The sequence below is a fragment of the Oceanisphaera sediminis genome, assembly GCF_039539745.1.
Classification (GTDB): Bacteria; Pseudomonadota; Gammaproteobacteria; order Enterobacterales; family Aeromonadaceae; genus Oceanimonas; species Oceanimonas sediminis.
Map to the genome: position 1 here is coordinate 57,415 of NZ_BAABDS010000046.1, position 57,671 is coordinate 115,085.

At 58.9% G+C, this 57,671-nt stretch carries 45 protein-coding genes and 1 tRNA gene (1 of these 46 running past the window's edge); 16 read left to right on the top strand and 30 right to left on the bottom strand.

Annotated elements, in window-relative coordinates; genetic code table 11:
* Positions 1-54 precede the first annotated feature (54 nt).
* Complete coding sequence (locus tag ABD827_RS16240; protein WP_344965721.1) at positions 55-909, top strand: universal stress protein; 855 nt, start codon at positions 55-57, stop codon at positions 907-909.
* 123 nt (positions 910-1,032) lie between these two features.
* Here the strand turns inward: ABD827_RS16240 and ABD827_RS16245 are convergent, their stop codons facing one another.
* The gene (locus ABD827_RS16245; RefSeq protein ID WP_298718805.1) at positions 1,033-2,625 is read right to left on the bottom strand and encodes an ABC-F family ATPase; all 1,593 of its coding nucleotides are present in this window, start codon (positions 2,623-2,625) and stop codon (positions 1,033-1,035) included.
* Between the two features lie 317 nt (positions 2,626-2,942).
* On the opposite strand from ABD827_RS16245, the gene cysQ reads away from it, so the two are divergent.
* Positions 2,943-3,746 carry a 3'(2'),5'-bisphosphate nucleotidase CysQ gene (gene cysQ, locus ABD827_RS16250; protein WP_344965722.1) on the top strand — a complete coding sequence of 268 codons (804 nt, stop codon included), beginning with the start codon at positions 2,943-2,945 and terminating at the stop codon, positions 3,744-3,746.
* A gap of 399 nt (positions 3,747-4,145) precedes the next feature.
* Here the strand turns inward: cysQ and ABD827_RS16255 are convergent, their stop codons facing one another.
* A complete protein-coding gene (locus ABD827_RS16255) occupies positions 4,146-5,006 on the bottom strand; it encodes a universal stress protein (RefSeq protein ID WP_298718799.1) in 861 nt (286 codons plus the stop codon).
* Between the two features lie 278 nt (positions 5,007-5,284).
* Here ABD827_RS16255 and ABD827_RS16260 point away from each other — a divergent pair, with 278 nt between their 5' ends.
* The 6 genes from ABD827_RS16260 (at position 5,285) to ABD827_RS16285 (ending at position 12,860) form a co-directional block, all read left to right on the top strand.
* Positions 5,285-5,713 carry a YbjN domain-containing protein gene (locus tag ABD827_RS16260; protein WP_298718856.1) on the top strand — a complete coding sequence of 143 codons (429 nt, stop codon included), beginning with the start codon at positions 5,285-5,287 and terminating at the stop codon, positions 5,711-5,713.
* A 282-nt stretch (positions 5,714-5,995) separates the two neighbouring features.
* Positions 5,996-6,083 (top strand) — tRNA-Ser (locus ABD827_RS16265).
* A 189-nt stretch (positions 6,084-6,272) separates the two neighbouring features.
* On the top strand, positions 6,273-6,911 hold the full coding sequence (locus ABD827_RS16270) for a 2OG-Fe(II) oxygenase (RefSeq protein ID WP_344965724.1): 639 nt from the start codon (positions 6,273-6,275) through the stop codon (positions 6,909-6,911).
* Between the two features lie 190 nt (positions 6,912-7,101).
* Entirely contained in the window at positions 7,102-8,766 is a 1,665-nt protein-coding gene (gene asnB, locus ABD827_RS16275) for an asparagine synthase B (RefSeq protein ID WP_344965725.1), read from the top strand.
* Positions 8,767-8,930: 164 nt separating this feature from the next.
* Positions 8,931-11,477 carry an EAL domain-containing protein gene (locus tag ABD827_RS16280; RefSeq protein ID WP_344965726.1) on the top strand — a complete coding sequence of 849 codons (2,547 nt, stop codon included), beginning with the start codon at positions 8,931-8,933 and terminating at the stop codon, positions 11,475-11,477.
* 54 nt (positions 11,478-11,531) lie between these two features.
* Positions 11,532-12,860, top strand: coding sequence for an ABC1 kinase family protein (locus tag ABD827_RS16285; RefSeq protein WP_344965727.1), 1,329 nt, complete (start codon positions 11,532-11,534; stop codon positions 12,858-12,860).
* A 33-nt stretch (positions 12,861-12,893) separates the two neighbouring features.
* Here the strand turns inward: ABD827_RS16285 and recD are convergent, their stop codons facing one another.
* The 9 genes from recD to ABD827_RS16330 all read right to left on the bottom strand — a co-directional run bounded on the left by recD (position 12,894) and on the right by ABD827_RS16330 (position 26,718).
* Complete coding sequence (gene recD / locus ABD827_RS16290) at positions 12,894-14,912, bottom strand: exodeoxyribonuclease V subunit alpha (RefSeq protein ID WP_344965728.1); 2,019 nt, start codon at positions 14,910-14,912, stop codon at positions 12,894-12,896.
* A complete protein-coding gene (recB, locus tag ABD827_RS16295; RefSeq protein ID WP_344965729.1) occupies positions 14,909-18,559 on the bottom strand; it encodes an exodeoxyribonuclease V subunit beta in 3,651 nt (1,216 codons plus the stop codon). Before recB ends, recD begins: the two co-directional genes overlap by 4 nt.
* On the bottom strand, positions 18,556-21,990 hold the full coding sequence (recC, locus tag ABD827_RS16300) for an exodeoxyribonuclease V subunit gamma (protein WP_344965730.1): 3,435 nt from the start codon (positions 21,988-21,990) through the stop codon (positions 18,556-18,558). The genes recB and recC overlap by 4 nt, the downstream gene beginning before the upstream one ends.
* Positions 21,991-22,343: 353 nt before the next feature.
* Positions 22,344-23,333 carry an alpha-amylase family glycosyl hydrolase gene (locus ABD827_RS16305; protein ID WP_344965731.1) on the bottom strand — a complete coding sequence of 330 codons (990 nt, stop codon included), beginning with the start codon at positions 23,331-23,333 and terminating at the stop codon, positions 22,344-22,346.
* Between the two features lie 116 nt (positions 23,334-23,449).
* Positions 23,450-24,265: a mechanosensitive ion channel family protein gene (locus tag ABD827_RS16310; RefSeq protein ID WP_344965732.1), complete on the bottom strand. Its 816-nt coding sequence runs from the start codon at positions 24,263-24,265 to the stop codon at positions 23,450-23,452.
* A gap of 11 nt (positions 24,266-24,276) precedes the next feature.
* Positions 24,277-25,269, bottom strand: coding sequence for a hypothetical protein (locus ABD827_RS16315; RefSeq protein ID WP_344965733.1), 993 nt, complete (start codon positions 25,267-25,269; stop codon positions 24,277-24,279).
* Between the two features lie 116 nt (positions 25,270-25,385).
* A complete protein-coding gene (locus ABD827_RS16320) occupies positions 25,386-25,601 on the bottom strand; it encodes a DUF3565 domain-containing protein (protein ID WP_344965734.1) in 216 nt (71 codons plus the stop codon).
* Positions 25,602-25,736: 135 nt separating this feature from the next.
* Complete coding sequence (locus tag ABD827_RS16325; protein WP_344965735.1) at positions 25,737-26,078, bottom strand: PBPRA1643 family SWIM/SEC-C metal-binding motif protein; 342 nt, start codon at positions 26,076-26,078, stop codon at positions 25,737-25,739.
* A 133-nt stretch (positions 26,079-26,211) separates the two neighbouring features.
* Entirely contained in the window at positions 26,212-26,718 is a 507-nt protein-coding gene (locus ABD827_RS16330; protein ID WP_344965736.1) for a DUF3087 domain-containing protein, read from the bottom strand.
* 148 nt (positions 26,719-26,866) lie between these two features.
* On the opposite strand from ABD827_RS16330, the gene ABD827_RS16335 reads away from it, so the two are divergent.
* Positions 26,867-27,346, top strand: coding sequence for an NYN domain-containing protein (locus tag ABD827_RS16335; RefSeq protein ID WP_344965738.1), 480 nt, complete (start codon positions 26,867-26,869; stop codon positions 27,344-27,346).
* A gap of 55 nt (positions 27,347-27,401) precedes the next feature.
* Here the strand turns inward: ABD827_RS16335 and rplY are convergent, their stop codons facing one another.
* The 11 genes from rplY to ectA all read right to left on the bottom strand — a co-directional run bounded on the left by rplY (position 27,402) and on the right by ectA (position 41,726).
* The gene (gene rplY, locus ABD827_RS16340; protein WP_298718770.1) at positions 27,402-27,689 is read right to left on the bottom strand and encodes a 50S ribosomal protein L25; all 288 of its coding nucleotides are present in this window, start codon (positions 27,687-27,689) and stop codon (positions 27,402-27,404) included.
* Positions 27,690-27,882: 193 nt separating this feature from the next.
* Complete coding sequence (hrpA, locus tag ABD827_RS16345) at positions 27,883-31,758, bottom strand: ATP-dependent RNA helicase HrpA (protein ID WP_425568012.1); 3,876 nt, start codon at positions 31,756-31,758, stop codon at positions 27,883-27,885.
* Positions 31,759-32,559: 801 nt separating this feature from the next.
* Entirely contained in the window at positions 32,560-33,036 is a 477-nt protein-coding gene (locus ABD827_RS16350) for an outer membrane lipoprotein (protein ID WP_298718766.1), read from the bottom strand.
* Positions 33,037-33,299: 263 nt separating this feature from the next.
* Entirely contained in the window at positions 33,300-34,436 is a 1,137-nt protein-coding gene (locus ABD827_RS16355) for an MFS transporter (RefSeq protein ID WP_298718764.1), read from the bottom strand.
* Positions 34,437-34,529: 93 nt separating this feature from the next.
* Positions 34,530-35,273, bottom strand: a complete 744-nt coding sequence (locus ABD827_RS16360; protein ID WP_344965740.1) for a hypothetical protein — start codon at positions 35,271-35,273, stop codon at positions 34,530-34,532.
* Positions 35,274-35,305: 32 nt separating this feature from the next.
* Complete coding sequence (locus tag ABD827_RS16365; protein WP_298718759.1) at positions 35,306-36,928, bottom strand: DUF2813 domain-containing protein; 1,623 nt, start codon at positions 36,926-36,928, stop codon at positions 35,306-35,308.
* 47 nt (positions 36,929-36,975) lie between these two features.
* Positions 36,976-37,257, bottom strand: coding sequence for a peptidylprolyl isomerase PpiC (ppiC, locus tag ABD827_RS16370; RefSeq protein WP_344965741.1), 282 nt, complete (start codon positions 37,255-37,257; stop codon positions 36,976-36,978).
* A 396-nt stretch (positions 37,258-37,653) separates the two neighbouring features.
* Positions 37,654-39,090 (bottom strand): aspartate kinase, encoded by a 1,437-nt coding sequence (locus ABD827_RS16375; RefSeq protein WP_344965742.1) that lies wholly within the window; start codon positions 39,088-39,090, stop codon positions 37,654-37,656.
* 142 nt (positions 39,091-39,232) lie between these two features.
* Positions 39,233-39,634, bottom strand: coding sequence for an ectoine synthase (locus ABD827_RS16380; protein ID WP_344965743.1), 402 nt, complete (start codon positions 39,632-39,634; stop codon positions 39,233-39,235).
* A gap of 227 nt (positions 39,635-39,861) precedes the next feature.
* Complete coding sequence (gene ectB, locus ABD827_RS16385; RefSeq protein ID WP_344965745.1) at positions 39,862-41,133, bottom strand: diaminobutyrate--2-oxoglutarate transaminase; 1,272 nt, start codon at positions 41,131-41,133, stop codon at positions 39,862-39,864.
* 74 nt (positions 41,134-41,207) lie between these two features.
* Positions 41,208-41,726 carry a diaminobutyrate acetyltransferase gene (gene ectA / locus ABD827_RS16390; protein ID WP_298718752.1) on the bottom strand — a complete coding sequence of 173 codons (519 nt, stop codon included), beginning with the start codon at positions 41,724-41,726 and terminating at the stop codon, positions 41,208-41,210.
* Positions 41,727-42,015: 289 nt separating this feature from the next.
* Here ectA and ABD827_RS16395 point away from each other — a divergent pair, with 289 nt between their 5' ends.
* The 7 genes from ABD827_RS16395 to cdd all read left to right on the top strand — a co-directional run bounded on the left by ABD827_RS16395 (position 42,016) and on the right by cdd (position 47,203).
* Positions 42,016-42,225 carry a cold-shock protein gene (locus ABD827_RS16395; RefSeq protein WP_104487633.1) on the top strand — a complete coding sequence of 70 codons (210 nt, stop codon included), beginning with the start codon at positions 42,016-42,018 and terminating at the stop codon, positions 42,223-42,225.
* Between the two features lie 185 nt (positions 42,226-42,410).
* Positions 42,411-43,232, top strand: a complete 822-nt coding sequence (locus ABD827_RS16400; protein WP_344965746.1) for a tetratricopeptide repeat protein — start codon at positions 42,411-42,413, stop codon at positions 43,230-43,232.
* A gap of 99 nt (positions 43,233-43,331) precedes the next feature.
* Positions 43,332-43,673 (top strand): MaoP family protein, encoded by a 342-nt coding sequence (locus tag ABD827_RS16405; RefSeq protein ID WP_298718750.1) that lies wholly within the window; start codon positions 43,332-43,334, stop codon positions 43,671-43,673.
* 174 nt (positions 43,674-43,847) lie between these two features.
* Entirely contained in the window at positions 43,848-45,269 is a 1,422-nt protein-coding gene (sbcB, locus tag ABD827_RS16410; RefSeq protein WP_344965747.1) for an exodeoxyribonuclease I, read from the top strand.
* A gap of 10 nt (positions 45,270-45,279) precedes the next feature.
* Positions 45,280-45,618, top strand: coding sequence for a CidA/LrgA family protein (locus ABD827_RS16415; protein WP_344965748.1), 339 nt, complete (start codon positions 45,280-45,282; stop codon positions 45,616-45,618).
* A complete protein-coding gene (locus ABD827_RS16420; RefSeq protein WP_298718747.1) occupies positions 45,615-46,304 on the top strand; it encodes an LrgB family protein in 690 nt (229 codons plus the stop codon). The genes ABD827_RS16415 and ABD827_RS16420 overlap by 4 nt, the downstream gene beginning before the upstream one ends.
* Before the next feature lie 20 nt (positions 46,305-46,324).
* Positions 46,325-47,203, top strand: a complete 879-nt coding sequence (gene cdd, locus ABD827_RS16425; protein ID WP_344965749.1) for a cytidine deaminase — start codon at positions 46,325-46,327, stop codon at positions 47,201-47,203.
* Positions 47,204-47,275: 72 nt separating this feature from the next.
* On the opposite strand, the gene recR is transcribed toward cdd, so the two are convergent.
* From recR to ABD827_RS16465, 8 genes are all read right to left on the bottom strand, one after another.
* Complete coding sequence (gene recR / locus ABD827_RS16430; RefSeq protein WP_344965750.1) at positions 47,276-47,881, bottom strand: recombination mediator RecR; 606 nt, start codon at positions 47,879-47,881, stop codon at positions 47,276-47,278.
* 494 nt (positions 47,882-48,375) lie between these two features.
* Positions 48,376-51,306: a host specificity factor TipJ family phage tail protein gene (locus ABD827_RS16435; protein WP_344965752.1), complete on the bottom strand. Its 2,931-nt coding sequence runs from the start codon at positions 51,304-51,306 to the stop codon at positions 48,376-48,378.
* The gene (locus ABD827_RS16440) at positions 51,239-51,667 is read right to left on the bottom strand and encodes an NlpC/P60 family protein (RefSeq protein WP_344965753.1); all 429 of its coding nucleotides are present in this window, start codon (positions 51,665-51,667) and stop codon (positions 51,239-51,241) included. The genes ABD827_RS16435 and ABD827_RS16440 overlap by 68 nt, the downstream gene beginning before the upstream one ends.
* Positions 51,660-52,148, bottom strand: coding sequence for a DUF1833 family protein (locus tag ABD827_RS16445; protein ID WP_344965754.1), 489 nt, complete (start codon positions 52,146-52,148; stop codon positions 51,660-51,662). Before ABD827_RS16445 ends, ABD827_RS16440 begins: the two co-directional genes overlap by 8 nt.
* Before the next feature lie 5 nt (positions 52,149-52,153).
* Entirely contained in the window at positions 52,154-54,481 is a 2,328-nt protein-coding gene (locus ABD827_RS16450) for a right-handed parallel beta-helix repeat-containing protein (protein ID WP_344965755.1), read from the bottom strand.
* A 13-nt stretch (positions 54,482-54,494) separates the two neighbouring features.
* Entirely contained in the window at positions 54,495-54,953 is a 459-nt protein-coding gene (locus tag ABD827_RS16455) for a hypothetical protein (protein ID WP_344965757.1), read from the bottom strand.
* Positions 54,953-57,559: a hypothetical protein gene (locus ABD827_RS16460; protein WP_344965758.1), complete on the bottom strand. Its 2,607-nt coding sequence runs from the start codon at positions 57,557-57,559 to the stop codon at positions 54,953-54,955. The genes ABD827_RS16455 and ABD827_RS16460 overlap by 1 nt, the downstream gene beginning before the upstream one ends.
* Before the next feature lie 59 nt (positions 57,560-57,618).
* Positions 57,619-57,671, bottom strand: partial view of a hypothetical protein gene (locus ABD827_RS16465; RefSeq protein WP_344965759.1) — the final stretch only. It continues 367 nt past the right edge of the window; the window shows 53 of its 420 coding nt (coding positions 368-420); the start codon falls outside the window, past its right edge; its stop codon occupies positions 57,619-57,621.

A 57,671-nucleotide genomic window follows, 5' to 3' on the forward strand; every position in this document is an offset into this window, starting at 1 on the left:
CCCCCTCGATTCTTTTCCATTTAGCGTCAACCCATTACCATCAGGATCAAGGTCATGAACACGAATGTATTAGCCTGTATCGACGGCTCCGAGCACACTGCAACCGTTTGCGATTATGCCGCCTGGGCCAGCTGTCAGCTTGGCGCTCACCTGGTGCTATTGCATGTATTGCATAAACCCGAGCCGACCATGCTGCTCAACCTGAGCGCCGCCGCCAGCCTGCATGCGCAGGACGATATTACCGCCGAACTGGCCGCCCTGGACAAAAAGCGAATCGAACTGGCCAAAGAGCAAAGCCGCCAGGTGCTGGAACATGCCAGCGCCCACGTCACCCAGGCCGGTTTTCCCAAGCCTCGCACCATACAGCGCGAGGGCCGGCTGGCACAGGTGCTGGATCAGTACGAAGACTACAGCCAGATGCTGGTACTGGGCCGTCAGGGCACCAATGCCGACGACACTCCCAGCCGCCTCGGCAGCCACGTGGAGCAGGTGATCCGTACCACCGACAAGCCCCTGCTGCTGACCACCGGCGAATTCAAAAAGCCCGCTAAAGTCATGCTGGCGTTTGATGGCAGCGACACCACCCGCAAGGGTCTGGACATGCTGGCCGGCTCGCCGCTGTTCCGTGATCTGGAGTGTCATATCGTGATGGTGGCCGGCCCCAACCCGCATAACCTGGAGTTGCTGGAAGTGGCACGGCTGCAGCTGGAAACCGCCGGTCTGAAGGCAACCTCGGCACTGCTGCAGGGGGAAGTCAAAAAGAACCTGCTGGCCTATCAGCAGAAGCAGAATATCGATCTGATGGTGATGGGTGCCTACGGCCATTCCCGTATGCGTCAGTGGCTGCTGGGCAGCATCACCGATCTGATGCTGATGGAATCCCCGCAGCCCCTGCTGATCCTGCGCTAAACGCTGCTCTTCGGCATTCAATATTCGACACTAAAAAAGCCACCGGGGCATGGCCCCGGTGGCTTTTTTTCTACCTGAATTCAACCAGGCGGGAACGCGTCCCCGCCCGATTAAGGCGTCGGCTTACGCCACGCCCTTTTCACGCAGGTATTCTTCGTAGTTACCGCTGAAGTTACGCATACCGCTGTCGCTCAGCTCTATGATGCGGGTCGCCAGCGATGACACGAATTCCCGGTCGTGAGACACGAAGATCAGGGTGCCCTGATACAGTTCCAGCGCCATGTTCAATGACTCGATGGATTCCATGTCCAGGTGGTTGGTCGGTTCATCCATCACCAGGATATTGGGCTTTTGCAGCATCAGCTTGCCGAACAGCATACGACCCTGCTCGCCACCGGACAGCACACCCACCTTTTTCTTGATGTCGTCCTGGCTGAACAGCAAACGACCGAGAATGCCACGAATGGTCTGCTCGTCGTCACCAATCTGCTGCCACTGGCTCATCCAGTCGAAGACGGTGATGTCCATGTCGAAATCTTCGGCATGATCCTGAGCGTAATAACCGATAGTGGCATTTTCCGACCACTTGTAATGGCCGCTGGTGGGCGCCAGCTCACCGACCAGGGTCTTGACCAGGGTCGATTTACCGATGCCGTTGGCACCGAGAATGGCGATGCGCTCACCCACTTCCACCAGCATGTTCAGGTTCTTGAACAAGGGCTCGTCACCATAGCCCTGAGACATCTGCTCCATTTCCAGCACGTTGCGATAGAGCTTCTTGTCCTGCTCGAAACGCAGGAAGGGGTTCTGGCGGCTGGAAACCTTGACCTCTTCCAGCTTGATCTTGTCCATCTGCTTGGCGCGAGAGGTCGCCTGACGGGCCTTGGAGGCGTTGGCGCTGAAGCGGGCCACGAACGACTGCAGATCGGCAATCTGGGCCTTTTTCTTGGCGTTGTCGGACATCAGCCGCTCGCGGGCCTGGGTAGAGGCCAGCATGTAGTCGTCATAGTTACCCGGATAAACCCGCAGCTCGCCGTAGTCCAGATCCGCCATATGGGTACAGACGCTGTTCAGGAAATGACGATCGTGCGAGATGATAACCATGGTGCTGTTACGCTCGTTGAGCGCCCCTTCCAGCCAGCGGATGGTGTCGATGTCCAGGTTGTTGGTCGGTTCGTCGAGCAGCAACACTTCCGGATCGGCAAACAGCGCCTGGGCCAGCAGCACCCGCAGTTTCCAGCCCGGCGCCACTTCGCTCATGGGACCAAAATGCTGCTCGACCGCAATGCCCACGCCCAGCAACAGTTCGCCGGCACGAGACTCGGCTGTGTAGCCGTCGTATTCCGCGACCTTGCCTTCCAGCTCGGCGGCGCGCATGTAATCGTCGTCGCTGGCTTCCAGGTTGGCGTAAATGGCGTCACGCTCCTGAATGGCGGCCCACAGCTCGGTATGACCCATCATCACCACGTCCAGCACGCGCACATCTTCGTAGGCGAACTGATCCTGACGCAGCTTGCCCAGGCGCTCGTTGGCGTCCAGGCTGACATTGCCGGCACTGGGTTCCAGATCTCCCCCCATGATTTTCATGAAGGTAGACTTGCCGCAGCCGTTGGCACCGATAAGGCCATAACGGTTGCCGTCGCCGAACTTGACGGAGATATTTTCAAACAGCGGCTTGGCGCCGAATTGCATGGTGATGTTATTGGTCGAAATCAAGAAGCAGACTCACAGTTAACGAAACGAAGGAAAGGCGCTATCGCCGAAGGTCGCCAAGGATACCGACAGTCGGACTAAAGTTCAAAGAATGCGCAATATTTATGCCTGTGAGGGTGCCAGATGGCTAGTTTTTCTGCGGTATCCGGCGATACCGAAGCATTGAGGAGAATAAAGGAAGCGAGTTCTTTGGTCGGGATCGAGATGCTCATCGAATGGGTTGACCGCTTGATGAGCCGGGTCTGACTGCATAAATAGGAATAAGCCGCGTTTTTTTATATCATATCGGCTCATTTCAAGGTCACCCTATGGAGAGCACGGTGCACTCAGATTACCTTACTACCGCCCTGATTAACGAGGTGGAAACCATCGCCCGGGATGCCGGTGCCGCCATCATGGACATTTATGGCCGGGATTTTTCCATCGAGCAAAAAGCCGATCAGTCGCCGCTGACCGAGGCCGACGCCGCCGCCCATCGACTGATTGACGCGCGTCTGAAACAGCTGGAGCTTAGCCTGCCGGTGCTGTCGGAAGAAGACACCGAACAATTCGGCGGTGCGGATGCACAGGGCCGTTACTGGCTGGTCGACCCGCTCGACGGTACCAAGGAGTTCATCAAGCGCAACGGCGAATTTACCGTCAATATCGCGCTGATCGAACAGGGCAAGCCGGTATTGGGCGTGGTCTACGCCCCGGCACTGTCACTGTGCTATACCGCCGCCCGGGGTGTTGGCGCCAGCAAGACCGACGCCGAGGGGTATAAAAGGCCGATTGGTGTCGCCCAGCATCAAGCCGGTACGCCCTGGCGGGTGGTGGGCAGCCGCTCTCACGCCGGTGAGGCCATGCCGCGGTTGCTCGAGCAACTGGGCGAGCATGAACTCGTGGCCATGGGCAGCTCGCTCAAGTTGTGCCTGGTCGCCGAAGGCGCCGCCGATGTATACCCCAGGCTGGGCCCCACCTCGCTGTGGGACACCGCCGCCGCACACTGTGTGGCGGAGCAGGCCGGCGGCCGGGTGATCCGGCTCGATGGCCAGCCGCTCGATTACGGCAACCCGCAACAGTTGCTGAACCCCTATTTTCTGGTACTGGGCAACAGCGAGCAGGACTGGCCGGCGTTGTTTTAAAGAAGAGAGGGGTTAAACACCTCACTGCCTGTAGCTGGGTCACTAAGATTGTGTGGTCGTGAACGGCAGCAGAAAAATCGGACAAAGGGCACTGCTCCGCGGACACGCCGTAAACCCCTCCCTGGGGGCTCAGCCGCGCCATCCCTGGCGCGGATGGCCGGCTGAGCAGACACCCTTTGCCCTCATCAAGGCAGCGCCGTCGTCTGATAGCACCTCCGGCAGACAACTCCGGGCCATAGATGAGGCTGCAGGGATTGCCTCAGCCGACCGTCAAATGCCAGGGATGGCATTTGCTGAGCGCCACAGGGATGTGCTCGCAGCGTGTCGGAAGAGGCAACCCTGTTGCCTCTTTATGCAACGGCCCTATGCATGACTGCAAAGCTGTAAGCCACTCCTGACTTATCTCGCCACCAGCACATCACAGGGCAGCGTGCTCAAAAAGCTGGTGGCCACGCTGCCAATCAGCAGCCGGCTGATGCCCTGTCGTCCGTGTGTACCCAGCACCAGCAATTGTGGATCATGCAGCGCCACCGCATCGTTCAGACACGTCTGTACGCCGCCGGCCATGATATCGGACCGAATTCGACTCTGATCGTCTTCGGCCAGAAAATGCGTCATCTCGGTTTTGATTTCCTTGCGGATGCGCTTCTTCTGCTCCCTGATCATATTATCCATGTCCTGCTGGTCATGGTGCATGAAACCGGTAAAAGGCGGTTCGAATACATGTACCAGCCGAATGTCGGCCTGCGGGGCCAACCACAAGGCCGCCTGTAACGCATGGTGCGAGCTACGAGAAAAATCGGTGGCCGCCAGCACCCGTGCATAAGCCTCGCTAGAGTCTTCTCTGACCATCAGCAAGGGAATATCGCAGTGGCGCAACAATCGCTCGGCGGTAGTGCCCACAAAAAGATCCCGTAGCGGCTCGACATGATGCCGCCCCACAATCAGCAGATCGGCCGTCAACTCCTCGGCCTTTTTACCCAGCGCCTGATAAGGCTTGCCCAGCACCACATGACAGCCTCCGTGCGCCTTGACCTCATCGGGGACCAGATCAAAGAAACCTTGCAGCGCCATTTCTGCCGCCTTTTTCAGACGGTGGCGCACCGAAATTTCCACCATCGGCTCATAAAGGGTGAGCGCATCATCCACCACATGTACCAGATGCAGGCTGGCCTTGAGCCGAACCGCCAGCTCGACCGCCCTTTTCACCACCAGCATGGACTCCTGTTCCAGATCGATAGCAGCAAGCAGTATTTTCATCTCGACTTTCCTTCTAGTAGCAACTGGTAGCGGTAACAGACAGATAGCAACCTGTGACAGTAACTTGTAACGGAAAACAGGGGAGCAAAGTGACTCCTCGATGAACATATAATGAGCATTCCCGCTTTTGGGAACAAAATCAAATCAAAGCAGGCTTTATTACCGGTCGCGCCCGCCGGCACCGGCTTTTGATTTTCCTCCTTCGGCCTTTGGTTTACACTAGCGCCCCTTCAAGCCCCACTTTTTCAGGAATCTCAGTGTTAACAGCAGAAATCGCCATGCGCTGGCTCACCGCCGGTTACATCGACCACTATATCTGTGAAAACTGTCACGGCATCCACCTTTCCGAGCTGCAGGGGCAGGACGGGGTACTGGAAAGCCGACTGTTCGTGGAACATGAAGACGCCATTCTTACCACCGAAATCGAGGTGCGCCCCACCGCCCTGCTGGCGCTGGTGGCCGATCTGGGCCGGCTGAACATGAACTATCCCAGCCTCAAGGTGTTTGTCGATATCGTCGACGACAACCTGCCCCGCCTGATCGTGGCCGACTACCTGCACACCCAGGCCGGCATGGATCAGCGTCAGTTTCTGTGGATAGTGCAGCAAACCATGATGGCGACCCAGCAATTATTGCTGGAGATCGGCGAGCTCGGTTTTCTGATGCAGGACGACGAACCGCAGAAAACCCCCTCTGCTGTGCATTAAGCCCGCAACTTGTTCAGGGTTAAGCCAGTCGCACCTTTTTTTACGGAAAAGCCTTGAACAAGCACCGGCAAGTCGTTAGATTACGCCCCGTTCCCAAGCGGGGCCGGTCAGGCAAGACCGTAACAAAATGCTGAAATTTGATGATGTGTTCGAGTGGCTGCCCAAGGCGAAGCCTGAAAAGGTAAAGAGCCACGGAGCCTGCTCCGTCAGGCCGAGGACATGAGTCATCAGCAGACACAGAGTGAAAACAACACTCTTTAATAAAATTGAATGAAAAAATACGGTGAGGTGTCCGAGTGGCTGAAGGAGCACGCCTGGAAAGTGTGTATACGGCAACGTATCGAGGGTTCGAATCCCTCCCTCACCGCCACATTAAAACCCCGAGCAGCAATGCTCGGGGTTTTTTCATGTCTGAATAACCCTGTCCTCCCCTCTCTTTCGGGTAATGGCATGACAAGCCCGGCTTCAAACAGTACTCTCGTTTTTCACATGCAGTTTTTCTCTCTGGCTACCCGAGTCGTAAAGGGTGTACATAGGCGCTCCTGATGGAGGGTTCGACGTGAATGCAATTGTACGGCTTGAACATGATTTTACCGCGATAGTGGATGCCATTGCCGGCCCCGGTATCGGTATCTTTCCCGGCTTTATCAATGCCGATATGGTGGCCGCCCTGCGCCACGACCTGGCGACCCTTCCCCCCTGGGAGTTGACCCCTGCCGCTATCGGCCGGGCACGGCTGCAACAGACCAATGAACAAATTCGTACCGACAAGACCCGCTGGCTGGACGGTGATACCCCGATACAGCGCTGCTATCTGGCGCAAATGGCCGATCTGCAACTGCAGCTGAACCGCCAGCTGTTTATGGGGCTGAAAGACTACGAATGCCACTATGCGCTTTATCAGGCCGGGGACTTTTACAAGAAGCACCTGGATGCCTTTCGTGGTAAGGGCAACCGCCGCCTCACTACCGTGCTGTACCTCAACGACGACTGGCAGGCAGCCGATGGCGGCGAGTTACTGGTTTATACCGCGCACGGAAAAGCCGTCATGCATCGGGTCTTGCCACAGGCCGGCACCCTGGTGTGCTTTCTGTCGGAAGACTTCCCGCACGAGGTGTTGCCGGCCACCCGGAACAGGCTGAGCATTGCCGGCTGGTTTCGGATCGACGACCCGGTCGCTCCGGCCATTCACTTATAAAGCGCATCATTAAATAAACATCAAAATATTACGTGAAATTTTGATTATTTAAAAAATAAAGCCATCTTAAATGACGATTTACATTCAAGATGGCTTTATTTATCACATTTCAATATTTTTGCTTTTCATCCGGGTGTCACTCTGCCAACCTGAGTTTAGTCTCATAGAGCAAGACATTAAGGACGATCCCATGTGTTCTATTTTCGGTATTCTCGAACTCAAATCCGACGCCGCCGCCCTGCGCAGCCGTGCGCTTGCACAGTCCAAGCTGTTGCGCCACCGTGGCCCCGACTGGTCGGGCGTATACAGCAGCGACAACGCCATTCTGGTCCATGAGCGACTGGCCATCGTCGGCCTCGACAGCGGTGCCCAGCCACTGTTGAACCCGGCCAAAACCCACGCCCTGGCGGTGAACGGCGAGATCTACAACCACAAGGAGCTGGAAGCCACCCTCACCGGTGACTTCGAATTTCAGACCCAGTCCGACTGCGAGATCATTCTGGCGTTGTATCAGGAAAAAGGGCCCGAGTTTCTCGATGATCTCAACGGCATCTTCGCCTTCGTGCTCTACGACGAAGAGCAGGACGCCTACCTGATCGGTCGCGATCACATGGGCATTATTCCGCTCTATACCGGCCACGACGAACAGGGCAACTTCTATGTCGCCTCCGAGATGAAGGCGCTCACCCCGGTGTGCAAAACCATCAAGGAGTTTCCTCCCGGGCATCTGCTGTACAGCAAGGAAGGCCAGCTGCGCCGCTATTATCGGCGCGACTGGGAACAGTACCCGGCGGTCAAGGACAACAGCTCCAGCGTGAGCGAGCTGCGCGAGGCACTGATGGCGGCGGTCAAGCGCCAGCTGATGTGCGACGTGCCCTATGGCGTGCTGCTGTCCGGTGGTCTGGACTCGTCGGTGATCTCCGCCATCGCCAAGATTTATGCGGACCGTCGGGTCGAAGACGGCGACAACAGCGAGGCCTGGTGGCCCCGGCTGCACTCCTTTGCCGTCGGCCTGGAAGGCGCACCGGATCTGATTGCCGCCCGCAAGGTGGCCGATCACCTGGGTACCGTGCATCACGAGCTGCACTACACGGTACAGGAAGGTCTGGACGCCCTGCGCGAGGTGATCTATCACCTGGAAACCTACGATGTCACCACCATTCGGGCCTCGACTCCCATGTACCTGATGGCGCGGCGCATCAAGGCCATGGGCATCAAGATGGTGCTGTCCGGCGAAGGCTCCGACGAGCTGTTCGGCGGCTACCTGTATTTCCACAAGGCGCCGAACGCCGAGGCATTCCACGAAGAAACCGTGCGCAAGCTGCAGGCGCTGCACCAGTTCGACTGCCTGCGCGCCAACAAGTCGATGGCCGCCTGGGGCGTGGAAGCCCGGGTGCCCTTTCTCGACAAGGAATTCATGGACGTGGCCATGCGCCTGAACCCGGCCGACAAGATGTGCGGCAACGGCAAGATGGAAAAACACATACTGCGCGAAGCCTTCAGCGATCTGCTGCCCGATGAGGTGGTGTGGCGCCAGAAGGAGCAGTTCTCCGACGGTGTGGGTTATTCCTGGATCGACAGCCTGAAGGAAATGGTGGAAGCCGAAGTCACCGATCAGATGATGGCGGCGGCGGCGTTCCGCTTTCCGCTCAACACCCCGACCAACAAGGAAGCCTATTATTACCGGGCCATCTTTGAAGGTCACTTCCCGCAGGAGTCCGCCGCCCACTGCGTGCCCTGCGGCCCCTCCGTGGCCTGCTCTACCCCCACGGCGCTGGAATGGGACGAACAATGGAAGAACATGGCCGATCCGTCCGGCCGGGCGATAAAAGGGGTGCATAGCCAGTCTTACTGAGCCACATCCAGGCCCGCAGCGGATGGCGCCTTTACGGTGCCATCCGCTTTTTTTTGTTGGCGCGGATCCGGCCTCATTCATCCCCTGTCATTATGCATCCGGTATTTCTGTTACCGTTACCGAATATGCTAATGTAGCCGCAAACCTGTTCAGTCCGAGTTAGCGTGATACACCTCGATTCCAGTACCCCAGATCTGCCCGTCGAACGCCTGATGCACGGTGGCCTGCTCAGCTGCAGCCCCGATACGCCCGTACATGAAGCCGCAGAACGCATGGCCCACCGCCGATGCAGTTCCGTGCTGATCATGGACCACGGCGCGGCCGTGGGGATCTGGACCGAACACGACAGCCTGCGACTCGACTTCAACGACCCGGACTCGCTGCGCACCCCCATAGGGGACGTCATGAGCAGCCCGGTCAGCAGCCTGCATCTGAACACTCCCGTCTCGGAGGTCGCCCGGCGTTTTCACGAAGAGCAACGGCGGCATTTTCTGGTGGTGGACGATAACGACCAGCCAAGAGGCATAGTGTCCCAGACCGACATCGCGCTGAAACAGGGGCTGGAGCTGTACCTCAGCCTGCGCGAGGTACACGAGGCAATGGACAGCCAGCCGCTGGTGCTGCCGGGCACCATGACCCTCGGCCAGACCGCCCCCCTGATGCTGGCACAACGGCAGGATGCCGCCGTGGTCGACTGTGGCGGCGGGGAGTTCGGCATTATCACCGAGCGTGACATGGTGCGTTTTGCCGCTCGCCACCCGGGCGACACGCCACTGAGCAAGCTGGCCAGCCGCCCGCTGTTGACCATAGCCCCCGAAGACTCGCTGCTGCGGGCCAGAGACATGCTGCTCGACCACCAGTTGCGCCACCTGGCAGTGCAGGACAAGCACAGCCGGCAAATAACCGGTCTGCTCGGCTTTCGTCATATTCTGGAGGGCGCCGAGCAGGATTACCGGCTGGAGTTGAAGCAGGCCCTGAGCCAGCGTGATCAGGCCCTGAGCCGTTCCCGCCTCAACCTGCAACTGGCCGAACGGGTAATAGAGGCGTCGCTGGAAGGCGTGGTGATCACCGATGCCCGCGGACACATCGAATTCGTCAATCCGGCTTTTACCCATACCACCGGTTACTCGCTGGAAGAAGTGCTGGGCAAGACGCCCGCCATCCTGTCTTCCGGCCGACACGATGAGACCTTCTACGACAGCATGTGGAAAACACTGCAACAAAAAGGCTACTGGCGCGGCGAGATCTGGAACCGGCGCAAGAGTGGCCAGCTTTATCTCGAACTGCTGACCATCACCGCCATTCATGACTCGGACGGCAACACCAGTAATTACGCGGCCCTGTTCAGCGACATCACCCATATTCGGGAAAACGAGGATCAGATCCGCCAGCTGGCCTATTACGATGCCCTGACCAAGCTGCCCAACCGCCGCCTGCTCGAAGACCGGCTGGATCTGGCCATTCGTCACGCCCATCGTCACCAACAACGACTGGCGGTCGTGTTTATCGACCTCGATCACTTCAAGCGGGTCAACGACAGCCTGGGGCATGCGGCCGGCGACGAGCTGCTGCTCGATGTCTCGCGCCGCATGAACGCCCGGCTGCGGGAAGACGATACCCTGGCCCGCCTGGGCGGGGATGAGTTTATTGTCCTGCTGCCGGACTTGAGCGAACCGGATGAAGTGATTCGCATCGCCCGCCGCCTGCTCGACGCCATTGCCGAGCCGTTTCGGCTCAAGGATCAGACCTTTCGCATCGGCTGCAGCCTGGGCGTCAGCCTCTACCCGGACGATGCCGCCGATGCCGAGCAGCTGTTGCACCATGCCGACGCCGCCATGTACCGGGCCAAACAGGAAGGACGCAACACCTTTCGACTGTACAGCACCCACATGGACATACGCGAACACCGCTGGCTGGCGATGGAAACGGCGCTGCGTAATGCCATCGACAACGGCGAAGGACTGAGCCTGCATTATCAGCCCCTGGTCGACCGGGACAGCCAACGGCTTTGCAGCCTGGAAGCGCTGGCCCGCTGGTATCACCCGGAGTTTGGTCAGGTCTCTCCCGGTGACTTTATTCCCCTGGCCGAGCGCTCCGGGCTGATACTGCCCCTGAGCCGTTATCTGATGCAACAGGTTGCCGCCCGGTTGCGTGCCTGGCTGGATGCGGGATTAACGCCGGTGCCGGTGGCCGTCAATCTGTCGGCCCAGCAATTCTGGCAACAGGATCTGATTGAACAGATCCGGGCCCTCTATGATGAATATCAACTGCCACCGGGCCTGATCAACTTTGAACTCACCGAAAGCATGCTGCTCGACAAGCAGCAGCAAGCGGTACGGGTATTACAGCAACTGCGTCAGCTGGGATGCCGGGTGGCGATGGACGACTTCGGCACCGGCTATTCCTCGCTGAGCTATTTGCACCAGCTGCCGATTACCACCCTCAAAATCGACAGATCCTTTATTCAGCAACTGGGTGAAAACCAGGGCAGCGAGACCATACTGGCCGCCATTACCGGCATGGCCCAGGGGCTGAAACTGACGGTGGTGGCCGAGGGAGTGGAAACCGAGGAGCAGCTGAACACATTGCGCCGGTATCACGTCAATCTGATCCAGGGCTACCTGACCGGCCGGCCGATGCCGGCCGAGCAGATCACCGAACGCTATCTGGCCGTGGCGCGCGAACCCGCTACCAATAACGTCTTGTCGTGAATGAAGAAGGGTGTTGTCAGGGTCTGATAGCCAAACCACCACAAAGGAAGGCCGATGACCACCGACAACAAGAAAGGATCAGCGGTAAGGCAGCACCGTTTTTCGCGCATGGCCAGCCTGGCGTCACTTGCCACCCGAGTGGCCGGGGGCATGCTGACCGAAGGCGCGCGCCAACTGGCTCAGGGTAACCGCCCCAAGGCGAAAGACTTGCTGTTGACGCCGGACAATGCCCGGCGCATTACCGGGCAGCTGGCGCAACTGCGCGGGGCGGCGATGAAGGTCGGTCAGTTACTGTCGATGGATGCCGGCGATTTACTGCCGCCGGAGCTCGCCGCCATTCTGGCCCGCCTGCGCGCCGATGCCAGCCCCATGCCGCCACGTCAGCTGGTCAAGGTGCTGGAGCAGGAACTGGGGCCGGACTGGCAACAACATTTCGCGCAATTCGGCTTTAACTCTATGGCCGCAGCCTCCATTGGCCAGGTACATAGAGCCCACGCCGACGATGGCCGCCCGCTGGCGGTAAAAATACAGTATCCGGGCATCGGTGCCAGCATCGACAGCGATGTAGACAATGTGGTGACCCTGCTCAATATCAGCGGGCTGATCCCCGCCTCGGTGGATTATCGCGAACTGCTGATCGAGGCCAAGCGCCAGCTGCACGCCGAAGCCGACTATGAACTGGAAGCCCGCCAGCTCGGCACCTTTGCCAGCCTGCTGGCCGACGATAACGACTTTGCCCTGCCGCAAGTCGATGCCAGGCTCAGCACCCCGCGCCTGCTGACCATGAGCTACATGGAAGGTTGCCCCATCGAACAACTGGAAGATCATCCCCAGGAAGTGCGCGACCGGGCCGTCGGCCTGTTGTTCGCACTACTGTTTCGGGAGCTGTTTGAATTTCGTCTGGTGCAGACCGATCCCAACTTTGCCAATTATCTGTATCAGCCGCAGAGCGGTCGCCTGGTGCTGCTCGACTTCGGCGCCACCCGTCCCTACCCCGCCACGATCAGCGACGGCTACCGCCAGCTGTTCACCGCCGCCCTGCAGCAGGACACTTCGGGCATTGAGCAGGCACTGAGCAAAATCGGCTTTTTCAGCCGGGATATTATTCCTGCCCAGCGCCAGGCGGTAGTGGGCATGGTGCAACTGGCCTGCGAGCCGGTTCGCACCGATGCGCAGTTCGACTTTGGCAACAGCGATCTGGCGGGTCGCCTGCGCGACGCCGGCACTCGACTCAGCATGGAGCAGGACTACTGGCACACGCCACCGGCAGATGCGCTGTTTCTGCATCGCAAGATTGGCGGCCTCTACCTGCTCGCCGCCCGGCTCAAGGCCAACATCAACCTGCACCAGTTGCTGCAGCCCCACCTGGAATCTCAGGCATGACAGACGGCTGATTATCCAGACGCCAAATGACGATTAGTGTTCCTCCTGCAATCCGGCCAGCAGGCCGCTGCGCCGCTCTACCCGACGGCCGATGGCCTGCTCAAACACACCGGCGCGCGGCTCCAGCAGGGTAAACCAGTGCCGGGCACGGGTAATGGCGGTATACAGCAGTTCCTTGGTCAGCACCGGGTTAAGCGCCTCCGGCAGGATCAAGGCGGTGTGAGCAAATTCCGAGCCCTGTGACTTGTGCACCGTCATCGCAAACACCGTCTCCACCTCCGACAAGCGGCTGGGCAGCACGAAACGCAGGCCGCCACCGCCATCGTTGCGGGCAAACACCACCCGCAGTACCCGGCGGCCATCTTCTTCCGGCAGGCGCAGCGCAATACCGATATCGCCGTTCATCAACCCCAGACCGTAGTCGTTGCGGGTCACCAGCACCGGGCGACCTTCGTACCAGCCCTCTTCCGCCTCCAGCAAGCCCCGTCGCTGCAGCAAAGCGGCAATGCGCTGGTTGAGTCCTGCCACGCCCCAGGGCCCCTTGCGCACGGTGCAGAGCAGGCGAAACTCGTCAAAGGCGGTCAGCACCTGCCCCGCCCAGTTCGTCCAGGCCGGGTCGTCATGGGCGGTGTCGGCCGCCGGCCGGCCGGTGTTAAGCCGCTCGAGGTAATGGCCGTAACCCACCGCCTGTCCGCGACCGCCTTGCAACAGCCGGTTCAGCGCGGCATCCTGCTCGCCCTTGAGGCGCAAGGTCGCCACATCGTCCCGGCCAAACTGCCGGCGCGCCAGGCCGGCTTGCTGCCGGTTGACCGCCTCCGCCAGGCGGCCGATGCCGGAGCCACCGGCAAAACGACGGGAATAACGCAGCATCAGAATACGCTGCGCCAACGGATAACAGCCCGCTTCACCCGCCTGCAGGGCCGGGTGTTCGAGTCGTTCGCCACTGACCCGCTCCAGCCAGGCCACCCGCTCGGGCTGATAATGGCCCTGATCCGCATCCCGGCACAGATCGCCCAGCAGGGCCCCCGCCTCTACCGAGGCCAGCTGATCCTTGTCGCCCAGCAACAGCAAGCGGGCATGGGGTGGCAGCGCCGACAACAGGCAGGCCATCATTTCGAGATCGATCATCGAGGCCTCGTCCACCACCAGTACGTCCAGCGCCAGCGGGTTGCCGGCATGGTGGCGAAAGTGCCGGCTGTTGGGCAGGCTGCCCAGCAGCCGGTGCAGGGTGCTCACCTCGGTGGGAATGCGTTCGCGCACCGCCGGATCTACCGGCAACGAGGCCACCTGGGCGCCAATCGACTCGGTAAGCCGCGCCGCCGCCTTGCCGGTGGGTGCGGCCAGCCGAATGCGCAGCGGCTTGTCGGCGGTGCCCTGCAACAGGGCCAGCAGCCGCACTACTGTGGTGGTTTTACCGGTGCCGGGACCACCGGTGATCAGGGTAAAACCGCTGCTGGCCGCCAGCGCACAGGCCAGTTTCTGCCAGTCGGTCTGGCGTTCGCCATCCAGCACCAACGGCTCGGGAAACAGCCGGTTCAGCCATTCGGGCAGACTGTCGGGCACCGGCCTGTCGTCCCTGATACGCACCGCCAACGCCCGAGCCACGCTCTGTTCATAGTTCCAGTAGCGCCGCAGGTACAGCCGCTCGGCATGCAGCACCAAGGGGCGATCGGACGCGCCGTGCGCACTCGCCACCAGCGGACTTAGTGCCAGCGCCTGTACCCAGTCGGCCAGCGCCAGTCCGGCCAGCATGCGCGACGGCAGCAGCATGTCGGACAGGCTTTCTTCCCCTTCCGGCGGCAGCGACAGGGCAAAGTCCGGCTCGGCAAGCGTGGCCGCCAAATCCAGACACACATGGCCATGGCCCAGCTGGTGGCTGGCCAGCGCCGCCGCCAACAGCACCGATGCCTCGGCGCTGGGGTCCAGATCCACAAAAAAACCGGCCAGCGCCCGGTCGAGCGGGCGTAACCAGCCCAGAGCGACCCATTGATCAAGCAATTCAAGCAGGCGGCTCTGACTGGTAAGCGGTGCCGTGATAACCGTGGCCGTCATGGGCGAAACTCCTCGTGTTGTTCGGGGCTGGGCGGTTCGTTGCTGAGCTGTTCGTTGCGAAACTGTTCGTTTCTAAACATGGCATCCAGGCTTTCAATCAATGCTCTGGGCGGCTTGTCGAACCAGGCCGCACCCGGCCGGCGCACAAACAGATACAGCGCACCGCCCAGGTGAGTGTCGTAGTCGTAGTCGGGCAGGCGCAGCGTCAACTGGCGATGCAGCGCCAGCAGGTAGAGCACATATTGCAGATCGTATCTGTGCTTGAGCACCTGGCCCTGCATCGCCGCCAGGGTGTAGTCGGCGTCGTCCTGTCCCAGCCAGTTCGACTTGTAATCCACCACGTAATAACGCCCCTCATGCTCGAACACCAAATCGATAAAGCCCTTGAGCATGCCGTTCAGGGTATCGGGCGCCAGCGCATTTCTGGGCTGACCCGGTAGTACCTGGTGCTGCACCTGCGCATCCAGCTGCTCCACATCCACCCGGCTGGCCTCCAGCCAGAACTCCATCTCGGTCTGATATTGGCCAAGCTCGCCCAGGGCGGGACCCTGCTCGAACAAGGGCGTGATCAGCAGCCCCTGCAGCCAGTCGTTCAAGGGATCTGTCCATTCGGTCATGCCCCGCAGCTGACAACGCCGGGCCAGCTGGTTTTTCAGCTCGTCGGGGTCGCCGGCCACCTCCTGGTCCAGCGCCAGCTCCAGCAGGCCGTGCAAAAAAGTGCCCGCCGCCGGCCCGCGTTCAAAGCGGTGCAGGCTCGGCGTATCGCCCGGGCGCAGCGGCACAAAGGGCAGCTCCAGCTCGTCGTCACCGCTCTTGCCCGCCTCGGGCCGTTCGGGCGAGGCGTCGTCAAAACGCCGGCCCGCCGCTTCCTGGGTGCGCAGCGCACTGTAGGAGGCAATCCACCAGTGTTCGGCAGCCGGTCGGGTCGGCGAGGCCCACACCGGAGCGGTCAGGGTTTCATCGGTCGGGCTCCACTGCTGTTCATCCGGCTCGGGGGCCGGACACAGGGCGGTGTCCGGCGCCACCAATGGCGTGAGCCAGTCGGCCAGGCTGCCGGCCAATTCGGCACCGCCACCCAGCACATAGCCCATGGCCGCGTCGTGCAGCCGCGAGGCTTTGGCATTGCCGACCTTGATGTCGCTTAAGCCCAGCCAGCAGGCATGACGCGCCCGGGTCAATGCCACATACAGCAGACGCAAGTCTTCCCCCAGCCGCTCCCGCTCGGCCCGTTCCAGCTCGTCTTCAGAGGGGTTCAACACCAGCCGGCGCCCCTGCGCATCCTGCACCCGCACCGCCCCCTTGCCGACGCCGCGAAAGGAGCAAATGAACGGCAGAAACACCAGCGGATATTCCAGCCCCTTCGACTTATGAATGGTGACCACCCGCACCAGGGCGGCGTCGCTTTCCAGTCGCAGCACCTGCTCGTCGGCGGCCTCTGCCTGCCCCTCCAGGCACTCGGCCAGATGGCGGATCAACGCCTGTTCGCCATCCAGTCCGGCGGCGGCCTGCTGCATCAGCTCGGCCAGATGCAGAATATTGGTCAGGCAGCGCTCGCCGTCGGCGCGGTTGGCCAGCCGCGCCGGCAGCCTGAAGTCGTGCAGCAGTCGGTGCACCATGGGCAGCAACCCCTGGCGCTGCCAGCAGCGACGATATTCCCGAAACTGCATCACTCGCCGCTCCCAGTGACGTTCGTCCTGATTGAGCCGCTCCAGCTCTGCCAGGGTCTGTCCCAGGGTGGCGGTGGCCAGCGCCGCCCTGAGTTTGCCGTCCTGCTCCGGCTCGGCGCAGGCGCGCAACCACAGCAACACATCGTTCGCCTCGGCGCTGGCAAAAATGGAGTCCTTGTCGGACAGATAGACGCTACGCACCCCTTTTGCCGCCAGCGCATGGCGAATGGCCTGCGCCTCCTTGAAGCTGCGCACCAGTACCGCTATATCACTGGGCTGCACCGGGGCCAGCTCACCGTCTTTGGCAAAGCCGGCCTTGCCCTGCTTGCCCTGATTCAGCAAATGGGTGATATGGCCGGCACAGCTCAACGCCATTTGCTGCACATAGGGCGTGGCGGCAAGCGGCAGCCCTTTTTCGTTGTCCAGCTGCCACAGGGTCAATGCCGGCTGCGTCTCACCATCGCATTGCCATTGCTCCTCCCGCCCCCTGGCGGCCACCGAGACGAAAGGCAGCGGGTTGTGCTGGCCGTCACGAAACAGAAAAGCAGCCTCGGGGTACTGCTCGGCCCGCTCGAACACGCGGTTGACCGCCGCCACCATGGCGGTGGAAGAACGAAAGTTGGTGTCCAGGGTATAGTGCCGACCGTCGGTAGCCTCCCTCGCCGCCAGATAGGTGTGAATATCGGCACCGCGAAAGGCGTAAATCGCCTGCTTGGGATCACCAATCATGAACAGGCCGCTGTCGGGGCTGTTGTCCGCCACCCGGTAGATGGCGTCGAAGATGCCATATTGCAGCGGATCGGTATCCTGAAACTCATCGATCATCGCCACCGGAAACTGACGCCGAATCACCTCGGCCAGATGGGCACCGTTTTCTCCCTGCAGCGCCTCATCCAGCCGGGTAAGCATGTCGTCAAAGCCCATTTCGGCCCGGCGGCGTTTTTCCGCCTCAAACTGACACCGCACCCAGGCGGCGGCATGGCGCAGCGCCGGCTCGGCCGGATCCGGCAAGACGGCCAGCTGTTGCTCCAGCTCCGCCATGGCCTCCAGCGCCGCATGCACCGGTGGCTCGCCTTTTTTCCAGGCCTCGGCCATGCCCGCGGGCGTGAGCCGAACAAAACCGGTGCCCAGCTCCAGCTCGGCGTCCAGCGACCCTGCCCAGGCCCTGAGCTTCGCCAGCCACGGTTGGTAGAAACGAGCCTGCAGCTTGCGCCCATCCACTACCTTGTCGGCCACCGCCTTGTCGAGCAGCAGCTCCAGCTCGTCGGCCCAGCGCGACCAGGGCGCCTTGAGCTTCGCCAACGCCTGCTCCCGCTCGCTCAGCGCCTGCTGGAGCAAATCGGCAAGCTCGCCGATGGCCTCGCCCTGCTCTCCCAGTAACGGGCGCAGTTTCTTGAGCAGCGCGCCCGGGGTTTGCCACTGATCAATCACCCAGTCGAGCGGCGCCTCGCTCAGCGGATAACACTGGCGACGCCAGTAATCACGCGCCACCTCGGCCAGCAGCTCGCTGTGGTCGGTTTCCAGGGTCTGGGTAAACAGGCTGCCGCTGTCGAAGGCGTGCTCGCGCAACATGCGCTGGCACCAGCCATGAATGGTGGACACCGCCGCTTCGTCCATCCACTGGGCGGCAATATCGAGCCGGTGAGCACAGGCCGGCCATTGCTCGGGAGTAAAGTCGGCCTTGAGCGCGTCAAGCAGTGCATCGCCCTGCACCTCACCGCGAAACACCGCCGCCGCCTGCACCAGACGAACACGAATGCGGTCGCGCAGTTCCCGGGTGGCCGCATCGGTAAAGGTCACCACCAGAATCTCGGGCGGCAGCAGCTCACGCACAAAGCCCAGCTCGTCACCGTGGCCGAGCACCAGCCGCAGATAGAGGGCCGAAATGGTAAAGGTTTTACCGGTACCGGCACTGGCTTCAATCAGGCGGCTGCCGTGCAGCGGAAAGGCCAGCGCCAGCGGGCGCGCCGATGGGCTCATGGGTGATCCTCCTGTGTGAGCCGTTGCGGGCCCAGGTGTTTCAGTGGGGCATAAAGTTGTGTGCACCAGTCAAAAAAGGTGTCGTCGGCCACCAGGGCGTCAAATTCCGGAAACTGGCGCGCCAGGGCGCCGCTTTCGCTGCGTTCACCGGCGTAATTGAAGTCGTCGCCATCGTAGCTGCGTCGGGCGGCTGCCAGGGCTTTATCCTCGTCTTCCTGCTCCAGCCAGGCCATGGCGGTTTTAAGGGCCACCGGCAACGGGGCCGTCATGCCGGCCTGCAGCGCGTCCAGCCAGTCGGCCAGGATAGCCGTCGCCTCGGCGGCGGGCACTGGCTTGCCGTGCAGGGTGGCGTCTTCACCCACCAGATACAGCGTCAGCTCGATGCCCGAGGCACAAGCCACCACCTGACTGACAAAGGCCCGCAACACCCGGTGCCATTTGGGCGCTTTGTTGTTCATCAGCTCGCCGGGCTGCAGCTCGATCAGCGCCAGTCGTTGCTGACTCCGGCGAATGCCTCCCAGCCAACCTTCCAGCTCCAGCCCCTGATGGGCGGCCTGCAACGGCAAGGGCGACTCCAGCCGCTCGGGCAAGATCTGGCACAGGGCCTGGTAGCGGGCCAGTTGATCCGGTAACTGGGCCTGTATCTGCATGCGCAGGCGTTCGCCAAAGCCGACCAGCGGCAACAGGCCCTGGCCCTGAGCTCGCCGCGCCGACCGGGCCAGCGACACATCGGGTTGTTCGGCATCCGCCGCCTCGGCCAGCAGCCGTTGCTTGAGCACATAGCGCTCCAGTCCGTTCAGGGCGAAGGGCTCTTCGTCCAGCTCGGCCGTGGCCTCATCATCCAGCATCACCTTGAGTCGGCGGTTGAAAAAGGTGGCCACGGGCTGGCGCAAGAACTGCTGCAACTGCTCCAGGGTCACCGGCTCTTCCGGCTGCCACGGCGGCAGCGGAGTTTCCGCCGCCTGCACCCCGCCGCCGTAGCGACCGGCCCATTCCCGGGCATAACTGAACAACACGTCCGCTTCGGGCCCGCTGGTTGGCGTAAAGTAACGCCGGCTGAACGGCTGCAACGGATGCTCGGTGGTGATCCCCTCCAGCAGCTCGCCGCCATCGGCCCGTTGCCAGCCACTGAGGTGATCCCGCAACTGGCCCACCAGCACAGAAGGCGGGCGCTCGCTGTTGTCGCGAATGCTGCGTCCCACCCAGCTGATGTAAAACTGATCCCGGGCCGACAGCAGGGCCTCCAGCATCAGATAACGGTCGTCTTCCCGTCGGGAGCGATCGCCGGGTCGGTAATCGCCGGCCATCAAATCGAAGTCGAGCGGAGTGACGCTGCGCGGATAGTCGCCATCGCTCATGCCGAGCAGACACACCTGTCGAAACGGAATGGCCCGCATCGGCATCAGGGTGCAGAAGTTCACCGCACCGGCCAGAAAACGCTGGCTGAGCCGGCCCTGGTCCACCGCCCCCAGCCAGGCTTCGCGCACCACGGTGAGCGGCAGCGGCTCGTCGAGATTCACCCCCACGCACAAGGCCTGCCACTGCTCCAGTGCCTCGGTCAGCCCGGACAGCAGGGTTTGCTCCCGCTCGTTGTCGGGCAGAAAAAACTGCGCCAGCAAAGCCTGCAGCCGCACCGTCCACTCGGTGGCACCGACCCGTTCGGCCAGGGTGGTATGCAGTTGATCGATGGCGTCCAGCAGGCTCACCAGCGGGCCGATCATGGCCGCGTCCAGGCCGCCGATTTCATCATAGGGCTCTATGCCCTGACAGGTCTCGCCAGCTCCCACCGCATAACCGAGCAGCATGCGCCGCAAGCCAAAGCGCCAGGTGTTCTGCTCCAGTTGCTCGGGCAGGCCCAGCCCGGCCCGACGCCGCGCATCCAGCCCCCAGCGAATGCCGGCACCTTCAATCCAGCGACGCAGCACCGGGAGATCTGTCTCGCGAATGCCGAAACGTTCCCGCAGGGCGACGACGTCCAGCAAATCCAGCACCTCGCTCACTGGCAACCGGCTGTCGGGCAAATGCAGCAGGTGCTCGAGTGCTATCAGCAGCGGCTCGCTGCCCCTGCTGCCCTGATCCGCCAGGGTAAAGGGAATAAAACGGTCGTCGTCCCGCCCATACTGGCCGAATACCGCCTGAATATGCGGCGCATACACACTGATGTCGGGCACCATGACGATGATGTCTCGCGGGCGCAGGGTGTCATCCTGCGAAAAGCGCGCCAGCAGTTGGTCGTGCAGAATCTCTACTTCCCGCTGGGCGCTGTGCGCCACATGAAAGCGCACGCTTAACTGCTGGTCGGTCAGCGCCGGCCAGTAGGCCCGGCTTTCCGCCGGCGGCCGCAGATTGAGAATATCGTCCTGTAACTGGCCCAGCAAATGCTCGGTGTTGCCTGCACCAAACAGATCGATGCGGCTGCCGATGGCGTCAAACCGGGCCTTGTAGTGCTCGGGATCGTCGACGCTGTCGAGCAGGTTGATGTAATCCCGTCCCTGCTTGCCCCAGGCGGCCAGTAACGGATGGGCGTGCTGGTGCAGCTCCACCTCGTTCAGCCCCGGCGACTGACCGGCCTTGCGGGCGTGCCGACGGTATTGATGCCTGAGCAAGTCCTGATCCGGCACTATGTCGCCCCAGTGATACTGACAGGGGTTGTGTACGCACAGCAGCACCTGGCTGAAACGGGCCATGGCCGACAAGGCCTCCAGGGTCTGGGCCGGCAGTGAGGAAATACCGAACACCACCACCCGGCGCGGCAGCCCGGCCGGGCGATGTTCGCATTGGCGCAGGTGCTCGACAAAGCGCGGATGTACCCCGGCCCGGCTGCCGGCCAGCTCCTGCTCGCCCACGTCGGCGAGCAGGGCCCGCCACAGGGCCGGTTGCCAGCGCACGGCCTCATCCAGCGGTACCGGCCCCCGGCGCAAGCTGATGAGCTCATCCCGCCCTTCGGCCCAGCCGGCCAGCCAGTCGGCCCGGTACACCTGATATTGGTCGAACAAGTCCGCCAGCCGCTCGGCCAGTTGATAGCGTTTGCGGTAATCGGCGTCGTCCTGCAGAAAACGGCCGAGCGGCGCGAATACCTCATCAGACAGCAGACTCGGCAGCAAGCGCATCAGCCGCCAGGTCAGCGGCGCCTTGTCGAGTGGCGATAACCGGGGAATGGTATGGCTGCCCAGCACCGAACGATAGCTTTGCCATAAAAAGCGGGCCGGCAAGTCCACCTGTATGGCCGCCGCTATGCCGCCGCTGCGGTGCTCGGCCAGCGCCAGTTTCAGCCATTGGGCAATACCGTTGCTCTGCACCAGTATCACCTCGTTTTCCAACGGGGCCAGCGGGTTGCCCCGCATCCAGGCCACCGCCAGCTCCCGCAGCTCCTCCAGGTGGTTACCGTGCACCACCATCAACCCCGGCGTGAGCGCCTCGTTGTTCTGCATTTGAATTCCTTGTTATTATCCCGCACCGGCTCATGATAATGCCAAATCCCCCCTCTTGGGACACCCACTTTATTTTCACCATTTGGGACACCCATTTCATGGGGCTTTAAGCTCATCGATAAAATCCGGCGCCAGTTAGAACACCCACTTTTGATGCTTCAACTTATTGATGGGATCAGCGGTAATTGTCATCAAGCCGGAAACAAGGCCAGATCGGCTGAGTCTAGATAATACGGCTGGTGGATATAAGGTTTGAACGGTCAGATAGGCAAAAACGAGCTATGCGCTTATGTATCAGCGTTTGAGGGAGATGGATGTTGACTGAGCCGGTACTGCCGCCGCTCGATACCACTCTATGATGTGGAAAAAGACGGTCCCTGCACACATCGTCGGTGATGCGCCTGGGCATAGCGTATTCTGCTCGCCCCACGGCCGATCACGCTGCCTCGGGATAAGTGATGCGGCTCCAGGGCGGCGAGAAAGCCTGCAGTGTCCAGCCCCAGGCGTACAAGGATGGGTGGGGCATCTGCAGCTATCACACCGGCTTTGGCTTCCCGACTTACCCTGCCCGCCCAGTCTACCAGCTGCAGGTAGTCGGCAAACGAAAAAGGAATGCCTTTTTCGTTATCTAGATGAAAGTGATCGATAAAGGGGAGCAGCGCAAGACCTTGGGCCTGACCGCCCAGGGTATGCTTGTTCGACCGTGCATAGTGCCGAATCCGTTGATGCAGAGACACATCCACCGAGTCTTCCGGCTTGTTCACTACCCCGGCGCGTAATGGATTAAGATCGACGTAGGTCATGCAGGCCAGCAGACCGACGTCATCCAATATGGCCTGCGAGCGAAAACGCCCTTCCCAGAACCGGCCCTTGCAGTTGTCTTCCTCATTGGCTTTGCGGGCAATATGCTCGTTGAGGCAGCGCATATACCAAGATAAATCACTCAACCGACGGCGCCAGCCGGCAATAATACCCTGCGCCGCCAGCTGCTCCGCCTCGTTATCCGCCGTTCCTGCCATATAACAAGCCACCAGCACCGGCAACTGGAACAGATGATGCCAGCGCGCCACCACTTCGCTCTCACTCAATGCCTCGGCGGCGGCAGTATCCACATGCACCACCAGATGATAGTGATTGGCCATTACCGCATAGGCGCACAAGTCGATAGTGAATACCTTCTGCAACTGTTGCAAACGCGCCAGCACCCATCGTTTGCGATGATTGAAATCCTGGCCGGTAAGCCGGTCTTCGCCGCACAGATAGGCGCGCCGCACGCAGCGACAGATGCAATGGTAGTAAGGTGTATCAGCCGGTGACACCAGCTCGGAGCGAGGACGAGTCATAAAGCCCCCAAGTACAACGGATTAACCACAAGCTTAGTCGTCATTCAAAAAACAACCAATCCGATGGGTGTCCTCTTGGTTCTTGGTTTGCCCCGGGCTGTCGGGTACCAACCGGATCAGGCGCCCGGCTCCATCGCCTGCTCCGGAGGAATGCGGGCAAAGCGCACCGGCATGCTGCGCAGGCTTGTCTTGCCGCGGGCGGTTAAATCGGACATGAACTGAAACTGTTGGCGCGGATCCATCGGATAGGCCTTGATGCGATAATGAGTACCCCAGGGCTGCTCTTCCAGCACGACCAGCACGGGCTGCTGCAACTTGAGATAGGGGCTGGTCAGGGCCACGTCCTGCAGCACCCGACGCACTTCATGGGCATCGTGATCCGGCCCCAGATAAAAGTTCACCACGCACATCAGGCTGGCGCCACCGTTGTTGGCGTTATGAATCAGCCCGGTCCACAGCTTCTGGTGAGGAATAAACACCACTGTATCATCCGGGGTGACGATTTCCACCGCCCGCATGCCCACGTGCCTGACTTCGCCGTAGCAGCCGTCCACTTCTATCCAGTCGCCGGGGCGATAAGGCAGCTCATAAGCGGCCACTATGCCGGCGATAAGGCTGCTGACGTAATCCTTGAGCGCAAAACCGACAGCCAGGCCGGTCACGCTTAATATCACCACCGTATTCTGTACTGTCGGCTCGATGAACAAGGGCACTATCCATATCACCGCTGCCACAATCACCAGCATGCGAGTGGTGGGGATAAACGCCAGTACCAGCAACCGCCGGCTGCTGTGCAATCGATTCGCCAGCCAGGGCAACAGCTTCTGGCTCAACCATACCAGCAGTATGGCGATGACGATCACCACCAGGGCTTCAATCAGGGTCTGGGTGGTGATATTCCTGAATAAGCCGACAACCTGCTCTGTCTCCATCACCGCCCCCGTTAAAAACCGTCCAGCAGATAATCCCGACTGCCCAGAAAATCGCGTACCGCCAGGTAGCCATGCACGCTGAGCCGCCAGTATTCTTTATTACGTTCGACAATACCGAGCTTCGCCAGCCGGAACAGCTGTATATTCAGCTGATCCGGTGCCATGATCGGCAACACCTGCTGCAGCGCTTCTCCATTCAGGCCCCGATGCAATAACAACGCAAACAGTACGAAGGCGACGCTTTCTTCCTCGTCTACCGGCAGCTCAGGCAACTGCCGGCTCTGATCCAGATGACAGGCCCATAACGCCAGCGCCACCCCCACATTGCCCCGGGCCCGGGCAGCAAGGCGGCCAAGTTGCCTATCCGACCCCTTGAGGCCAAGCTGACGTAGTAGCGCCTGCCCGGCCGGAGCAAAGCAATAGACCCGGGGCAGTTCAAGCGGCCAGGCCCGCTGCAGAAAAGCAAATGCCCAGCTATCGCACACCACCAGCCCCTTGCCAAACTCTCCCTGCAACAGCCTGGGCAGCAGTGCCCGAATAAAACGCAACCCCTCGCTGCTGCGCAGCAGATAACGGGCCAGGTTATCAATCAGCCAGGGGCCGCTGTACAGCTGTTGCTGCTGCCACCATTTATCGACCTGTACTTCTCGTATCAAGTCGATATCCGGTGGTGTCAGTATCATCCAGCCCTGCTTCCAGGCACAATCACGGGCAATGGCGGCGGTGCCGCTGAACGGCGGATCCAGCAAAAAACTGACGCCGTTATCGGTCTCCTCCAGCCAGTCGGCAACCGACTCTCGAAGGACATTGACCGCGCCCTCACGCTCAAACTCCCGATAGCCCGGCAGCGCGGTATTATCCCCCACTTCGACCCTGTCCTTGCCGTGCAGCCCGAGAATACGGAGCGTCCACCGCCAGCCATGCTGCAAGCGCGTTACCGTAGGTGGTGCCGGGCAACAAAAGTCTGCCGCCCGAATCAGCTGCCAGTGGTTATGATCGGTCACCGAACTCTCCTTCTCATGCCCGCACGATGACAACAGCAGTCATCTGTACCGTCAGTGTAGCCGGTACTGTGCACAGCTCCGGTACGCGAACCAAACGACTACATAGCGAACTGTGATCATATCGACACGTCTTTCGGTTCTCCCCGGTCGCATTTTTTGCACGATAACAAATGGCCCAGCATGCTTTCTCTGCCGGAGACGGTCGTGACCCAGGGTCGATTGATAAAAGGCGGTTGATGACGCACATGCTGAAAATGACCGCATTGCAATTCTGCCACCCAGTCATGCTCTTCATCCCGGTGATAACCGACAATGGCTTGTTTCATGTCCATGACTCTCTTTGTCGCAGAGACGGGACGCTTCATCTGCAGGCTCCAGAATAGAAAATAAAAAGAGAGACGAACACGCCGTCCGTCTCTCTTCTTATTTACATCTCACCGCGCCCACGGCGCTGTCATTTAAGTGCCTTAACCGCAGCACTTCTTGTATTTTTTACCGCTGCCGCAGCTGCAGGGCTCGTTGCGCTCGGGCGTCTTTTCCTGCGTAACGGTATTGCCTTTGTTAAGCAACGTAGTCAGCTCGGTGATGGACTCCACCGCGCCCTCATTGCTGTCGACCGTTACCTCGGCGAACAACCGGGCCTCGGCGGCTTGAGCTTCGACTTCCAGCTTGCGAGCCTCGCTGGTCACCACCAGCGTCAGCGGATGCTTCTTGCTGCCGAGCTTGTGGCTGGCCTTGGTGTTATAGCCATAGCTGATGTGGCTTTGGCGCGCATCCTGGCGGCCCTTGAAGAAAAACTTGTCTGACATCTTGTCATCCCTACTGCTTGAAAGGACAGAGGCGAACCCCGTTTATGCGATGATCGCTGCTGAAACCAAAGGGACTGCCGTGCAATCCCCATGTCATGGCTCATAAAAGAAGAGGCATTGTACGCGAGCACCGTTAAAACCGCTTCAGAATACTGTCCTCATAATCATCAACATTCAGCGTGACGTTGAACTTTGCTGCCAGTGTGTCGAGCTGCGCCTGTTTGGTGTTCAGTTCATCCATGATGATGACGTTATCGTCCAGTTTCCAAAGCTGTCTCGAACCGGCATAACTGTATTGCAGCGCCAGCAGCGCATCGGCGTCACCTTGTTGCGCTGCGGCTTCCAGCTTGCGCATCTTACGGGTGATCTTGTTCAACGACTGCTTCAGCTCCCACACATACAGCACTTCGGTCAAATAATCATGATGACGATATTTACTCAGGCCCAGGCCGATGGCCGCCGCCGTCACCACTACCCCCAGTGCATTCCAGTGAAAATGGCTACCGCTGGGGTCGGGAAACAAGGCGATCAGGGTTTGCGAAATCAGCAGACTCCCCACCGCCAACGCCAGGCCACAGCCAATGAGTACGCGATTTAAATGGCGACGATAGCGAGTTTTATCGATGTCGATTAACTTCATAACAACCTGAAAGAAAAGTAAAAAGTGGCCGCATTATAACCAGAAAGCACAGCAGTCACTACCACCGGGAAGCAAAGCCGGGCAATCGCAAGCCGGATCCTGTTACCCTAGACGCCTGATGGAAGCAGAGCGGAACAACCCCGAACCCATGATGCCTGAAAACGTTGCGATTTTTGTAGATGTACAGAATGTGTACTACACCTGCCGGCAGGCGCTGAGCGGCAATTTCGACTATAACGCCTTCTGGGCACAAGTAACCGAAGGGCGGGAGGTGGTGGCCGCCTATGCCTATGCCATCGACCGGGGTGACGAGAAGCAGCGTCAGTTTCAGAATATTTTGCGGGCCATCGGCTTCGAGGTGAAACTCAAATCCTTTATTCAGCGGGCTGACGGCTCGGCCAAGGGCGACTGGGATGTGGGCATTACCATCGACATGCTGGAGTCGACCGCCATCGCCGATACCCTGGTACTGGTGTCCGGTGACGGGGATTTTGCCATTCTGGCCGACAAGCTGCGCCAGCATTACGGCAAACGGGTCGAAGTCTATGGTGCCCCCGGCCTCACAGCCAAGGCACTGATGGATGCCGCCAGCGACTTTATTGCCATCGATAACAAGCTGCTGCTGTAAACTGCAGGCACAAAAAAACCGCCTTGCGGCGGTTTTTTCAGAATGACATTCGCAATTAAGCGCGAACGAAATCCAGGTGGGTCAGCTTGGGCTTGAAGGGGTGACGTTGAATGTCCTGAACCTTCACTTTTACTTCCTGACCGTCGATAACCAGAGTCAGCACTTCGCTGTAGAAAGCGTCTTCGGCCTGGGCGAGGTTGGCTTTTTTGTGATCCAGAGCGATGGCTACCGGCTCCTGGCCTGCACCGTAAACGATGGCAGGTACTTTGTCTTCATGACGCAGGCGGCGGCTCGCACCTTTCCCCAGGTCTGAACGAACTTCAGCTTCAAATACGAATGACATAATTTTCTCTCTTAAAGGTTAGTGGCGAACGCTGCGACCGGCATTCGCCTGTAAAAAGCGCGCGGATAGTAACATGTACCGGCCCCGGCGACAAGGTAAAGCAAAACCGCGAGGTGTTAAGGGTGAGGGGTGAGGAGGAAACGGGAACAACACCCGTGTTTTACTCCTCACACTTCACCTCACGCCTCACTCCTTACAGACTATTTATCTGCTGCAGGATGCGCTTGTCGGAGATGGGGTATGGCGTACCCAGGGTCTGGGCGAAATAAGACACCCTTAGCTCTTCCAGCATCCAGCGGATGTCCGCCACCTCGGGCGCCAGCGGCTTGCCCTTTGGCTGCTTGTTCAGCAAGGCGCGGTAAGCCTGCTGCACCTGCTGAATTTTCAGCAAGTGCGCCCGATCCCGGTGTGGATCGATCGCCAGTTTGTCCAGCCGGCGCGACAGGGCCTCCAGATAACGACCGAGATCCTTCAGCCGCTCGGCCCCGGTTTCGGTGACAAAACCGCGGAAAATCAGCCCGTCCAGCTGGGCCTGAATGTCCGACATGGCCATGGCCATCGCCAGATCTATCTTGCCCTTGAGCCGTTTCTTGACGGCGTGGGCCAGGCTCAGCACCTCTTCCACCTGCAGTGCAATATCGGCCACGACCTGATTCAGCTCGCCGGCCACCTTGTCCTTCAGCACGGCAAAGGCCTCGGGCGTCCAGGCCGGCGCGCCGTGCTTGCGCATCAGTTGGTACACACCGGCACGAATGCAGTCGTCCACCAAATCCAGCACCTTGCCGTAGGGATTGAAATACAGTCCCAGCTTGGCCTTGTTGGGCAGTTTTGCGTGCAGGTACTTGATCGGCGACGGCAATTGCAGCAGCAACAGCCGGCTCTGGCCGTTCCACATGGTCTGGGCCTGGCTGATTTCGTCTTCGCACAGGGTCAGCGCCACGCTGTCGCCCTGATCGGCAATGGCCGGATAGGCCTTCACCTCGAAACCGGCCCGTTTGGCGGCATAGGTTTTGGGAATGGTGCGCTCGGGAAAGGCCAGCAGCCCTTCCTGCTCGAAGCGATCGTCATCCACCGCCTGGGTCAGCGCGGTCTGCACCTGCCCCTGCAGCGACAACTTGATGGCTTCCAGATCCCGGCCCGCCGCCAATACCTTGCCGTCGGCGTCCAGCACGCAAAAACGCATGATCAAATGCACCGGCAGTGCCTGCCAGTCCCAGTCTTCTCGCGGCACCGTCACCCCGGTCATGCGACGCAGGTGCTTTTCCATCTGGTCGAGCAGTTCGCCTTCCAATGGGGCCATGGCCGCCAGCAGCGCTTCGGCAAAGTTGGGTGCCGGCACAAAGTGTTTGCGCATCGGCTTGGGCAGCGACTTGATCAAGCCTATCAACAGCTCCCGGCGCAGACCGGGCACCTGCCAGCGAAACGGCGCCGGATGCACCTGATTGAGCAACGGCAGCGGAATGCGCACCGTCACGCCGTCTTCCTCCCGCCCCGGCTCGAATTGGTAATCCAGCGCCAGATTCAGGCCGTCGTGCTGCCAGGCATCGGGATAATCCCGGGTCGTGACCCTATCGGCCCGCTCGTTGAGCAGCATCTCCTCGGTAAAATGCAGCAATTCGGGGGTGTCTTTACGCGCCTGCTTCCACCAGTCATCGAAATGGCGAATCGACACCATGTCGGCGGGCAGCCGCTCGTCGTAAAAGCGGAACAGGGTCTCGTCGTCAATCACCAGATCCCGACGGCGCGACTTGTGCTCCAGCGCTTCGGCCTGCTCCAGCAGGGCCCGGTTGTGGTGAAAGAACTCGTGACGAGTGTTGAGCTCGCCTTCCACCAGCGCCTGGCGGATAAACAGCTCGCGGCATAGTTTGGGGTCGACCTGGCTGTAGTTGACCCGACGGCGTATCACCACCGGCAGGCCGAACAGGCTCTGGCTCAGATAACCCATGACCGCGCCCTGCTTTTTCGACCAGTAGGGTTCGCTGTAACTGGACTTGAGCAGGTGAGCGCCCGCCCGCTCCAGCCAGTCCGGCTCCAGCCGGGCGGCGGTACGACCGTAAAGACGATGGGTTTCGGTCAGTTCGGCCACCATCAGCCACCGAGGCGGCTTTTTGGCAAGACTGGAGCCGGGCACCAGCACGAAGCGGGCATTACGGGCGCCGATGATTTCTTTTTTGTCGCCATCGCGCATGCCGACCTGACTGAGCATGCCGGTCAGCAGGGCCTGGTGCAGGCTGTTGTAGTCGGCCGGCTCGCTGTTGAGCGCAAAGCCCAGCTCGCGTACCACCAGCCTGAGCTGGCTATAGATATCCTGCCATTCGCGTACCCGCAGGTAGTTGAGAAACTCCTTGATGCACTGCTTGCGAAACTGATTGCCGCTTAAGCTTTTTTGCTGCTCTTTCAGGTAGTTCCACAGGTTGATGTAGGCCATGAAGTCCGAGTCTTTATCGGCAAAACGGCGGTGCATCTCGGCGGCAGCCTGCTGCTTGTCTTGCGGTCGCTCACGCGGATCCTGAATACTGAGCGCGGCGGTGATCACCATCACCTCGGTCACGCAGCCGTGCTCGCGTGCGGCCAGCACCATGCGGGCCAGTCGGGGGTCCACCGGCAGCCGGGACAGATCACGCCCCAGTGGCGTCAGTTTCAAGTCCCCCTGATCACCCAATACCGCGCCCAGCTCTTCCAGCAGCCGAATACCGTCGCTGATGTTCTTGCGATCCGGCGCTTCCACAAACGGAAAGGCCGAAATATCGCCCAGGCCCAGCGACAGCATCTGCAGGATGACCGAGGCCAGGTTGGTACGCAGAATTTCGGGATCGGTAAATTCGGGCCGGTTCATGAAGTCGTCTTCACCGTACAGACGAATACAGATGCCCGCCTCTACCCGGCCGCAGCGGCCCATACGCTGGTTGGCGCTGGCCTGGGAGATAGGCTCGATCGGCAGTCGTTGCACCTTGGTGCGATAGGAGTAACGGCTGATGCGCGCGGTGCCGGGATCGATCACATAACGAATGCCGGGCACGGTGAGCGAGGTTTCGGCCACGTTGGTGGCCAGCACGATGCGACGGCCGCTGTGGGACTCGAATATCTTGTTCTGCTCGGCGTTGGACAGCCGGGAATACAGCGGCACCACTTCGGTGTGGCGCAGCTCCAGCTTGTTCAACGCATCGGCGGTATCGCGAATTTCCCGCTCGCCGTTCATGAAGATCAGAATATCACCCGGACCTTCCTGGGTGAGCTCGGTCACCGCATCGAAAATCCCCTGCAGTTGATCCCGCTCCCGGTTGTCGTCCACCAGCGGTCGATAGCGTAACTCCACCGGATAGGTTCGGCCCGACACCGAGATGATGGGCGCCTGGTCGAAATGGCGGGAAAACCGCTCCGGATCTATGGTGGCCGAGGTGATGATCACCTTGAGATCCGGTCTTTTCGGCAACAGCTGTTTCAGATAACCCATGATGAAGTCGATGTTAAGACTGCGCTCGTGGGCTTCATCGATGATGATGGTGTCGTACTGGCGCAACATGCGATCTTGCTGAATTTCGGCCAGCAGTATGCCGTCGGTCATCAGCTTGACCTGGGTGCCTTCGCTTATCTGATCGTTAAAACGCACCTTGTAGCCGACCCGCTGGCCCAGATCGCATTCCAGCTCTTGCGCCAGGCGGGTGGCCACGCTACGCGCCGCCAGCCGCCGTGGCTGAGTGTGGCCTATGGTGCCATCGATCCCCAGTCCCAGCTCCAGACACATTTTGGGGATCTGGGTGGTTTTGCCGGAGCCGGTTTCGCCGGCGATGATCACCACCTGATGGTCGCGAATGGCGGCCTTGATGGTGTCACGCTTTTCACTGACCGGCAGCTGTGGCGGATAATGAATGGGATGGGCCAGCAGTGCCTGCCGACGGCGGCGCTCGGCGCTCGAGGCGGTCATCTCGGCGGCGATGTTTGCCAGCACTTTTTCCTGTTTAGCCTGGGACAGCTTGGCCAGCCCCTGCAACCGACGACGAAAACGGCCGCGCACGGCACCCCGGCACTCTTTCAGCTTTGCCTGCCACTGTTCAACGGACTGCGTCAAACCCAACCCCATTTACTCGATGAAAAACTGGCGCGCAGTCTAGCAGAAATGCGCCGCGAAGGGAGCCAGGATGGGCATGGCCTGTCTATACACGTACAGACGTCACCGGGTGCCAACCTCGATATACACAGAGAAGCAGGTTACTACCATGCCAGGTATCCTCATCGTCAATTTGGCTGATCGATGGCCTCAGGGTGCAGGCATCACCTTTTGCATGCCCTTGCACAAATGTTGGTGATGATTTTTTAGCCTTGTAAACCGAATGCCGAGACCAGCCGCGAATAAAAGCCTGCCTCACCGTCTGGATAAGCCGACAACCGGGAGTAAGATGCGCTTCCTCCTCCAAGTATCTACCGAAAACCAATAAAAACCACAACTCATTGATTTTAATTTATTTATAAATTTATAATCTTCAAAGTTTCATGTAATTTCACGAGATAAATACCCGTTATAGATAAGAGCAACATACAAAAATGGAAGCTAGCGACGGATAAGAGCACATAATTCAAATAAATAACAAGATGCCGATTGAAATGACGGCAATATCTCCGTATATTGTCTGCACAGCCCATCGTTGAGGAAGGTTAAAAATGAAAGAGTTGATTATCACCGTCATTTTTACAGTTGGCGCCGCTTTAGTCGCCGTTTCTGCACCTTCCTTGGCACAGATGTAATGAGCCCGGGAAGACAGGACTGTAAAATACTAAAAAATAAAAAGTTTTTCAGATAACACAAAGGCGCCTCAAGGGGCGCCTTTGTGTTATCTGCCGTTTGTTTCTCGATATGAGTTAACGGTCCGGTTTAATAGGGGGCCACACTCATGGTGCTGCCCGACCCCACCAGTCGTACCCGCTGGCCTGCCTGCCAGCTGCGATCGGCCTTCTGCACCACAATCAGGCTGTCACCCCGGTCGGTACGCACTTCCAGCTCCACTGCCTTGACCTGATTGATCTTGTCTTCGGCCCGTGAGCCCACCATGGTGCCGGCAATGGCCCCCACTGCCGTGGCCAAGGCCTGGCCCGAGCCGCCCCCAACCTGGTTACCCAGAATGCCACCCACCACACCACCGCCGAGGGTACCGATCAGATTCGGGTTCTGATCCCCGGCCTGAATGGTCACCGGACGCACCGACACCACGGTGCCGTAGGTGACCGTTTGCGCCTGCTTGGCCGCGCTGCTGCTGTAGACATCACCGGAATACACATCCGGGTTGGCACAGCCCGCCAGGCCGAGCGCGGCCACCACGGCAACCGCTGACAATGTTTTCATTTTCATCATGAACCCCCTATGGAAAGCGATACAGTCATTCTCGTTGTTATTGTCGCCGAGAATACAGACCCGGCTGTCATCACCTTTATTACGGTATTACCCACCCGGAGCCGACTGTCTTTGATTGGACAATATCAGTCTATCCTTAATTTGGCGCAGAAATAAGCTCGAACAGTCATGTTCCCGCCGGTCTACCCAGATCAAAAAGCAGAAAACACAACGGCCGGCCCTGGGGCCGGCCGTTGCCGTAGAAAGAAGATGAACGCACAAACTTAAATGGTGGTGCCCACCGGCTTGTCGGTCAGCAGACGCATCAGCAGCAGCCACAGCGCCCAGCCGGCCACCAGCAGAATGACAAACAGGAACAGGCCGGAGTGATATTTTTCCAGCATCATGCCCGCTATCATGGGGCCAGTCAGCGAGCCGATACTGTAGGTAAACATCAGCTTCTGGGTCATTCTCACCAACGCCCGGCCATGCATCTTGCCACAGGCATAAGACATGGTGGTGGGATACAGGGTAAAGCCACCCGCGCCCAGCAGCGCAAACGCCATGAGCATGGCGCCCTTGCCATCGAATTCCCATAACAACAGACAGCCCGCGCCAATCATCAGGGTTTGCACCCCCATCAGGGTGCGCTTGCCGAATTTGTCGGCCAGACTGCCGTTGGGCAGCTGAAACGCCATACCACACAAGATCAGCCAGGCCATGTACAGGCCGATTTCATCCCCCAGCGCCATCTGCTCCAGCTGAATCGGCATCAGCGCATAGAGGGCGCCGAGCAGCATGCCCGCCACCAGACAACCGGCCAGACCCAGCGCCCGATCTGCACGAGGGGGCTTGCCGCTGTTGGCATTAACACATCCCTCGGCATTCAAGTTCGGGCGGCTGGCCCACCACAAAGGCACTACCGACAGCATACAAAGGCCGGAAGCCAGCCAGAAGCCGGCCATGCCGGTGGTGGGAACCCAGTCGATAAACAGCTGACTGATACCGTAGCTGAAATAATAGATAAGCATATAACGCGCCATGGCGCTGGAACGACGGTGCAGGGGCGCCACGCCCAGTACCCAGCTTTCTACTGCCACGAAGCCCACCGCCGCGGCAATACCCGCCAGCATGCGCAATATCAACCACACCGGTAACAGACTGGTCCAGGTCAGTGCCATGGCGGCCAGGGCCAGCACCAGACAGCACAACACCAGCGAGCGTACATGACCCAGCTGCTGGATCAGCTTATCGGCGAAGAAGCTCGCACCCAACATGCCCAGATAAAACGCCGAGCCCACCAGACCGATTTGTGCCGCCGCTGCCCCCTGATTATTCAGGTACACCGCCACCAGGGTCAGCAAAAAAGCATTACCCAGGGTAAGCAGTGTCAAATGCAGATAAAGGGGTATTAAGTACATGGCGCCTCCGGTTTTTGAGGCGCGCATTCTAGGTAGGGCGAATAGGCAAGTACAACGAGAAAAATTTGGGTTTTACTGCAATTTTTTTACTGTTTAACCGATGTTAACGCTCAACTGCCAGATAATGCCCTGTCCCGTGGTCAGGGCACCCAGAATTAACAAGGCCGCAACCGCGATCACCGGCGGCCGGGTCTGTTCTTTTCGCAGCAAGGGCAGTAACCAGATAATGGCACCGAGCAATATTGCCGCGCTCATCTGGGCGAAAGGAACAATCAAGTGGCTCATGTCCGGCTGAGCGGCCTGCGCCGAACTTTCCGCCAGCAGCGTCTGCACCAGCAATGCCAGTAACCAACCGATGGCAGAAGCGATGCCCGCCAGCGGCAATAGCGTATTGAATGCCTGCAAACGATGCTTGGCCCGTACCATGATCAGGTGCGCAAACACACAGCCACCGGCACCGGCTGCCAGCAATGCCGCCGGTCCCATCATGAACATAATCCAGAGACCATAAAGCCCCGCCAGACCCAGCGCCGGGGTGTGCCAGCTTAACGGCAGGCTGCGCTTGCCCTGCAGCCGCGCCTGATACAGCACAGCCCCCAAACCGGCCACCAGGGCCGCGCCCCCCAGCCACAACAGAAGGGTCGGCACGGCAGCTTCCACGCCCAGCATCAACGCCAGACCGAATACCGCCCAGGCCGACAGCAGGCCGTCACTGATGCGTCGGCGCTGACCGGGGCAGAGATCGCCGTTACGTAATACCCACAGCAGCAGGCCAAGGGCCGCAATGGCGGTTAATGCCAGTGGCGCAAACAACCGCGCCGGCAACAGATCTGTCATCGGTGATTCTCCAAAATAGACACCCGGGCATTCTACCTCTGTCGACGGGCATTCGCGACCATGCGGGCAAACATGCGCCGTAATTCCCGCGGCACCAGCTGCACGCCCTGCAGCTCGATGGCTTCAACCACCGCCAGCGCCATGCCCGGCTTGCTGCGCCGATTGAGGGCCCGCTCGATAATGCGGGTGGTCGGCGTATGCTTGTCATAAATTTGCGCCTGATCGCGAAACACCGACTCCAGGCCGTTATCGAACAAATAATGTTCGATATCGAGCCGTGGCAAGACGGTCAGATGGTCCTCTTCCCGCTCGCCGCGCAACATGCTGCGCACCCCCTGGGCGTATTTCTGCCCCGCTTCGTCACCATCGGTCAGCAGGTGCCAGCCGATGCCGAAATCCCGCGCCACCTTGATAAGCGGGCTGTGACCACACTGGGCAAACTCGATGATGCGAATACCCTCGGCGGGCAAGACATACCCGCAGATACGGGCCAGTTCGTTCAGCAGCCAGATCTCGGTTTCGCCTTCCACCAGCAACCAGTAACGGGCAAACAGCGACATGGGGCGGTTGATACGCACATGAAAGGCGATGCGGCGCATGTCTTCGCCGCTGTATTTTTCGTTGCCAATCCGAAAGCTCCTGGTTTCGTGCTCCATGCGCACCAGCCGGCGCAGGTGATTGAGCGGAAAAGCCGACAACAGGTCGCCAGAGTTGGTGGTGACCAGCTTCTGCCCGGGAAAACGCTCCAGAATGCCCCAGGTCACCGCCAGCATGGTGGGATGCAGCCGACTCTCCGGATCTTCAATCAGCAACATGGGCCGGGACCCCACCTCGATGGGCCGCCCGCCCCGCGCCTGCAGTATGGTGCGGGCCACCGCCGACAGCGCCAGCGACAGGCCGCTTTCTTCGCCCATCGGCTGCCAGTCGTTCAGCTTGCCCAACTGGCTTAACGTGACCGGGTGAATGGCAATATCCCGCGCCCGCCGGGGCGCTCGGCTGGTGGCACCCTGGGGCGTGAAATAATGTTCAAACAGCTGACGCACCGCATCCAGACCGGCCTTGATGTCCCGCTGGCTCAGCTCTTCTTCTTCCGCCAGTTGCTCACTCAGCCGGGTCAGCAGTTGCTCGTAATCGCCATTCAGATTGACGATAGGCAGATCCTGCGGCGTGCCCCGCGAGTCACGCAGGCGGAATATCGGGTTCATTTCAATCAGGTAGTGCACCAGCTTGTGGGCGTCATCCAGCTCGATGGGCAGGCCGGCGCCGTCCACAAAGTCGTGTTCGCTGACAATGCCCTCGGCCGTGCGCTTCGCCCGCGCCCGGTAATGTACCCGGTGAAAACTGTCCTTGTGCTTGATCCACACCGGCTCCAGTCGCGCCAGCCGGGCCGAATGCTCGCTGATGCCGGGTCTGTGCTCGCGGTAACTGAGCACGATTTGCAGTTCGTCGATCATTTCGTCCGGCTCGGGCCGGTAAAAATCCTCGTCCACAAAATGGTAGCAGCAGCCGCCCTGCCCCATCAGTCGCCACAGCGCGCGAAACAGACTGGTTTTACCCCAGGCATTCTCGCCCATCAACGCCGTGCTCTGATTAAGGGTCAGCGACAGCTGATTGAGGCCCATGAAGTTGCGGATCTGAATATGCTCGAGAAACATGCGCTGTCCTTGGTGAGGTCTGCCTGGTCAACCGACGGAATGATCGGTCACGTGCGATACAGCACCTTGATCAGATGATAGCCGAAGCGGGTTTTCACCGGCCCCTGAATGACCAGCTCGGGGCCGCTGAACACCGCCTTGTCGAAGGGGCCGACCATATCCCCCTTGTTGAACTCGCCCAAATCGCCGCCACGCTTGCCGGAAGGACAGGTGGAGTGTTTTTTGGCGAGCTTGCCAAAATCACCGCCTTTATCCAGCTGCTGTTTTATCGCCAGACATTCGGCTTCGGTTTTTACCAATATATGCAGGGCACAGGCACGTTTTGCCATGGAAAGAGTCCAGATAACAGAAAACAAGGGTTCAGTGTGCCAAAAAGTGGGGATACAGGGAAGCGTGAGGCGTGAGGCGTGAGGCGTGAGGCGTGAGGCGTGAGGCGTGAGGCGTGAGGCGTGAGGCGTGAGGCGTGAGGCGTGAGGCGTGAGGCGTGAGGCGTGAGGCGTGAGGCCAGGATTATAGTCGCCGCGTTAGCCGGCGCAAGTCGTCTGACGGCACCGCTAGCGGGCAGCTCCTGCACATGGAAGCAGCAGCAGGGATTGCCGTATCCGACCGTCAAATACCAGGGATGGTATTTGCCGAGCGACACATGGATGTGCCCGAAGCGTGTCGGAGGAGGCAACCCTGCTGCTGCCTGGTTTCACTGACTAGAAAAAGACAGCCTCACAACATCAGGCTACTGCCAGCGCCACCGTCTCGGCGTGGGTCTGTACCAGCTCGTCATGCAGGGACACCACGGCTTGCTGATAGTATTCGTCATCGACGATAAACTGCATTTCCACCGCGCGCAGCGACTGATGTACCGCGCGAACCGGCACCTTGGCCTTGTTCAGGGCGCCCACCGAACGGGCCAGCAGACCCGGGATGCTCATGTCGCTGCCCACCGCCGACACCAGTGACACCTTGTGGGTATTCACGTCGGCATTGTCGAATCGGTGCTGCAGGGCACTGACCAGACGGCGTACCTTCTTGCGGTTGCCGGACACATAATAGGTCAGGGTATTGGCGTTCATGTCCTTGGCCACCAGGTTCAGCTTCATGCGATCCAGCTCGTCGGTAAAGCACTCGGCATAGTGCGAGACCCGGCCCACCATGTCCTGATCGAACAGCTCTACCGCAAACAGATTACGGCGACCCGCCACCATCTCCACACAGGGAGAAGGACTGCGATAGTCGGTGGTGATCAGGGTGCCTTCGTGATCCGGTTCGAAGGTGTTGCGTATCCGCAAGGGAATATCCTGCTGACGCAGTCCCTTGGCCGCCTGGGGATGAATGGCTTCCATGCCCAGGTTGGACAACTGATCGGTCACGTCGTAGTTGGTGCGACCGATGGGAATCACCTGGTCTTCGCCCGCCAGCCGCGGATCGGCACTGCTCAGATGGTATTCCTTGTGAATGATGGCCTCGCGAGCGCCGCTCAGCACCGCCAACCGGCTGAAGGTCATTTCGCTGTATCCCCGGTCGAACCGGCTCATCAGCCCTTCTTTACAGTGAGCGTAACCGGTCACCACCGGCAACTGGGTGGACAGGTCGAATCGCTCGAGCGCCTGCTCCAGCACCTGATCCAGCGGCAGTGCATCGTCGGTGCGCCAGCCGGTCAGATCCATCAATACCGCATTAACACCGCTCTGGCGCAGATACAACACCATGTTATGGGCACTGTGGGCCTCGCCCATGGCGGCCAGTAATTCGCGGATGGTCAGCAACTGCTCTTCCAGCTGAAACTGACCGAAGGCACAAACCTGACGCAGATGATGCAGACAGTCACGAATGCCGGCGATGCGGTCATTAAGAAACGAGTCGGCCAAGGCCCGCTCGGGGCTCAGGCCGAACATCTCCTTGTTGATCTGGGCCATACGGTTACTGACGTTATCCAGCGTCTGTTCCCAGGCGCTGTCGTCTTCCGCATCGGCAAAGGTGGCATACACGCCGGGGGCGCCGGTGCGTTTGCACTCCAGCAGGCCGTCGGTTATGCCGCCAAAGGCCGAGACCACCAGCATGCGCTGATAGTATTCGCCGGGCTTGCGCTTGTGCAGCACTATGTTATCCCGCACCGCCTGATACTGGCTCATCGAGGTGCCGCCAATTTTTTCTACTGTGTGTGACACTATATTATTCCCTTAATTTTTATTGGTTCATTACCGTGGTCGCACATTTTCAGTGGGCCTGGGATCCGTCTTTATGTGACGCCCTGCCCAGTGAAAATGCCCGTGGTCGGGGGATACTCCCCCGACGCAGTGTGCTTTATCTTCAGGCTTCGTCGGTGTCCAGCGCATAGACACCGTCGGCGTCGTGTACTTCCTTGCCGGTCAGCGGCGGATTGAATACGCAGGCCAGCTTCATGTCTTCGCTGCCACCGCGCAGCAGGTGATTATCGTGCTTGTCGAGGATATAGAGGGTACCGGGCTGAATGGGATAGATTTTGCCATCGGCCAGATCTTCTATTTCACCGTTGCCGCTCATGCAGTACACCGACTCCAGATGATTCTGGTAATGGATATGGGTTTCGGTGTTGGCATAGATGGTGGTGATGTGAAACGAAAAACCCATGTTGTCGTCTTTCAGCAACATGCGGGTGCTTTCCCAGGTGCCGGTTTCGGACTGGACACGGCGTTCGCTTTGTTCACATTCGGCAAGAGTACGTACTATCATGCTGTTTCCTTTCTTTTATTCTGTACTTGCCCGCCGTGGCGGACAGTAAAAAATCAATTTGCAAACATAGAGGCAACAGGGTTACCTCATCCGACACGCTGCAAGCACATCCTTGTGACGCTCAGCAAATGCCGTCCCTGGCATTTGACGGTCGGCTGAGGCAATCCCTGCAGCCTCTACTTGGCCTCTGAGTCATCGGTTGCGACGACTCAGAGGTCTGAGGAGGCTTAAGACGCCTTCTTCAGCCGTTCGCTGGCGGTTTCCACGATGGCGTCTTCCAGCCAGTCCAGACCCTGGGTCAGTTCGGCTTCGGTGATGATCAGCGGGCACAGACACTTCACCACCTCGTCGTTGGGGCCGGCCGTTTCAATGATAAGACCACGCTCGAAACACTTGGAGGTAATCACATCGGCAATGTCGCCATCGCGACAGGCAATGCCCTGCATCAGACCACGCCCCTTCACCTTGTCGAACAACTGCGGGAAGCGATCGGCCATGGCTTGCAGACGCTTGGTGACCAGTTCACCCTTGGCACGCACGTCTGCGGCAAAGGCATCATCCTGCCAGAAGGTTTCCAGCGCCTTGCGCGCGGTAATAAAGGCATGGTTGTTGCCGCGGAAGGTACCGTTGTGCTCACCCGGTGACCACTGGTCCAGCTCGGGACGCAGCAGCACCAACGCAAAAGGCAGACCCATGCCGCTCAGCGACTTGGACAGGGTAATGATGTCCGGCTTGATACCGGCAGGCTCGAAGCTGAAGAAGGTACCGGTACGACCACAACCGGCCTGAATATCATCGGCAATCAGCAGAATGTCGTGGGCACGGCAGATTTTTTCCAGTCGCTGCAACCAGGCAACCGATGAGGCGTTCAGACCACCCTCGCCCTGCACCACTTCAAACAGCACGGCGGCGGGTTTGTCGAGGCCACTGGAATTGTCGTTGAGCATGGTTTCAAACAGCAGCAGGCTGTCTTCACCGGCGCCCGGGTAACCGTCATAGGGCAAACGGCTGATATCGGCCATTGAGGTGCCTGCGCCGCCTCTGTGATGCTGGTTACCGGTGGCGGCCAGCGCCCCCAGGCTCACGCCATGGAAACCGTTGGTAAAGGCCACAATATTGCTGCGACCGGTCACTTTACGGGCCAGCTTCATTGCCGCTTCTACCGCATTGGTGCCGGTAGGGCCGGTAAACTGGGCCACATGATCCAGGCCACGCGGCTTGAGAATGATTTGCTGCAACGCGGTCAGAAACGACGCCTTGGCAGAGGTATGCATGTCCAGGCCATGGGCAATACCATCGGCCTGAATATATTCAATCAGCGCTTCTTTCAGTATCGGGTGATTATGGCCGTAGTTAAGGGTACCGGCACCGGCAAGAAAGTCTAAATAGCGCTTGCCTGTCTGATCGTGCAGCCATACGCCCTGAGCCTTGTTAAAGGTCACCGGAAAAGAACGGGCATAAGTTTGTACACTGGATTCCATTACATCAAAAATACTCATCTCGACTCCTTAAAGTCCTGAGTTAAATCTAAAAACATTAAATTCGAAAAAATGCTGAGGGTCGGCCGGAAGGATCAGCCAAGCGCAATGCGATAGAGGATTTCGCTGCTGCTGCCACCGTTGAAGTGACGCTGCTGGTCAAACAGGACGTGGCGTACGCCCGGGCCGGTGGCCTGGCTGCGGGCCAGGCTTTCAAACAGTCCCCAGGAAGGAGCATTGTCGGCGGTGATGGTGGTTTCAATGTGGGTAACACCGGCACAGGCTTCCGATCCCAGCAGGGTATCGAGCAAAGTGCGACCCAATCCTTCACCACGGGCGCGTTTATCTATGGCTACCTGCCAGACAAACAGGGTGTTTGGCTCGGCAGGTTTACGGTAGGCAGAGATAAACCCCAGCAGTGTGCCGTCTTCATCTTCGGCCAACATACAAGTGTCGGCAAAATGCAGGCATTGCAGCAGATTACAGTAGGTTGAATTGGTATCCAGGGGTTTACAGCGGGCAATCAGGCTATTCACCTCATGACCATCGGTAGACTTGGGATGGCGCAACAACAGTTGCAAATCAATGGTCGTATCCGTGTCGGTAGCAATCATTTATAGTCCTAAACTGTTTTAGTTAGTGGGCTAAGTAAAAATCCTTTATTAACCTAACAAACCGTTGATAAATTGCAACCTTATCTCTGTTAAATTAATTTGAACAGCATGCATTTTATCATTGTGATGTGACCAAAAAACCCAAAAAACAGTCACAAACGGAACTTTCTCAGCCCAGTCATCACGGGCGATTGCCGGCCTTTCAGGCTCAGTCCATAACGAGCTGCTACTATCTATGCAGTGGCGATGCTGTTATCGCCACCTTGTCAGACTAAATCGGATACACACTATGAGTACGAAAGAAACAGGAACCGTAAAATGGTTCAACGAGGAAAAAGGCTTTGGATTCATCACCCGGGCTTCCGGGCCGGATCTGTTTGTACATTTCTCCTCCATACAGGGCGATGGCTTCAAAACCCTGCAAGAAGGTCAGCCGGTCACCTTTGTCGTCACCCAGGGCAAGAAAGGGCCACAAGCCGAAGAAGTAGAACTGGCTTGATCTCGTATCAGGCGGCACCCTGGTGCCGCCTAGTCATTGTTTGAACACCAGACATCATCGGGTTATCCTGCACCGACCAGGTTTTCGAGTCTTTCACCTCCAGTCGGTATCCCATGACCAAATTATTTATATCCCTTTGCTTCTTGATTGTATCCATACCCCTGTTCGCTCAGGAAAAGCCTGCCGTGCCCGCCGAAACGCGCATTCCGCTTACGCCCTTTATGGAGCGCTATATACTGGATGAGCTGAAGGCCGTGCGTACCGAAATGGCCCGTTTTCAGGTCAGCGTCACCGAAGACGTCGTTCAAAAAGAACTGGCGGTGGCCGACAAGGCCATCAGCTACGCCAACGTCACCGTGACTTATTTTTTCTACCTGCTGGCGGGCGCCGCCTCGGTGCTGGCCATCGTGGGCTGGCAATCGTTGCGGGAACTGAAAAAAACCGCTCGTGAATATGCCGAAACCGAGATGAAAAAAATCACCAGTACCTACGAACACAAGCTGAAGCAGATAGAGCGCGAACTGCAGCGAAAAACCAAGGTTATTGCGGAAAACTATCGGGAAATTGAACGCTTCCAGGAAATTCACGGCCTATGGCTTCGCGCCAGTCAGGAGCAGAGCCCCCAGGCTAAAATTGATATCTACGATCAGATCCTGGACATCAAACCCGGCGATCTGGACGCCCTGACTCACAAGGCCGACGCCGCCCTGATGATGAACGAGCGCCAGTGGGCACTGAGCCTGTGTAACCGGGTACTGCAGGTCGACCAGCAGAATGCTCATGCCTTGTATCAACGTGCCTGTGCCCATGCGGGCGTGGGTAACGAAGATCAGGCACTGTCCGATCTGGAGCTGGCGGTACAGAGCAATGTGCATCTGCGTAGCGTGGCCGCCGATGATGAAGAATTCGATCCGCTGCGTCAGCACCCCCGCTTTATCGAGCTGACCAGTGACAGCTCCGATCACAGTGGTGGAGATAGTGACGTGGAAGCCAAAAAACAGGCATGAAAATATTTTTAATAACACGTGAAAAAAATTGATTTTGCATACCGGGATCAGCTGCCATACTTTGCGCGAATCATAGAGCCACATAGAGTGAGAATGAACATGAGCTTTGAGTCAACCAAGCCGTTTCAGGACTTCGCCCATTTTCCTCGCGGTCTGCGTCGTTGTGGCGAATTTACCGTCGCGGAAGCACAACTGCTTGAGCAGTCCGGCCATGCCATGCTGGCGTTGTATACCGGACAACGGGCACCGAATTGCGATGACGAGCAGCGTTTTTTCGAACAGGTGCAGCAAGGTGCCGCCACCGAAAGCCGCCATGCCAAGGTCTGGTTGAAATACCTGAAAGTCATCGGTCCAAAACGTGTGCACCGCCTGTGCTCCCCCATGACCGCAGGTAGTGGCAGCGACGACGACTACGAACCGGCTGAAGACAGTGCCGAATAACCCCCTTCGTATCGGGTCGCCCGCATAATGTCGTCAAAAAGGCCGGAACCGCTCCGGCCTTTTTGTTGCCTATGCTCCGTCCGAATCCTCACCACGCTTTGCCCGCCATCGCCACAAGATGATACTCTAGCAACAAACATCAAGCATGACCCACAGCGATAAAGACATCACATCATGAGCAATCACGCAGCACAGCCCACTTTTTTGTTCCACGACTACGAGACCGCAGGCATCAATCCGGCGCAAGACAGGCCGGTGCAGTTTGCCGCCATTCGTACCGATGCCGAGCTGAACGAAATTGGCGAGCCGCTGATGTTCTATTGCCGCTTGCCGGTCGACTATCTCCCCTCGCCCGAGGCAACACTGATCACCGGCATTACGCCGCAAAAAGCGCAGCAGGAAGGGGTGTGCGAAGCCGAGTTTATCCAGCGCATTCACGAGCAATTCAGCCAGGCCGGCACCTGTATTCTTGGCTACAACAACATTCGCTTTGACGATGAAGTCACCCGCTATACCCTGTATCGCAACTTCTACGATCCCTATGCCTACAGCTGGCAACAGGGCAACTCACGCTGGGATCTGCTGGATGTGGTGCGCACCTTCTATGCCCTGCGCCCGGACGGCATCCACTGGCCGGAAGACGAAGACGGCAAACCCAGCTTCAGGCTGGAACGGCTGACCGAAGCCAACGGTATCGATCACGGCAATGCCCACGACGCCCTGGCCGATGTGCGCGCCACCATCAGTCTGGCCCGCTTGCTGCGCCAGGCTCAACCCAAGCTGTTCGACTATCTGTTCGATCTGCGCAGCAAGCACAAGGTAAAGGCGCTGATTGACGTCATCAACAACAAGCCGCTGGTGCATGTGTCCGGCATGTTTTCTGCTTGGCAGGGCTGCGCCAGCTGGGTTGCCCCCCTGGCCTGGCATCCGGACAACGCCAACGCGGTGATTTGCGTCAATCTGGCCATGGATCTGACACCGCTGGTCGAACTGACGCCGGAGCAGCTACACGAACGGCTTTATACCAAACGGGCCTATCTGGGCGAGTTGCCGCCGGTGCCGGTGAAACTGGTGCATATCAACAAGTGTCCGGCGCTGGCCAAGGCGGCGGCACTGTCCGAGCAAAGGGCCGACGAACTGGGTATCGACAGAAACCGGTGCCGGCACAGCCTGGATCTGTTGCGCCGGCATCCGGAAATTCGCGAAAAGGTAGTAGCGCTTTATCAGCTACAGCGGGATTTCCCCCCCATCACCGATGTGGATGCGGCGCTCTATCAGGGTGGTTTCTTCGGCGAGGCCGACAAGGCCGCCATGGCCATGGTGCGCAACAGCACGCCGGATGCCCTCGCCGATCTGCCATTGCAGTTCAACGATGACCGCCTGCCCGAGCTGCTGTTTCGCTACCGGGCTCGCAACTACCCGCATACGCTGAATGAGCAGGAATGGCAGCGCTGGCAACTGCATTGTCAGGATCGGCTGTCGGCCCTGGCCGAGCCCTACATGCACCGACTGGAACAATTGGTGATTGAGCATCAGGAAGATGAAAACAAGCTGGCACTGCTGCAGGCGGTGGCCCGTTATGTTCAATCCCTTTAAGAGCCGTCACATGAAACTGATCCGCGACTTTGTGGTATTGCTGTCCTGCCTGATGGTGGGCAAGGGCATGGCGGCACTGTTGCCCTTTGCCTTTCCGGGCAGCATTCTCGGTTTGTTACTACTGTTTTTTCTGCTAAGCACCCAGTTGCTTCCCCTGAGCTGGATCCATGACGGCGGTCAGCTGATCCTGCGCCATATGGCCTTGCTGTTTATTCCTGTCGCCGTGGGTCTGCTCGGCTATACCGACTTGCTGAGCGACGGCCTGGGGTTGATTATCAGCTCCGCTCTCAGCGGCCTGGTGCTGATCCTGCTGGTGGTAGGGCGTCTCTATCAGAGAATGCTGTCATGATGGCCTGGCTCGCGATTCCACTCACTGCCCTTTTCTATCTGCTGACCAGGAAACTGGCCCGCAAGGTAAAAAGCCCGCTGGTAAATACCATCATGCTGCCGGCGCTGGCCATCATCGCCCTGTTGTTACTGACCGGACAGGATCCGGCCGATTACCAGACCGGCGTGAGACCACTTAGCCTGCTGCTGGAGCTGGCGGTGGTCGCCTTTGCCCTGCCACTGTACCAGCAGGCCGCCAAAATCCGCCGCCAGCTGGGGCCCATCTTGTTGTGCTGCTGCCTGTCGGTGTTGATTTCGGTAGGCACTACCCTGCTGATCGGCGGCCTGATGCAGGCACAACCCCAGTTGCTGGCTTCCATCGCCACCAAATCGATTACCACGCCGTTGGCCATGAGCGTTAGCCAGAGCATGGGCGGCATTCCCGCCATCGCCGCCGGGCTGGTGATCATTGTCGGCATGATGGGCGCCATCATCGGCTTTCCGCTGATGCGGCTTGCCGGCATTCACCACCCCGAAGCCCAGGGCCTGGCCATGGGCGCCGGCGCTCACGCCATCGGCACCGGTGCCGCCGCCGAGGTCGGAAACGTACAGGGCGCCTTTTCCTCGCTGGCCATGGTGGTATGCGGCATCGCCACCGCCGTGCTGGCCCCGCCACTGTTTCATCTGTATCTTTGGTGTATTGCTTAAATCGCAGAAGGCGCTGACCGATGACCCATGAGGCACTCAAATCATCACTACAGCAGCACCGGCTCGAACATCTGTGTCGCTTCAGCCCGGAGCAAATCACCACGCTGCTACAAGAAACGCAACTGGGAGAAGATACGCTGGCGCTTGCCCTGTTACCGCTGGCCCGGCAAAAATCACAGGTTCCGGTCTCCGGCTTTCGGGTGGGGGCCATCGCTATTGGCGGTTCCGGTCACTGGTATCTGGGCGCCAACATGGAAACCGCCGGCCTGCCCTTGAGCAGCGCACTACATGCAGAGCAGGCGGCCATTGGCCATGCGGCGCTTTTTGATGAGCATCACATCGAGAAAGTGATTGTCAGCGCCAGCCCCTGCGGCCACTGTCGCCAGTTTATGCACGAGCTCAATCAAACCAGTCTGATGCTGGTATTGCCCGACGATCACTTCATGCTGGCCGAGCTGCTGCCCCATGCCTTTGGCCCGGCGGATCTGGGGCAGACTTACGGCATGCTCAACGGACCGGCCGGTGCGCTTGGGCAACAACAAAAGCCACCGCAAACAGAGCATAACCTGGCTTGCCTGGCCGCCCAGGACGAAGCCAACGCCAGTTATGCGCCTTATAGCCATAATCGCGCGGGGGTGGCGTTATTGCTGGAAGACGGTCAGCTCTGTCGCGGTCGTTACCTTGAGAACGCGGCCTTTAATCCCAGCCTGGGCCCCATGCAGCTTGCCCTGAGTCAGCTGTTTTTACAGGGCTATACCGCCGATAAAATCCGCCGCGCATTTATTGTGGAAGCCAAGGCAGAGGTACAGCAATATGATGCCGCCGCCCAACTGCTGAGCCGTCTGAGTGCGGTCACGCTCGAGCGACTGGTTCTGGACACAGTGCGGGGTGAGGAGTAAAGCGTGAGGAGTGAGGAGTGAGGGGGAAACGGCGCCAAACCGAGATCATGCATACCACCCCTCACAACAGTATCAATCGGCGAAGGTCTTGCGCCCCATGAAGGAGTGGCTGAGGGTGTTGCCGTCCACCAGGTCCAGCTCGCCGCCGATGGGCACGCCGTGGGCGATACGGCTGACGCCAACGCCATGGCTGCGGGCGATATCGGCGATGAAATAGGCAGTTGCCTCTCCTTCTACCGTCGGGTTGGTCGCCAGGATCAGCTCTTCAAACGACTCGGCTGCCAGCCAGTCGGCCAGGTTATCCAGTCCCAGCTCTTCCGGCCCTACCCCGTCAAGCGGCGACAGATGCCCCATCAGCACAAAGTAACGTCCCTGATACTGACCGGTCTGCTCAATGGCCACCACATCGGCCGGGCTTTCGACGATACAGAGCTGACCGCTGATGGCCCGTTTGGGATTGGCACAAATCGGACACGTCTCTTCTTCGGTGAAGGTGCGACACTGACGGCAATGGCCAATCTTCTCCAGCGCCTGATCCAGCACATGGGCCAGACGACGGCCACCGGCGCGCTGACGCTCCAGCAGGGCAAAGGCCATTCGCTGAGCCGACTTGGGCCCGACCCCGGGCAGCACTTGCAGGCTCTTGATCAATTCATCCAACAGGGGGCTAAAACGCATGAGGTTACTCTTGGGGGGAAAGCTGAACGCTAGAAGCTAGAAGCTAGAAGCTAGAAGCTAGAAGCTAGAAGCTAGAAGCTAGAAGCTAGAAGCTGAAAGATAAGCAACAGCGTGCTCAGCCACCAGTGTTTTTCTTCCAGCTTCCAGCTTAATACTTAAAACTTGATTTAGAAGGGCATCTTGAAGCCTAATCCTCAGCACTGTAACACAGTGTTACTGAATCGAACAAGGCCAGCTGTAGCAAGGGTGCTCCGCATCAAACTAGAGATTTGATGTAACGGAGCGCCCTTTTTTTTGACCCCTATATGACCCCCAGTAAATCCAAGGCTGAGCGAGGGATTTTAAATCCCCGTTGGTTTTCAGGTTGGCAGCGGCTTGCTGGGGATCTCGGGGAATATGATTGGCGGGTAAGTGTTTGTTTTGCGGTATTGCGAGGCGGGGTTATTCCCCGAGATTTGAGAGAAGAAGCCCGGCCATGTGCCGGGCTTTTTTGTTTACGCTGGCGGTAGCGCATCGTCGTACTGGTACTTCAGCTCGCTGTAGGCGATGGCACTGATAGATGTCTCACCGCCAGACGGCCTTACATCGCGCACGATGGCGGGATTGGCGAAACGGGACTTGATGCCGAAGAACAGCGCCGTCTCCTGCGGGATGGCCGTCATCTCGAACGGGGTATCGATAGCCGCCGTGAACTCGTCAACCCGGGTGGCGTCGCGCACTTCCGACATGGTGCCGTCAACCCGCTGCAGCGCGATCACATGCTGCTCGCCAGCTACCCAGGCGAGTGGTTCGGTGCTGCGAACATGCAGGCCGGAAACCGACTCCACCACCGCGCTCTGACTCCACTCAGGGATCTCCTGCACAAAGTTCACATAATCCCCGTATTCGCTGTTTCGCGCGTCGAGTTCGGTTTTGGTGCTGTACTGCACGTTATCCAGCAGGCGGCTCATCAACTGCCGCATGCCCCACTGGTAAACCTTAGTGCGGCTGGTGATACCTTCACACTCGATCTTCTCGATTCGCGCCCCCGTGCTGCCCGGCAGCTCGCAGCGCAGGGTCTCCACTCGCCAACTGGTCTCGTCGAGATATTCCACATCGAGCCCTTCCACCTCGTTCTGGTCCGGCATGTCTATCTGGGTGATGATCTCGCTGGTGGTGTTCTGAGCGCTGTAGGTGTGCTGGTAGGCGTGCAACATCACCGGGTCGCGCTTGGTATCACGCACCGCCGAAATCAGACCACTCTTGACCGTCGGCTCCGCATAGCCCGCCATCAGCGCGGTATCCAGCGCCGCCTTGACCGTGGTGGCCTTGTTAAAGGCAAAGTCGAAATAATCCCCACGCTGATCCCAGTCGGCAGACAGCGCATCAATGGCGGCCGTGTCCATATCGGTGTTTCTGGCGATGTAATTGACGGCCTCGCCGATAGAGCGGGTGGCCACGCCGTTTAGCTTGCGGGTGGCAATCACATTGATCTGTGATTCCGACTCCGCCGACGTTGACTTGCCATCCAACCGAAAGGCCAGCGTGGTCAGATCGGGGTAGGTATCGATTTTCCGAACCATGCGCGCCCGCAGCCCGAACCACTCCAGTTTGTCCTGAATATTCTGCTTGTTGCGCTCCGCAAACCGGCGGCGCATCTGACACTCTTTCACCCGCTTTGGCGTCGGCAAATCAACGGAGAAGGTAATGCCGAACTGGTCTCGGGTCTGGGCGCGAAATGGTTTGCTCACCTGTTTCCAGCTGTCGTTCGGCCCTTCCCGATAACGGAAATACACATGCACCGGCATTTCATGGGGGTCGCCATCGCTGTCGTAACGGATCAGCCCCTGGGGCATAAACACGTCAAACTCCAGCCGATCGCACAGCTCATCCCCTGGCGTGGCCGCGAAGGTGCCCACCCAGCCCCCCTCAATGGTGTCTGGGTCGAGCTGCAATGACGTGCTGGATGTGGTGAATCCGGTGGTCCAGCCCAGCCAGGTGCTGGCCCCCAGCCCGTCAACCCGATCTACGGTCAGCAGGTTGGCCGACACCCCGGTGATCACAAAGGTTTCCCCGGCTTTGTTGATGGACAGGCGCACGCTGCTGCCGCTGTAATCAAACCCGGCCAGCGTCAGCTTGGCCGGCTCAGCCTCCACCCGGGCGGTGCCGATCACGGTATTCTGGTTCGCCTGGCTGACCGAGCCGAACACGCGCACGGCGCCGCTGATGCCGGTCACCGTAATCTTTCGCGCAGCGTAGTTGGGCAGCTCGGTGATCATCAGTCCGGCAGACACCGACACCAAGCCGGACAACGCCGTCTGTGTGAGCTGATCGTTAATGTCATCGATCAGCGCCGGTTCGTCCAGATAATCACTGTTGAGCGTGACCACCCCGGTAACGCTGCCGACGTTGACCGTGAACTGCGCGGGCTCACTGGCATAGCTCAGCGCCGGGGCCGTTTGCGCCGTCCACACCGAGGGGGTCCCGGCATTGGTGGTGGTGGGCGCGGTGTAGCTGGTCACCGCCCGACTACCGATGGCGTCACCGGCCAGCTCTACACTGTCACCACCGGATACCTGCAGCCCGGCCATATCCCCGGACAGCACATTGCCCGCCACCTGGTAATCCCGGTAATTTTCGATCTGCAGGTACATGCCGGTTTCCCAGTTAGTGGGAAAGGTCTGGCCGCTCACCGGGGTGATGGTCTTGCCGGAAAACAGGTAAGAGCCTGCCGGTGCCTGGCGGGTGGCGTCGGAAACGGTGCCCAAAGCCAAGCCGGATCCACCCGTGGAAGTGGGGCCCACTTCCTTGCTGGTGTGCCACCATCGCGCCGCCGGCTCCGCCGCCAGGCTTTCGCCAGGCCCGTAGATCGTGGCGTAATTATCGCCACCGAGGCCCACGATAGGCGAGTTCGCCACGTTGATCGAGCTTGCCGGAATGTCGTAATCACCCACACCGACGCACAGCAGCCCTTCTATCCAGTGGGTCTTGCCGTCCGGGCCAAAGTAGCGCCGGGGCGGCACTATGTAATCAGGCACTATCTTGGAGCGCCCGAACGCCTCACGAATGGGCTGGCCGTATTTCACCGCCTGGTTGCTGGCGGAAGAAAGATCAATCTCGGAGCCCTGGGTTTCGTTGCGCTTTGAAGTCTTCATGCCGCCTGGCTTGGGCGTCATTTTGCTGAGCAGATAACTACCCAGGCCGAAGGTCAGCACCTTGACCACACCCTTTTTAGGCACGAAATGGCAATCCACCGGGGCGGTCACCGGCTGGTCGAACGGCAGGCTGAACGTCAGCTCATCGTTATCCGGGTCAAAACCTGGAATATTGGCGGTCAGCCATTCGCCCAGCAGGGTGCCATGGGGAATGGCATGGGTTTCATCCGGCTGGCTGGTGAATACGTTGCTGTAAATCTGCAGCGGGTGCGTAGCATTTAACGGTTTCATGGTCTTCCTTAAATTGCGCCAGAGTCACGACACGCGGCCCAGTTTGTTCATCGGTCTCCATCGCGTACAGCCCGCCATTCAGCTCGATGCAGATGCCCACATGATGGCAGGCCCGGCCCTGAACCACGGCCAGCACATCACCCTCCGAAGGGTGGTCCCGCTCGGTGAATTGCCGCAACAACTGGGCATAATGCCGGGACTTGGCCAGGGTGTTGTCGGCGTCCAGACCATCGAAACGGGGTAGCCAGACGCCGTGAATGGCATGGAACTGATGCCGCACCAAGCCCCAGCAGTCGTACTCGGGCCATTCTCGGCCGCCATTGACATAGCGGCTGGTCATGTAGTGCTCCAGGTTACTCATACATCAAAGCCGGTGAGGTCTTGCTGTTGTAGGTCAGGCGGTTGAAGTTGCGAGCGATGACATCAAAGAACCCTGCAGTAACCCGCACCTGGGCGCCCTGGATTTGCACCGATTTAACGGTGGCGGTCAGGGTGTTGCTGGCGGGCTGGCTCAGGTCATTGGACAGGTAGGTGCGCACCCGCACCTGCGTCAGCGCCCGCTGCTCAAAGGCCTGGACGATCAGCTTTTGCGCGTCCCCCAGCACGTTATCGATTACAAAGTTCACCGTCTGGCTGCCCCGGTTGTCATGGCTGGGTTTCTCGACACCGATGCTTGCCGCCGTGAACGGTTTAAATGCTCCCAATTCCGGCACGAACAGGCTGTGATCTTCAAAACCATCACAGAGAAACACCGTCTCATCCCACGCAGAGCTCACTAACTCCAACGTCTCGATGATGACTAAATCACCGCGCCCCGCATATACCTCTTCCAGCAAGCTCATAATGATCACTCTATATTGTTTGCAGATATATTTCCCGACCCAGGGCCAAGCTGAACACCCGTAGTCCCAGCTACGATATTATTAGTAATCATGGAGTCAGTTATGGTGTTTGAAAACTGCACACCTCTCGCCGCCGCGGCGCCTAAAGATGTAACGACGTTTCCGTTAACACTTATCGATGAACCTATGCCGCCAACATAAATCCCTGCACTTTCAGCTCCATCCGCCAAGCTTACGGCGTTAGCTGAGACAGCGATGCCTTTGGAGTTTTCAACGCGAACACCGAAATCTGGGGCGTTAGATATAATGTTCGAGCTAGCAACACAATCATCTGCATCGGTAATTAAAACGCCTCTTGAAGCTGGCGAGTATATTGAGTTACCGACTACCGACACACCAGACACCCTGCCCGTTTCGTAACCCACTTTTATCCCCATTGAGCCGGGTCTAATTATCACGTTACCAGATATTGTGGCGCTCCTATATTTAGCAGTTGTGCCCCTCAACCCAGAGTAAATATAAATACCAAGAGTCGCAACGTCTTCAATCCTATTTCCCGAACAAACTACGTCACCATCAAAGTCTGATTCGTTGCGGATGCAGATGCCGCCAGCCTGGCACTCTCTAATTGTGTTTCCTTTGACGACTGCTGACTTGCACTCGATATTTATACCGTAAGAAGTAGAGCCGACCACGGTATTATTAATAATACTTATTTCCTCTGCTGCACCGTGCGTGTCTATTGCATCGCCGCCACCCATGGAACCACCAGACGATCTAGCAGAAGACGTAACAGAGTTCCCTTTAAATAAAATCCTTCTTGGAATGCCACCAAGAATTGACGTGTTATTGGTGGATAGCGAGTGTCTTACATCCTCAAAAGAGCAGTCTGACGCAGAGCAATCTTGAGTTGCGTCGATAAAGCTAACACCGTAACCCGTGCCTACGGCTTTAGTTTCCTTAAACAGCGATGACTTCACCTTGCAATACATTGAATCTTGAATAGCCACAGCTCTGTTATCTAGCCGATTAAACGCAGAGTTAACAACATTACAGCCTGACGCGGCTTTGATTAAAATACCAGTGTGCGTGTTCTCTAATAACCCAGAGCTAAATACTCCGACATCGTAAAACTTATTACCTTCGGCCATTGTCATTTTGACAATCTGAAAGCCAGTTATGTACGTGCTTTGCAGTGGTATTTTTAAGGTTATCGCCCCCGTACCAGCGTCTACTTCTGAGACTATGTTTAGCTCGCCAAGTTTTGAATTTGTATTTGACGCATCATAGATATCAGATGATTGCAGGCGAACTACATCTCCGTCTTGCAGCTCTTGTGCCGCTGCAAGTGAAGTGATTATACGGGTTCCTCTTGTTCCTCCTGATGTCACTGCGTGAGCTGTGCCGTAATCTCCAGATAATGAAACACCCGTTGCCCCTCCCGCGCAGGCGCTCATATCAATGTCGATAGCGCTTAATCTAACACCACTAGGAATAGTCAGCTGCTCTGATGTTTTATATAGACGCCCACCACCAACAACATGGCCAGCACCACAATCTAACGCCGCTTGCAAAGCGGCATGTTGACTACCTAATGAGTCAGACGACTGCGCACCGGCTTGCGCTACATCAACAGTATTATCGTCAAATAAAGCCATGGCTTGACCAGCCGATCCGAGCAAATCAATAAACTTGCAGTTATCAGCAATGCCTGTGCCAGCCGGGACAATCAAGTACTTACACCCACCGACAGGGCCGGGTACGGTTGCTGCATATCCTCCGTGGTAGCTGTTAGTGGAAACAATCTCACCCATCTTAAGCCAGTCGGCAGTCACCAAATCTGCGACGTTATCCACGAGTTGTAATGCGCCCCCCACCAGCGCAGCTCCACCTGCAGCAGCCAACTCCTGCCTAAGCACTCCATCGCCAACCGTCTTAAATTTGCCACCTTCAGGCATCCCAGCGCCGGTGGTTGTGTAAGGTAACGTTGCACTGGCTGACACCCGCCACAGCTCCCCATCAGCACGAATGATCTGATTCAGATCGGTAAGCCTTATGCCTGCAATGTAATCCTCTATTGCGCCACTTACCCCCGTGCCAACATAGCCGGACGATAGGAGGAACCTCTGATAACGCACTTCCTTGTCATCCTGCGCCGCCTGAAAATCCTGTTCCATGCCATGCCAAGTCTTGCGCGGCACTCCCTGGCGATCAGGGTGGCTGGTGCTGTTGGTGCTATTGACCAGTTCGTCCAGGTTCTTGGTGTTGTCATCCCGGTCGCGGGGATCGGCGGAGCCCACCGGGTTGCCAGTGTTGTAACGGGTATCTGTCATGATTGCCTCTAAATCAGGATTCGGGCCAGTGTTGGTTCATGGTTCGGTCGAGCAGGTCGGATTGAAAAATCTCGTCGGGGAAAAGCGCGTCGTACTGGCTGATGGTCTGCCGCTCGCGGATTTCCAGCTCGGCGGTGAAGCGCCACAGACTGGTGGTCACGAACACGGGGCCGTCGTAAATGTCGGTAAAGCGGCACTCGTAGGGCCGCAGACCCATGGGGGTTTTGATGCGGCAGTTAAACCAGTCGGCGCCGTCACTGATGGTCCAGCGAAAGAAGCCCTCGAACAACTGGGCTTGCACTTCGCTCATCAGCCAGTTGACCTTCACCATGCTCGGCACCGAGGTGAACCGCCGACGCTGACGGGCTCGGCCGCTTTGCATGTCCACCCTCATCAGCGGGCTGACGTGCTGGATGGCATAGCCCGCCTGTTGTGGCAGCGGTAACTGGCTGGGGTAATCGATAGTTGCCATTAACGACCCCTCCGTTGCAGGCCATAGGTTTGTTCGAGCATCTGGGCGCGTTCGCCACCGCTGCCGATGTCGGTCACGAAGGCGTTGATTTCGCTGCTGCCGTCTTCGCGCTGGCGTTGCTCTACCTGGCCGGCCTTGTTGCGGTCTTCAATCAGGTTGACGGTGACGTTGCTTTGCCCGCCGCGTTGCTGTTGTGAGTTGACGCGGCCTAGCGTGTGGTCAAGGCGGTCGCTGCCGCCCGGTGACCCACCGCCCGATGCGGATCCGATGGCTCCACCGTTGGCCATTCGCTCCAGGTTGCCAACGCCGATGCGGCGCGTGGCGGCGGCATTCATTACAAACTCTTTACCGTGAACGACACCGGCGATTTCATCTTCTGCCACGTCGCCGGTATAGCCGCCCTCCTGAAAACCTCCGAGCAAGGCGTAAGCGGCGATCAGCGCCGTACCACCGACCACAGCGGCGGCGCCCATGGTGCCGATAGAGGCAACCAGGGCTGCAGGCAACCAGGCGGCGGCGGTAGTGCCTGCTGCTGCCACCTGAGTGGCGGTAGTGGTTGCCGTCGCGGCGGTGCTCGCTGCAGTGGTTGCCGTTGTTGCGGCAATGCTGGCGGCGGCCTTGGTGGATTCAGAGGCCACCACGGCGGTGGTTTCGGCGGTAATGCCGGCCATCTTCAGCGCTTCGTAAACCAGCCACTCGGCCATCATTCGGCCGATGGCGTTAACCACGGATCGCATCATGCCTTCGGCCATGCCGGCCATGGCATCTTCAAAGGTTTCGGCGTCGAAGATCATCGACTCGAATGCGCTGCCAAAGCCGGTGCTGAGCTGGTCGATGGTGTTAGCGGCCAGCTCGTCGAAGTTGGTCAGGCTCTCGGCTGCCGCTTCCAGGTATCGTTCCCAGTAGCCGCCGTTGATTTCCATCAAGCTGTCGGCGCGTTCCTGCTCCAGCCGCAGCATGGCCTCGGTGCGAGCCTGCTCGGTCAGCTCGGTGGCAGCAAGAATGGTTTCGCGGCGGCGATCGTAAGACGCTTCAATCGCTTCTTCTTCGGTGCGCAGGCTTTCGATAATGGCCGAGGCGTCGGCGTTGATCTCTTTCTGTGCCTCGAAGGCTTCGACGGTGGCCATGGAGGCTTGGGCAAGTTTCAGCTGGGCGTCGCTCGCCCCCAGAGTGGCCAACTCGGTCAGTTTGATGGCGTCGGCGTTCATGCCGATTTGATCGGCTTGTTGTTTCAGCCCCGCCAGCTCACGCTCTAACGCATCGGCCCGCTTGGCGGCCTCTTTGGCTTCGTCTCTTCCGCCCCCTGTACCACCCGAACCCGTGGCGGGAAGCCCGTCGCGAGTGCGGTTACGGATTTCTTCGCGCAGCTTGTCGCCCTTGGCTTTGACGTCGGCCAGATACTGGTCGATGCCGTCGCTGGGCAATGGTCGGCTAAGCACCTCACCCAGCTCCTGCTGGGCTGCTATCACGGCGGCATTGGCATCGGTAATTTGCTGCCGCTGCCGCTCCATGAAGTCGGAATCGGTAAAGCTACCCAGCAGATCGATGTCGTCGACACCAGGCAGCAGGTTGTAAGCCTGAATCACCTTGTTCAGGCCAGCGATTACGTTATCGAAGAAGCCGGACATGGAGCGCCAGCCGCCCTCGGCAAACTCAGACACCGACAGATCCCAGCTTGCGGTGGACAGTTTGAATTGTTTGTCGACCACTTGCAGTTCGCGGAACTTGTCGAGCAATGGCCCCAATGCGGCAATGGAGTCGTGAATAGCACCAGGCAGAGCAGCGGCCAATCCGTCTGAACCATCGGCGGCGTCCACCAGGTAATCCCCCAGCACGCTGAGGTAGGGCGCCAGCTCGGCGGCCACCACGTCGGACATGGCCCCCATAATGGAAGTGATGCGGTCATACTGATCAGCAAACTCGCCCAGCATAGCCACGTCCATTTCACTGAGCACTATGCCAAGGTTGTCCGCCTCGGCGGCCATGGCCTTGAGCTGCTTGCCGTTATCCGCCAGCAGCGGTGCCAGCGCAGTTGCCTCGTCAGCCATCGACTCCATGTAGAAGGTGATTTCCTGCTGGCTGAGGCCCGCCTTTTGCAGGCTGTCGTAATACAACTGCAAGCCCTGGGCGCCACTCAACTTGCGGAACTGCTCGGCGGTCACACCGACCTTGGGAGCGATCTGCTCGAAGAAGTCTGCCATCTCGCCACCGCCGGTGGTGATGAAGTCCCCCACCCGGTCGTTGACGTCTTTGAGAATGTCACCCAGCTTGCCTTGCTCAATGCCCGCCGAATTGGCGGCATAACTCCAGCGCTGAAAATCTTCCACACCGGTATTCGCCAAGGCAGCCATGTTGGTCAGCTCCTTGGCGCCTTGGGCTGCATTGTTGGTAAAGGCCACCACAGCAACACCTGTCCCGGCAACGGCGGCCGCCATGCCGGTAGCGGCCGCGCCCAGGGTCGTCACGGTTTTTGCCGCGTCGGAAACGGACTTTTGAATATCACCCATTCGCCGCTTGGCGGTGCGGGAGGCCTGATCCAGCGGGCCGGTAAAGCCGCCAACTTTGGCGATCAAGTCCAGCGTCAAAGTTCCCAGACTTCTGCTCATCGTTTCTCCAGGCATAAAAAAACCCGCCGAAGCGGGTTTGTTTGGTTAATTTCAGAAAATCAGCTGCTTTCCGGTTTATCCCGGCCAATCAGCAGGCCGACCAACAAGAAGA

What these genes read in the sequence shown, in the direction of transcription:
- ABD827_RS16405 (WP_298718750.1), top strand. Translation starts at nt 43,332, where the DNA reads ATGAGCTTTGAGTCAACCAAGCCGTTTCAGGACTTCGCCCATTTTCCT.
- ABD827_RS16330 (WP_344965736.1), bottom strand. Translation starts at nt 26,718, where the DNA reads ATGAAGTTAATCGACATCGATAAAACTCGCTATCGTCGCCATTTAAAT.
- ABD827_RS16415 (WP_344965748.1), top strand. Translation starts at nt 45,280, where the DNA reads ATGAAACTGATCCGCGACTTTGTGGTATTGCTGTCCTGCCTGATGGTG.
- cdd (WP_344965749.1), top strand. Translation starts at nt 46,325, where the DNA reads ATGACCCATGAGGCACTCAAATCATCACTACAGCAGCACCGGCTCGAA.
- ABD827_RS16365 (WP_298718759.1), bottom strand. Translation starts at nt 36,928, where the DNA reads ATGTTTCTCGAGCATATTCAGATCCGCAACTTCATGGGCCTCAATCAG.
- ABD827_RS16435 (WP_344965752.1), bottom strand. Translation starts at nt 51,306, where the DNA reads ATGAAACCGTTAAATGCTACGCACCCGCTGCAGATTTACAGCAACGTA.
- ABD827_RS16395 (WP_104487633.1), top strand. Translation starts at nt 42,016, where the DNA reads ATGAGTACGAAAGAAACAGGAACCGTAAAATGGTTCAACGAGGAAAAA.
- ABD827_RS16240 (WP_344965721.1), top strand. Translation starts at nt 55, where the DNA reads ATGAACACGAATGTATTAGCCTGTATCGACGGCTCCGAGCACACTGCA.
- ABD827_RS16420 (WP_298718747.1), top strand. Translation starts at nt 45,615, where the DNA reads ATGATGGCCTGGCTCGCGATTCCACTCACTGCCCTTTTCTATCTGCTG.
- ABD827_RS16335 (WP_344965738.1), top strand. Translation starts at nt 26,867, where the DNA reads ATGATGCCTGAAAACGTTGCGATTTTTGTAGATGTACAGAATGTGTAC.
- ABD827_RS16325 (WP_344965735.1), bottom strand. Translation starts at nt 26,078, where the DNA reads ATGTCAGACAAGTTTTTCTTCAAGGGCCGCCAGGATGCGCGCCAAAGC.
- ABD827_RS16305 (WP_344965731.1), bottom strand. Translation starts at nt 23,333, where the DNA reads ATGACTCGTCCTCGCTCCGAGCTGGTGTCACCGGCTGATACACCTTAC.
- ppiC (WP_344965741.1), bottom strand. Translation starts at nt 37,257, where the DNA reads ATGGCAAAACGTGCCTGTGCCCTGCATATATTGGTAAAAACCGAAGCC.
- ABD827_RS16320 (WP_344965734.1), bottom strand. Translation starts at nt 25,601, where the DNA reads ATGGACATGAAACAAGCCATTGTCGGTTATCACCGGGATGAAGAGCAT.
- recB (WP_344965729.1), bottom strand. Translation starts at nt 18,559, where the DNA reads ATGAGCCCATCGGCGCGCCCGCTGGCGCTGGCCTTTCCGCTGCACGGC.
- ABD827_RS16310 (WP_344965732.1), bottom strand. Translation starts at nt 24,265, where the DNA reads ATGGAGACAGAGCAGGTTGTCGGCTTATTCAGGAATATCACCACCCAG.
- ectB (WP_344965745.1), bottom strand. Translation starts at nt 41,133, where the DNA reads ATGAGTATTTTTGATGTAATGGAATCCAGTGTACAAACTTATGCCCGT.
- ABD827_RS16455 (WP_344965757.1), bottom strand. Translation starts at nt 54,953, where the DNA reads ATGGCAACTATCGATTACCCCAGCCAGTTACCGCTGCCACAACAGGCG.
- ABD827_RS16285 (WP_344965727.1), top strand. Translation starts at nt 11,532, where the DNA reads ATGACCACCGACAACAAGAAAGGATCAGCGGTAAGGCAGCACCGTTTT.
- recD (WP_344965728.1), bottom strand. Translation starts at nt 14,912, where the DNA reads ATGACGGCCACGGTTATCACGGCACCGCTTACCAGTCAGAGCCGCCTG.
- ABD827_RS16460 (WP_344965758.1), bottom strand. Translation starts at nt 57,559, where the DNA reads ATGAGCAGAAGTCTGGGAACTTTGACGCTGGACTTGATCGCCAAAGTT.
- asnB (WP_344965725.1), top strand. Translation starts at nt 7,102, where the DNA reads ATGTGTTCTATTTTCGGTATTCTCGAACTCAAATCCGACGCCGCCGCC.
- ectA (WP_298718752.1), bottom strand. Translation starts at nt 41,726, where the DNA reads ATGATTGCTACCGACACGGATACGACCATTGATTTGCAACTGTTGTTG.
- ABD827_RS16445 (WP_344965754.1), bottom strand. Translation starts at nt 52,148, where the DNA reads ATGAGCTTGCTGGAAGAGGTATATGCGGGGCGCGGTGATTTAGTCATC.
- recR (WP_344965750.1), bottom strand. Translation starts at nt 47,881, where the DNA reads ATGCGTTTTAGCCCCCTGTTGGATGAATTGATCAAGAGCCTGCAAGTG.
- rplY (WP_298718770.1), bottom strand. Translation starts at nt 27,689, where the DNA reads ATGTCATTCGTATTTGAAGCTGAAGTTCGTTCAGACCTGGGGAAAGGT.
- ABD827_RS16380 (WP_344965743.1), bottom strand. Translation starts at nt 39,634, where the DNA reads ATGATAGTACGTACTCTTGCCGAATGTGAACAAAGCGAACGCCGTGTC.
- ABD827_RS16355 (WP_298718764.1), bottom strand. Translation starts at nt 34,436, where the DNA reads ATGTACTTAATACCCCTTTATCTGCATTTGACACTGCTTACCCTGGGT.
- ABD827_RS16350 (WP_298718766.1), bottom strand. Translation starts at nt 33,036, where the DNA reads ATGATGAAAATGAAAACATTGTCAGCGGTTGCCGTGGTGGCCGCGCTC.
- ABD827_RS16450 (WP_344965755.1), bottom strand. Translation starts at nt 54,481, where the DNA reads ATGACAGATACCCGTTACAACACTGGCAACCCGGTGGGCTCCGCCGAT.
- ABD827_RS16440 (WP_344965753.1), bottom strand. Translation starts at nt 51,667, where the DNA reads ATGAGTAACCTGGAGCACTACATGACCAGCCGCTATGTCAATGGCGGC.
- ABD827_RS16360 (WP_344965740.1), bottom strand. Translation starts at nt 35,273, where the DNA reads ATGACAGATCTGTTGCCGGCGCGGTTGTTTGCGCCACTGGCATTAACC.
- sbcB (WP_344965747.1), top strand. Translation starts at nt 43,848, where the DNA reads ATGAGCAATCACGCAGCACAGCCCACTTTTTTGTTCCACGACTACGAG.
- recC (WP_344965730.1), bottom strand. Translation starts at nt 21,990, where the DNA reads ATGCAGAACAACGAGGCGCTCACGCCGGGGTTGATGGTGGTGCACGGT.
- ABD827_RS16255 (WP_298718799.1), bottom strand. Translation starts at nt 5,006, where the DNA reads ATGAAAATACTGCTTGCTGCTATCGATCTGGAACAGGAGTCCATGCTG.
- ABD827_RS16260 (WP_298718856.1), top strand. Translation starts at nt 5,285, where the DNA reads ATGCGCTGGCTCACCGCCGGTTACATCGACCACTATATCTGTGAAAAC.